The sequence below is a fragment of the Teredinibacter purpureus genome, from assembly GCF_014217335.1.
Classification (GTDB): Bacteria; Pseudomonadota; Gammaproteobacteria; order Pseudomonadales; family Cellvibrionaceae; genus Teredinibacter; species Teredinibacter purpureus.
Window position 1 is genome coordinate 2612153 of the sequence record NZ_CP060092.1, and the last position, 55851, is coordinate 2668003.

76 protein-coding genes (1 of these 76 running past the window's edge) are annotated in these 55851 nt (G+C 41.9%); 72 read left to right on the top strand and 4 right to left on the bottom strand.

Annotated elements, in window-relative coordinates; genetic code table 11:
• The 17 genes from H5647_RS11240 to H5647_RS11320 all read left to right on the top strand — a co-directional run.
• A protein-coding gene (locus H5647_RS11240; protein WP_045858629.1) for an AbiJ-NTD4 domain-containing protein crosses the window boundary here: on the top strand, positions 1–1022 show its 3' portion. The gene continues 43 nt to the left of window position 1, outside the view; only the last 1022 of its 1065 coding nucleotides appear in the window; its start codon lies off the left edge, out of view; it ends in the stop codon at positions 1020–1022.
• Between the two features lie 1178 nt (positions 1023–2200).
• Positions 2201–2668: a hypothetical protein gene (locus tag H5647_RS11245; RefSeq protein WP_052692032.1), complete on the top strand. Its 468-nt coding sequence runs from the start codon at positions 2201–2203 to the stop codon at positions 2666–2668.
• A 126-nt stretch (positions 2669–2794) separates the two neighbouring features.
• The gene (locus H5647_RS11250) at positions 2795–3145 is read left to right on the top strand and encodes a hypothetical protein (RefSeq protein WP_052692033.1); all 351 of its coding nucleotides are present in this window, start codon (positions 2795–2797) and stop codon (positions 3143–3145) included.
• A 469-nt stretch (positions 3146–3614) separates the two neighbouring features.
• Entirely contained in the window at positions 3615–4478 is an 864-nt protein-coding gene (locus tag H5647_RS11255; protein WP_045857986.1) for a TIR domain-containing protein, read from the top strand.
• Between the two features lie 88 nt (positions 4479–4566).
• On the top strand, positions 4567–4779 hold the full coding sequence (locus H5647_RS11260; protein ID WP_045858633.1) for a hypothetical protein: 213 nt from the start codon (positions 4567–4569) through the stop codon (positions 4777–4779).
• Positions 4780–4842: 63 nt separating this feature from the next.
• On the top strand, positions 4843–5862 hold the full coding sequence (gene istA / locus H5647_RS11265) for an IS21 family transposase (RefSeq protein WP_045856331.1): 1020 nt from the start codon (positions 4843–4845) through the stop codon (positions 5860–5862).
• Positions 5859–6638, top strand: coding sequence for an IS21-like element helper ATPase IstB (gene istB / locus H5647_RS11270; protein WP_045855575.1), 780 nt, complete (start codon positions 5859–5861; stop codon positions 6636–6638). Before istA ends, istB begins: the two co-directional genes overlap by 4 nt.
• A 90-nt stretch (positions 6639–6728) precedes the next feature.
• Entirely contained in the window at positions 6729–7019 is a 291-nt protein-coding gene (locus H5647_RS11275; protein WP_045858636.1) for a hypothetical protein, read from the top strand.
• 125 nt (positions 7020–7144) lie between these two features.
• Complete coding sequence (locus tag H5647_RS11280; protein ID WP_045858638.1) at positions 7145–7525, top strand: hypothetical protein; 381 nt, start codon at positions 7145–7147, stop codon at positions 7523–7525.
• Positions 7526–7652: 127 nt separating this feature from the next.
• A complete protein-coding gene (locus H5647_RS11285) occupies positions 7653–7946 on the top strand; it encodes an Imm32 family immunity protein (protein WP_045857969.1) in 294 nt (97 codons plus the stop codon).
• 138 nt (positions 7947–8084) lie between these two features.
• A complete protein-coding gene (locus H5647_RS11290; RefSeq protein ID WP_045858640.1) occupies positions 8085–8579 on the top strand; it encodes a hypothetical protein in 495 nt (164 codons plus the stop codon).
• A 143-nt stretch (positions 8580–8722) separates the two neighbouring features.
• On the top strand, positions 8723–9220 hold the full coding sequence (locus H5647_RS11295; RefSeq protein ID WP_045858642.1) for a hypothetical protein: 498 nt from the start codon (positions 8723–8725) through the stop codon (positions 9218–9220).
• 127 nt (positions 9221–9347) lie between these two features.
• The gene (locus tag H5647_RS11300) at positions 9348–9731 is read left to right on the top strand and encodes a hypothetical protein (protein WP_045858644.1); all 384 of its coding nucleotides are present in this window, start codon (positions 9348–9350) and stop codon (positions 9729–9731) included.
• 106 nt (positions 9732–9837) lie between these two features.
• Entirely contained in the window at positions 9838–10173 is a 336-nt protein-coding gene (locus H5647_RS11305; protein ID WP_045858646.1) for a hypothetical protein, read from the top strand.
• Positions 10174–10296: 123 nt separating this feature from the next.
• Positions 10297–10653 carry a hypothetical protein gene (locus H5647_RS11310; RefSeq protein WP_045858648.1) on the top strand — a complete coding sequence of 119 codons (357 nt, stop codon included), beginning with the start codon at positions 10297–10299 and terminating at the stop codon, positions 10651–10653.
• Between the two features lie 124 nt (positions 10654–10777).
• Positions 10778–11149, top strand: a complete 372-nt coding sequence (locus H5647_RS11315; protein ID WP_045858650.1) for a hypothetical protein — start codon at positions 10778–10780, stop codon at positions 11147–11149.
• 87 nt (positions 11150–11236) lie between these two features.
• Complete coding sequence (locus H5647_RS11320; protein WP_045859096.1) at positions 11237–11620, top strand: hypothetical protein; 384 nt, start codon at positions 11237–11239, stop codon at positions 11618–11620.
• A gap of 36 nt (positions 11621–11656) precedes the next feature.
• Here the strand turns inward: H5647_RS11320 and H5647_RS11325 are convergent, their stop codons facing one another.
• A complete protein-coding gene (locus H5647_RS11325; RefSeq protein ID WP_045856342.1) occupies positions 11657–12604 on the bottom strand; it encodes an IS30 family transposase in 948 nt (315 codons plus the stop codon).
• A gap of 195 nt (positions 12605–12799) precedes the next feature.
• On the opposite strand from H5647_RS11325, the gene H5647_RS11330 reads away from it, so the two are divergent.
• Complete coding sequence (locus tag H5647_RS11330) at positions 12800–13168, top strand: hypothetical protein (RefSeq protein WP_045858653.1); 369 nt, start codon at positions 12800–12802, stop codon at positions 13166–13168.
• Positions 13169–13653: 485 nt separating this feature from the next.
• Here the strand turns inward: H5647_RS11330 and H5647_RS11335 are convergent, their stop codons facing one another.
• Entirely contained in the window at positions 13654–14601 is a 948-nt protein-coding gene (locus H5647_RS11335; RefSeq protein ID WP_045856342.1) for an IS30 family transposase, read from the bottom strand.
• Between the two features lie 249 nt (positions 14602–14850).
• Here H5647_RS11335 and H5647_RS11340 point away from each other — a divergent pair, with 249 nt between their 5' ends.
• The 52 genes from H5647_RS11340 to H5647_RS11595 all read left to right on the top strand — a co-directional run bounded on the left by H5647_RS11340 (position 14851) and on the right by H5647_RS11595 (position 51663).
• On the top strand, positions 14851–15162 hold the full coding sequence (locus H5647_RS11340) for a CC0125/CC1285 family lipoprotein (protein WP_045856500.1): 312 nt from the start codon (positions 14851–14853) through the stop codon (positions 15160–15162).
• 757 nt (positions 15163–15919) lie between these two features.
• Complete coding sequence (locus H5647_RS11345; protein ID WP_162926369.1) at positions 15920–16333, top strand: hypothetical protein; 414 nt, start codon at positions 15920–15922, stop codon at positions 16331–16333.
• A gap of 12 nt (positions 16334–16345) precedes the next feature.
• Positions 16346–16918, top strand: coding sequence for a DUF6714 family protein (locus H5647_RS11350; RefSeq protein ID WP_162926370.1), 573 nt, complete (start codon positions 16346–16348; stop codon positions 16916–16918).
• A 594-nt stretch (positions 16919–17512) separates the two neighbouring features.
• Positions 17513–17956 (top strand): hypothetical protein, encoded by a 444-nt coding sequence (locus H5647_RS11355; RefSeq protein ID WP_045858663.1) that lies wholly within the window; start codon positions 17513–17515, stop codon positions 17954–17956.
• 100 nt (positions 17957–18056) lie between these two features.
• Positions 18057–18578: a YcxB family protein gene (locus H5647_RS11360; RefSeq protein WP_045858665.1), complete on the top strand. Its 522-nt coding sequence runs from the start codon at positions 18057–18059 to the stop codon at positions 18576–18578.
• Between the two features lie 133 nt (positions 18579–18711).
• The gene (locus tag H5647_RS11365; protein WP_052692034.1) at positions 18712–19572 is read left to right on the top strand and encodes an OST-HTH/LOTUS domain-containing protein; all 861 of its coding nucleotides are present in this window, start codon (positions 18712–18714) and stop codon (positions 19570–19572) included.
• Positions 19573–20642: 1070 nt separating this feature from the next.
• Complete coding sequence (locus H5647_RS11370; RefSeq protein WP_045856324.1) at positions 20643–21083, top strand: GNAT family N-acetyltransferase; 441 nt, start codon at positions 20643–20645, stop codon at positions 21081–21083.
• Between the two features lie 143 nt (positions 21084–21226).
• Positions 21227–21676, top strand: coding sequence for a DUF2214 family protein (locus H5647_RS11375; protein ID WP_045861329.1), 450 nt, complete (start codon positions 21227–21229; stop codon positions 21674–21676).
• 144 nt (positions 21677–21820) lie between these two features.
• Positions 21821–22195, top strand: a complete 375-nt coding sequence (locus tag H5647_RS11380) for a hypothetical protein (protein ID WP_162926371.1) — start codon at positions 21821–21823, stop codon at positions 22193–22195.
• A 157-nt stretch (positions 22196–22352) separates the two neighbouring features.
• Positions 22353–22949: a glutathione S-transferase family protein gene (locus H5647_RS11385; protein ID WP_045858670.1), complete on the top strand. Its 597-nt coding sequence runs from the start codon at positions 22353–22355 to the stop codon at positions 22947–22949.
• A gap of 114 nt (positions 22950–23063) precedes the next feature.
• Positions 23064–23534 (top strand): hypothetical protein, encoded by a 471-nt coding sequence (locus H5647_RS11390; RefSeq protein WP_045858672.1) that lies wholly within the window; start codon positions 23064–23066, stop codon positions 23532–23534.
• Between the two features lie 99 nt (positions 23535–23633).
• The gene (locus tag H5647_RS11395) at positions 23634–23984 is read left to right on the top strand and encodes a hypothetical protein (protein WP_045858673.1); all 351 of its coding nucleotides are present in this window, start codon (positions 23634–23636) and stop codon (positions 23982–23984) included.
• Positions 23985–24145: 161 nt separating this feature from the next.
• Complete coding sequence (locus H5647_RS11400; RefSeq protein WP_045858675.1) at positions 24146–26377, top strand: hypothetical protein; 2232 nt, start codon at positions 24146–24148, stop codon at positions 26375–26377.
• A gap of 493 nt (positions 26378–26870) precedes the next feature.
• Complete coding sequence (locus tag H5647_RS11405; protein ID WP_045856544.1) at positions 26871–27251, top strand: hypothetical protein; 381 nt, start codon at positions 26871–26873, stop codon at positions 27249–27251.
• 101 nt (positions 27252–27352) lie between these two features.
• Positions 27353–27775 carry a lipocalin family protein gene (locus H5647_RS11410; RefSeq protein ID WP_045857291.1) on the top strand — a complete coding sequence of 141 codons (423 nt, stop codon included), beginning with the start codon at positions 27353–27355 and terminating at the stop codon, positions 27773–27775.
• A gap of 116 nt (positions 27776–27891) precedes the next feature.
• A complete protein-coding gene (locus H5647_RS11415) occupies positions 27892–28257 on the top strand; it encodes a hypothetical protein (RefSeq protein ID WP_045856309.1) in 366 nt (121 codons plus the stop codon).
• Positions 28258–29338: 1081 nt separating this feature from the next.
• Positions 29339–29680, top strand: coding sequence for a hypothetical protein (locus H5647_RS11420; RefSeq protein WP_045858683.1), 342 nt, complete (start codon positions 29339–29341; stop codon positions 29678–29680).
• A 102-nt stretch (positions 29681–29782) separates the two neighbouring features.
• On the top strand, positions 29783–30007 hold the full coding sequence (locus H5647_RS11425; RefSeq protein ID WP_082087178.1) for a hypothetical protein: 225 nt from the start codon (positions 29783–29785) through the stop codon (positions 30005–30007).
• Between the two features lie 139 nt (positions 30008–30146).
• The gene (locus H5647_RS11430) at positions 30147–30479 is read left to right on the top strand and encodes a hypothetical protein (RefSeq protein WP_045858687.1); all 333 of its coding nucleotides are present in this window, start codon (positions 30147–30149) and stop codon (positions 30477–30479) included.
• Between the two features lie 159 nt (positions 30480–30638).
• Complete coding sequence (locus H5647_RS11435; RefSeq protein WP_045858689.1) at positions 30639–31004, top strand: HflX-like GTP-binding protein; 366 nt, start codon at positions 30639–30641, stop codon at positions 31002–31004.
• A 600-nt stretch (positions 31005–31604) separates the two neighbouring features.
• Entirely contained in the window at positions 31605–31979 is a 375-nt protein-coding gene (locus tag H5647_RS11440) for a hypothetical protein (RefSeq protein WP_045858692.1), read from the top strand.
• 91 nt (positions 31980–32070) lie between these two features.
• Positions 32071–32631, top strand: coding sequence for a hypothetical protein (locus H5647_RS11445; protein WP_045858619.1), 561 nt, complete (start codon positions 32071–32073; stop codon positions 32629–32631).
• 134 nt (positions 32632–32765) lie between these two features.
• Positions 32766–33209 carry a hypothetical protein gene (locus H5647_RS11450; protein ID WP_045858694.1) on the top strand — a complete coding sequence of 148 codons (444 nt, stop codon included), beginning with the start codon at positions 32766–32768 and terminating at the stop codon, positions 33207–33209.
• Positions 33210–33353: 144 nt separating this feature from the next.
• Positions 33354–33671, top strand: coding sequence for a transposase (locus tag H5647_RS11455; protein WP_045856786.1), 318 nt, complete (start codon positions 33354–33356; stop codon positions 33669–33671).
• Positions 33647–34537 carry an IS3 family transposase gene (locus tag H5647_RS11460; protein WP_236075034.1) on the top strand — a complete coding sequence of 297 codons (891 nt, stop codon included), beginning with the start codon at positions 33647–33649 and terminating at the stop codon, positions 34535–34537. The genes H5647_RS11455 and H5647_RS11460 overlap by 25 nt, the downstream gene beginning before the upstream one ends.
• 38 nt (positions 34538–34575) lie before the next feature.
• The gene (locus H5647_RS11465) at positions 34576–35034 is read left to right on the top strand and encodes a hypothetical protein (RefSeq protein WP_045856549.1); all 459 of its coding nucleotides are present in this window, start codon (positions 34576–34578) and stop codon (positions 35032–35034) included.
• A gap of 112 nt (positions 35035–35146) precedes the next feature.
• A complete protein-coding gene (locus tag H5647_RS11470; RefSeq protein WP_045858698.1) occupies positions 35147–35605 on the top strand; it encodes a DUF3592 domain-containing protein in 459 nt (152 codons plus the stop codon).
• A gap of 192 nt (positions 35606–35797) precedes the next feature.
• On the top strand, positions 35798–36094 hold the full coding sequence (locus H5647_RS11475) for a hypothetical protein (RefSeq protein WP_045858627.1): 297 nt from the start codon (positions 35798–35800) through the stop codon (positions 36092–36094).
• Positions 36095–36235: 141 nt separating this feature from the next.
• A complete protein-coding gene (locus H5647_RS11480) occupies positions 36236–36547 on the top strand; it encodes a CC0125/CC1285 family lipoprotein (RefSeq protein WP_045856500.1) in 312 nt (103 codons plus the stop codon).
• A 678-nt stretch (positions 36548–37225) separates the two neighbouring features.
• Positions 37226–37531 (top strand): hypothetical protein, encoded by a 306-nt coding sequence (locus tag H5647_RS11485; RefSeq protein WP_045861330.1) that lies wholly within the window; start codon positions 37226–37228, stop codon positions 37529–37531.
• Between the two features lie 130 nt (positions 37532–37661).
• Positions 37662–38174: a YcxB family protein gene (locus H5647_RS11490; RefSeq protein WP_162926304.1), complete on the top strand. Its 513-nt coding sequence runs from the start codon at positions 37662–37664 to the stop codon at positions 38172–38174.
• 57 nt (positions 38175–38231) lie between these two features.
• Positions 38232–38639 carry a hypothetical protein gene (locus H5647_RS11495; RefSeq protein ID WP_045858703.1) on the top strand — a complete coding sequence of 136 codons (408 nt, stop codon included), beginning with the start codon at positions 38232–38234 and terminating at the stop codon, positions 38637–38639.
• Between the two features lie 648 nt (positions 38640–39287).
• Entirely contained in the window at positions 39288–39563 is a 276-nt protein-coding gene (locus H5647_RS11500) for a hypothetical protein (RefSeq protein ID WP_045856557.1), read from the top strand.
• 113 nt (positions 39564–39676) lie between these two features.
• Positions 39677–39928 (top strand): hypothetical protein, encoded by a 252-nt coding sequence (locus H5647_RS11505; RefSeq protein ID WP_045858707.1) that lies wholly within the window; start codon positions 39677–39679, stop codon positions 39926–39928.
• 185 nt (positions 39929–40113) lie between these two features.
• Entirely contained in the window at positions 40114–40479 is a 366-nt protein-coding gene (locus H5647_RS11510; protein ID WP_045856534.1) for a hypothetical protein, read from the top strand.
• A gap of 98 nt (positions 40480–40577) precedes the next feature.
• On the top strand, positions 40578–40868 hold the full coding sequence (locus H5647_RS11515; protein WP_045858709.1) for a hypothetical protein: 291 nt from the start codon (positions 40578–40580) through the stop codon (positions 40866–40868).
• A 142-nt stretch (positions 40869–41010) separates the two neighbouring features.
• Positions 41011–41376: an HflX-like GTP-binding protein gene (locus H5647_RS11520; RefSeq protein WP_045858689.1), complete on the top strand. Its 366-nt coding sequence runs from the start codon at positions 41011–41013 to the stop codon at positions 41374–41376.
• Between the two features lie 139 nt (positions 41377–41515).
• Positions 41516–42067 carry a hypothetical protein gene (locus H5647_RS11525; RefSeq protein WP_045858710.1) on the top strand — a complete coding sequence of 184 codons (552 nt, stop codon included), beginning with the start codon at positions 41516–41518 and terminating at the stop codon, positions 42065–42067.
• Positions 42068–42210: 143 nt separating this feature from the next.
• The gene (locus tag H5647_RS11530) at positions 42211–42753 is read left to right on the top strand and encodes a tetratricopeptide repeat protein (protein ID WP_052692036.1); all 543 of its coding nucleotides are present in this window, start codon (positions 42211–42213) and stop codon (positions 42751–42753) included.
• Between the two features lie 105 nt (positions 42754–42858).
• Entirely contained in the window at positions 42859–43224 is a 366-nt protein-coding gene (locus H5647_RS11535; RefSeq protein WP_045856502.1) for a transposase, read from the top strand.
• On the top strand, positions 43221–44057 hold the full coding sequence (locus tag H5647_RS11540) for an IS3 family transposase (protein ID WP_236075025.1): 837 nt from the start codon (positions 43221–43223) through the stop codon (positions 44055–44057). Before H5647_RS11535 ends, H5647_RS11540 begins: the two co-directional genes overlap by 4 nt.
• An 88-nt stretch (positions 44058–44145) precedes the next feature.
• Positions 44146–44457 (top strand): CC0125/CC1285 family lipoprotein, encoded by a 312-nt coding sequence (locus tag H5647_RS11545; protein ID WP_045856500.1) that lies wholly within the window; start codon positions 44146–44148, stop codon positions 44455–44457.
• Between the two features lie 548 nt (positions 44458–45005).
• Positions 45006–45368: a hypothetical protein gene (locus tag H5647_RS11550; protein ID WP_045858712.1), complete on the top strand. Its 363-nt coding sequence runs from the start codon at positions 45006–45008 to the stop codon at positions 45366–45368.
• Between the two features lie 107 nt (positions 45369–45475).
• Positions 45476–45919, top strand: a complete 444-nt coding sequence (locus H5647_RS11555; protein ID WP_045858714.1) for an Ig-like domain-containing protein — start codon at positions 45476–45478, stop codon at positions 45917–45919.
• Positions 45920–46055: 136 nt separating this feature from the next.
• The gene (locus tag H5647_RS11560; protein ID WP_045858716.1) at positions 46056–46745 is read left to right on the top strand and encodes a hypothetical protein; all 690 of its coding nucleotides are present in this window, start codon (positions 46056–46058) and stop codon (positions 46743–46745) included.
• A gap of 164 nt (positions 46746–46909) precedes the next feature.
• Positions 46910–47227, top strand: coding sequence for a transposase (locus H5647_RS11565; protein ID WP_045856786.1), 318 nt, complete (start codon positions 46910–46912; stop codon positions 47225–47227).
• On the top strand, positions 47203–48093 hold the full coding sequence (locus tag H5647_RS11570) for an IS3 family transposase (RefSeq protein ID WP_236075057.1): 891 nt from the start codon (positions 47203–47205) through the stop codon (positions 48091–48093). The genes H5647_RS11565 and H5647_RS11570 overlap by 25 nt, the downstream gene beginning before the upstream one ends.
• 559 nt (positions 48094–48652) lie before the next feature.
• Positions 48653–49006, top strand: a complete 354-nt coding sequence (locus tag H5647_RS11575; RefSeq protein WP_052692037.1) for a DUF805 domain-containing protein — start codon at positions 48653–48655, stop codon at positions 49004–49006.
• Positions 49007–49123: 117 nt separating this feature from the next.
• Positions 49124–49510: a hypothetical protein gene (locus H5647_RS11580; protein WP_045856759.1), complete on the top strand. Its 387-nt coding sequence runs from the start codon at positions 49124–49126 to the stop codon at positions 49508–49510.
• Between the two features lie 169 nt (positions 49511–49679).
• Positions 49680–50021 (top strand): DUF2487 family protein, encoded by a 342-nt coding sequence (locus tag H5647_RS11585; protein ID WP_045858722.1) that lies wholly within the window; start codon positions 49680–49682, stop codon positions 50019–50021.
• Positions 50022–50171: 150 nt separating this feature from the next.
• A complete protein-coding gene (locus H5647_RS11590; RefSeq protein ID WP_045858725.1) occupies positions 50172–50765 on the top strand; it encodes a cytochrome c oxidase assembly factor Coa1 family protein in 594 nt (197 codons plus the stop codon).
• 433 nt (positions 50766–51198) lie between these two features.
• Positions 51199–51663 (top strand): hypothetical protein, encoded by a 465-nt coding sequence (locus H5647_RS11595; RefSeq protein WP_045858727.1) that lies wholly within the window; start codon positions 51199–51201, stop codon positions 51661–51663.
• A 153-nt stretch (positions 51664–51816) separates the two neighbouring features.
• Here H5647_RS11595 and H5647_RS11600 read toward each other — a convergent pair whose 3' ends face one another.
• Both H5647_RS11600 and H5647_RS11605 read right to left on the bottom strand, forming a co-directional pair.
• A complete protein-coding gene (locus H5647_RS11600) occupies positions 51817–52887 on the bottom strand; it encodes an IS91 family transposase (protein WP_052691964.1) in 1071 nt (356 codons plus the stop codon).
• Positions 52884–53786, bottom strand: coding sequence for a tyrosine-type recombinase/integrase (locus H5647_RS11605; protein ID WP_045858005.1), 903 nt, complete (start codon positions 53784–53786; stop codon positions 52884–52886). Before H5647_RS11605 ends, H5647_RS11600 begins: the two co-directional genes overlap by 4 nt.
• Before the next feature lie 747 nt (positions 53787–54533).
• Here H5647_RS11605 and H5647_RS11610 point away from each other — a divergent pair.
• On the top strand, positions 54534–54917 hold the full coding sequence (locus H5647_RS11610) for a hypothetical protein (RefSeq protein WP_082087037.1): 384 nt from the start codon (positions 54534–54536) through the stop codon (positions 54915–54917).
• A gap of 114 nt (positions 54918–55031) precedes the next feature.
• On the top strand, positions 55032–55409 hold the full coding sequence (locus H5647_RS11615; RefSeq protein WP_045856711.1) for a hypothetical protein: 378 nt from the start codon (positions 55032–55034) through the stop codon (positions 55407–55409).
• Positions 55410–55851: the final 442 nt, after the last annotated feature.

The window sequence follows — 55851 nt, forward strand, 5'->3', positions numbered from 1 at the left end:
TGTGGCAGGCCTTCAATGACGTAGAAGAGCGATTTCTTGTACAAGGCTTTCGCATAGTTATCGAGCAGCTTATTCCTTATTACAGAGATGGAAAGGAAGTAGCGTCAGCTAAAGCCACCTGGATTTCCTTGCACGATAAGCTGAGTATGGAGTTGGGGCTCGATGAACTAGCTCCTAAAGCATATCATTTCCAAACAACCTACAACGGAAATCCGGTAACTCATAGTGGTACTTGGACAATGGAGAAGGTCTGCAAAGACTTTGTTAACGCCAAGTATGACGGTATGGTTTCACCAGATAGATTTATCAAAGAGCGCCTTAGTTTCATTGAATTAGCTTTTCGCGAACGCGAAAACCAAATCAATGATATAAATGAAAAACTACCTCAACAGCTCATTGAAGCCAGAATCGAGAGCAAGCGTGTCCGGCCGGGCGGTAGAGGAATGCGATTGCCCGGAAACCGGGAGGATGGCTTGAAGGCATTTAACGAATCTATCAACCGCGCCTTTAGAGAGTCGGTAGAAGAATTAAACGAGCGAATGAGGCGTGCCAATTTCAATCTGCACTACCATAATGGCTTTATACAGATTTCTAATGATGAACTTATGAATGAGCAGGTTGAGGAGCCGTTCTGGGCTGTTATAAATTCTCCGCTTTGGGAGAATGTTGATATAGATATGAAAGAGGCTATCGACCTGCGAGACAGTAATGGTAGAGACCCAGCATTCTACGCGGCGCGAGCATTAGAAAGTACCATAAAGATAATATCCGATCAAAAGGGCTTCACGCACGGGGGCGAAAATGGAGCACACAATTACATCGAAAATCTCGGCAGCAAAAAGAATGGTGGTTACATTAATGAGTGGGAAAGGGAATCGCTAAAGTCATTCTTTACCGCCGTTAGAAATCCTTTTGGGCACGGCCCCGGCAGTGAAGACATGCCTAAGTTAACAGAGCAGCAAACAGATTGGGCAATAGAGTCTTGCATGTCTTGGATTAAGTCTTTAGTAAAGCGGATGTAACATATAACGTGCCAAGCAAACACTAACAAGGCTAGCAACCTGACACTGCATGCTACACTCCTTTTTGGTGTGGCTGCGCCACAATACACCAAAAATCCGCTACGCACGCAGTGCAGGTTCTAGCGGCGTTAAATAGCTCGGCAACATACTATTTATACGGCGTGAAGATTTCAGTTTTAAACTTACATTTTTAGCTGTGTAGTGGTTTTAAATATTATGCTAGTTTCATAACGAAACAGTTCGTTTAGCTCTACCAGCATTAAACCGTGCAAACCACTCTAAAAGTCTGTTTTAGTATTTTAAGTTTTACTGGTTGCAAGCATATTTTAGTAACTCGTAAAAAGTGTTATTTTCGAGCGGGTAGTTTTAATGAAGAAAAAAGCAGAGCGGGGTAGTGATGTAAAGTTTACCGGTCGTTCTTCTTAGAGTTTTCAGGTTTAGCGTTTACGGGTGTTCATGTAGCGTTGTTCGCCACTTTGGTAGCAAGGCTCCATTTGCGTTCCGCAACGCAGTGTTGGTGTTGTTTGGTGTATCGCCATTTAACAAGGCCATCATGCTGCGCCAGCAAGCTGGCTGGACAAATTTTCCGTTGTTTTTTTTGTGCTTTAACGCTACGCTAGCACAAAAAAAACAACTCCAAATTTGCCGCATATGGCGGCGTTACTTGTCTATTAAAAAAGTTTGGTGTGTAGTTAAGTTTCAGTAGGGTGTTCCTAAATTCGTTACCCTCCATCAAGTTTAGGTAAGCCACCTTTGGTCGCTTACAACGTGCTTCGAAAAAGGTAGATTTGGTAATCCGGTAAAGCTTCGTTGCAAAAAAGCGCATCCAAGCTTTACCTAGCAAAGGGAGTTTGCGGCTTATTCCTCCCGTTTGTTCCTTTCTGTTGGTTGCCATAATCACTTGTTGTTTTGGGTCAATTTTATGCCTTCTGTTTTGGCTATCCCACGGTTATAGTTGGGTCTAACCAAAGCTTCAGGCTTTTTAAAAAAATACAGCAATTGGCGTAGCAGCGTAGTTAAAAGTGAGTAGGTGTTTGGTACAAGTAACAAATCGCTGCACACGGACGCATATTGCTACGCTCGTTTTTATGTATGTCGCGGTGCTCCATTTTACATAAAAACGCTCTCCGCAATATGCGCCGGTGAGCTCGGCGTTATGCGAATATGAGGATTACATTTTGAATGCAAAGCTTAAAATAATTTCGTTACTTACGGCTTTGACGATCACGAACTTTGCTATGGCTTCAGAGTGCGATAAATCTTGTAAAAAGCATCTCGTAGAGAATTATTTTTCGCTTTTAGGCGAGGTTTACAAGAAAGAATCGAAATCTGAGGATATCGTAAAATTATTCGATCTATTTCATTCTGATGTACGGTATGAACATATTGAATATCAGGCAAATTTCAACAAATTGGAATGGCAACAGGCTTTTACCGAAAACCAAAACCGAGGAGCATATGGCGCGTCCAAAAATAGCGTGATCTCAGTTAAGAACTATATTTTTGGCAAAAACCATATTGCAATTGAATACAGCTACGGAGAGATCTCCGAAACAGGCGATTGGACTCCCAAAGGCGACCAGAATCTTTTGGCCCTTTTCGGGTTTAGTGGGCGAAAAATTAGTTTGGTTAGAGAGTACTGGTAGTTGCATAACAAATCGGTCAAATTGACCCCCATTACTTCGCTTCGTTTTGCGGTGGCTTCGCCACTCTACCGCAAAACTCCGTTACGCAACGGGGGCAATTTACCAAGGCGTTATGAATTCTAATCGATGAAAGAGATAATCCTAAAAACAGATATAGAAAATGCTAGCTTTTATATTTCGTCTCTAGCAATTGGAATACTAGAAGGAATGAAATCTGGTGGTGTTCCTCTTGAATGCGGTACTTGGAGTTTGGCTCGTCCAATCTTCTGGCAGGCACTCGAAGAATGTGTAGAAATAGATTGCCGTCTGGTTGATTGGGTTTCTTCATTGGATGAATTGGATGCACTACAAAATCTTGATGGTAGTGCTTATAAGGCTATTGATGAACTTATAGGCTTACTAAAAATCAGCCAAGAGAAATCACTCAAGGGTAATCCTTCACTTGCAATATCTTCGGTGGTGCAAACAAATTCATAACAAGGCCAGCCACAATCGCCAGCAAGCTGGCTGGACCTCCGCTGCGTTGCTTCATTTTTGCTTTAACGCTACGCTAGCACAAATAAATCAACCCAGCTCCGGCCTGTGCTGGCGGCGTTAAAGGCTGTTCGTGGTTTTAGGGTTTTCCACCAACGAGTTAGCAGTGATCGTCCGCCTCTTTCAGTCCGTGTGTTTAACCGGTAAAGTGTCTTGTAATAAAGACCGCGTCAACGTGGCACCAATGGAGGGTTTAGCGTGTTGTATCCATCTCAATCCATCCGTTCCCTGTGTTCCGTTTTGTCGTCAACTAATAATCAAGGGCAGTGCTTCGCATTTGTTTGTGCCGGGCTAAGTCCAGCACAATTAGCTAATACAGTGCTGCCCTTAACAAGTTTAGCCATGCGACGCCCAAAAGGCGGGCGCACATGCTAAAGGCGTTATACGCTTAAGATAGTGCAAAGGAATCAATATGAGTGACAAACCAACAGTATTTATTGCTTCTTCATCTGAAGCTATTTCAGTTGCGGAAGCTGTTCATATAAAGCTTGGGCAAGAAATGAGGGTAAAGCTGTGGGAAAATGCTTTTGATTTGTCGTCGATTACGATTACCACCCTTATAGGAAAGACAAAAGAAGCAGACTATGCTGTCTTTGTGTTCCATCCTGACGACAAAACTCTAATAAGAGAAAAAGAATATAGCTCGGTAAGAGACAATGTTGTTCTAGAGCTAGGAATGTTTATCGGTGCGCTGGGGCTTGAAAAATGCTTCATTTTGGTTCCAAAATCAGCAGAAACTACCTTTCGATTACCTACAGATCTTGCAGGCGTAACCGCTACTTTTTACGACGACCAAGAGCCTGACTTAACAGATGCAGTTACAGGAAGTTGCGCAAAGATAAAGCAGTCTGTTAAAAAACTTGAAGCTGCTAAAACCAAGACAGAGACTACCAGTGAGGCTGAAACTTTAAGGCAGCAGCTGCACAGCACGCAATCACAAATATGGAGTATGAATCACGACATCCAGCGAGCAAATGAGCAATCTCAATCTCTATTAGAATCAATCAAACTTCATTTCTTTTCAATTGCAAAACCAGCTACCCCGGCAGAAATAAAGGCTTGGGAAGATGGTGCAAAAGCCAGCTACCTTAAAGAAGTAAAAATCCGGGATCATGGTGTGTACTTTGTAGATAGAGAAGTGATTATCCCCCCACTTCATGGCGCTGGATCAATTTCAATTATCGTCAATTCGGGCGTAAAGGTTTATGGAATAGACAAATGGAGTCATAACAGCATCTACTATATGGATGGGTTCAGAACCGATGCGCGCGTATAACAAAGCTATCAAAAATCGTTCCGGCCAAAAAACGGCCTCCACTGGACGCGCTAACGCGCGCCTTTTATAGCGGCGTTATGTAAATAATATGAATAAATATTTGCAGGTGATTTTAGTTTCTATCATAACAGTGAAATCTTATGCGGTTTCACTCGATGGAACTTGGCTGGAAGATAAAGAGAAATCATTCGAATGGAATTCTCTTCATAGCAAAGCAGATACTGAAAGGCTGGAGAAGTTGAGAGCAATAATGGGGCATATGTATATAACTGTTAACGCCAATGTAAAAATGACCCACTAACGCCAAACGAAAATTGACCCACCTGAGGCACTATAGCCGCCGGATTAATAGCTAGGCGGTGACATGATTACTCAGGAGATATTAGTGGATATTCACGTATTACATAGGCAAGGGCTTGGCATTCGCGCGATTGCAAAAAAGCTCAACCTTTCCAGAAATACCGTGCGAAGCTACCTTCGTGCACCAGCTAAAACACCAACATATTCGGAGCGAGAGCAGCGCCCTTCGATCCTAGATCCTTACAAGCCGTATTTGCTCGAACGTATTGAGGCAGCTAAGCCGCACTGGATACCTGCGACTGTTTTGCATAGAGAGATTCGTGAACGAGGGTACACGGGTGGCGTATCAACGATTAAGGTGTTTGTTCATGCGTTCAAACCCTCGGTTAATGACCCTGTCGTGCGATTCGAAACCGAACCTGGCGAGCAAATGCAGGTCGACTTTACGATCATTCGCCGAGGCCGAAATGCGCTTAAAGCCTTTGTCGCTACAATGGGGTTTAGCCGAGGCACTTACGTAAAGTTCTCTAGTTCTGAAAACCAGCAAGATTGGCTTGAAGGCATCAAGGGTGCGCTAGAATACTTTGGTGGTGTACCAAAGGAGATACTCTTCGATAACGCCAAGTCCATCATGATTCAGCGCGATGCGTACGGCAACGGTAAGCACCAATGGAATGCTCAATTACTAGATCAGGCAAACACCTATGGTTACCGACCTCGGGCTTGCCGACCGTACAGAGCTAAAACCAAAGGTAAGGTTGAACGCTTCAACTCTTATCTTAAGCAGTGTTTTGTCACACCGTTGTCTGCCACATTAAAGCAAGCTGGCCTGACTCTGAATGTTGAGGCCGCAAATGCCCATATAGGCACTTGGCTAAATGACGTAGCTCATCAGCGGACGCACGGCACAACTAATGTTAAACCCCAAATACGTATGGATAAAGAGCTGCAATATCTACAGCCGCTGCCATCTGAATACAAGACAGTAGATTCACCGGTTATTACAACTATACGACCACTTCCGGTAGAAAGCTTCCAGCACCCGCTGGACGTCTACGATCAACTGCTTGAGGTGGCTCAATGAACATTCAACACGAACGCATACGCAGTGCTTGCACGCAGCTAAAGTTGGAATCAATGGCCAGAGAGTGGTCGGCGCTAGCCGATAAAGCCAGCTCAACTGAGCAAACCCTAGCAGACTTCTTTGAGCAATTACTGCGCACCGAGCTAGATGCAAAAGCTGAACGTACGCAAGCGACATTACTAAAGTTTGCTGGTTTGCCAGCCCAAAAGCGCATAGAAGATTACGACTTCAAGTTTGCCTCAGGAGCCCCCAAAAAACAGATTCAGGAACTTGCTGGATTAGGTTTTTTAGAGCGGACAGAGAATGTGGTGTTACTTGGTCCAAGTGGTGTAGGAAAGAGCCATCTTGCAATCGCTTTGGCCTATAAAGCCATTTTGACGGGTCACAAAACGCGCTTTATAACCGCTGCCGACTTAATGTTGCAGCTTTCCACAGCAAAAGCGCAAGGCCGACTTGATGGTTATCTTAAGCGAAATATTATTGGGCCGAAATTAATGATCATTGATGAGATTGGCTATCTACCCTTTGGGCGAGAGGAGGCGAATTTATTCTTCAATGTCATAGCAAAACGTTACGAAAAAGGCAGCATTATCGTCACCAGCAATCTGCCGTTCTCACAATGGTCAAATGCCTTTGCTGACGATACAACACTAACCGCAGCACTACTCGATCGGCTACTGCATCACGCACACATTGTACAAATATCGGGAGAAAGCTATCGGCTAAAAAACAAAAAGCATGCGGGCATCGCCCCGCCACAATCGATCAATAATTAAACGGGGTGGGTCAGTTTTACTTTGGCGATAATCGGTAAAAGTGGGTCAGTTTTAAGCTGGCGTTGACATATAACCTACAAGGATGGAGTGATGTGTCAGTTTTTCGAGCCCTATACTGTAAAGTACAATGGAAAGGTAACAGAGGTTGCTCGCTTATCAACAACGCTCGCTAACTATGAAGTATTAGAGAAAAATGAATTTGGGTTTGCATTGAAAGTGACGTATGAAAATAAAACGGACGCTATAGATATGCTAATTTACGAGAGTGAGAGAAGTCATTATGGGGTTCGCTTAACCACGGAAGACTTTGGAATGCCGGGAACTAGAGTATATTTTAAGAAGGTGGCGCCTGTAAAATGGGGCTTTGATTGCGGCGAGTAATTACATAACAAGGCCATCAAATTGACCGCCGAAGCTACGCACTTTTTTGTGTAAGCTTCGCTATTTCACACAAAAAACCGCTACGCTACGGCGTCAATTTATGGCGGCGTTAGGCATTAAGACATATGAAAAACATATTTATATTTATCGGGGTTTTTATTGCCGCATGTACAAGTGGTGTTATTACCAGTATTTTCGTCACGATGAATCAAAACGAAGCAATATTAGTGAGAGCGGCAAGTATTGGAGAGGTACTTTTTTCACCAGAATCCGAACAATCAGATTTTGAAATACAAGCCGGTTTAGCGAATAATATTGTGGAATACGTTAATAACGACGATTTTGAAGGTCTTTTGTCTTTAGCTTGTATTAACTTAATGTTTAGCGCAGAAGAACTTAATCCGGAAGTATGGAAAGGTGCAAATAAATACAAGTACGCGGTGGAAGTACGCGATAAATCAATGAATAACTTGATTGATCTTCGTAAAAGAGGTTACTGCGAATAATGCCTAACAATTTGCTTCATTTGACGCAGCGGTCTACGCGATTTTTGTGTATTCGCGTTGCTCATTATCACACAAAAACACTACAACCGCTGCGCAACTGAGCAAGGCGTTAAAACTCAGAGTCATTATGAGCAAGAATAAAGAATACTTACTTAGTGTTTCAACAGATAAAGATGGAAGCCAGGTTTTTATCCATGCTGACATAAATGGAATCTTGGCTTTAGAAAAAAGCATCGCATTTCTTAAGAGAAAGCTTGCTGAAAACGAGTGTGATCATGATCATTTTCATTCTGAGTCATGGGCTGGTGATGAGCTCTCCGAAACAATGTTGGAACAGGAGAAGGAGGCGGGCTGTAAACAAGTACATCACGTCAAAATATATGGATGGAATCAAGAGTGGAAAATAAATCACAATTTGTAGTACGTTTTAACAAGGTTAGCCAACCTCGCCCGCAAGCGGGCTGGACCTCCGTTCCGGTATTTGTTTGTGTTGGCCGCTTACGCTAACACAAACAAATACCTACACTACGGCCGTTGCTAACGGCGTTAGGCTAAAAACATGAGGGAGCGTTGGAGCTTTAAGTCAATAATTGCAATTTCTTTAATTGGTTTTTTATCTGTATTGCTCGCAATGTCATATAACTCCATTTTGTTGGGGTTTGTAGTATTTATATTTGGATTCTTTTTTTGGATATTGTTAGTTAATTATCTTTCTGTGGTTTTATGTGGGCGTGAGTTTAAGTGTTTCATATATCAAGTGGGCGAGGAAAGGGATGTTCCAAATATAGAGATTTACGCAAATGGTTGGTTTGTATATAAAGAGTACAAAGACCTTGCTACTGTTTTCGTAACAAATGAAGGATTACATATATATCGAATGGGCTTATGCTCTGTTCATCTGGGTTGGAATAGTTTCGAGCGCATTATTATTCATAACGAAAAATCCCCTCTTATGGCTACTGTGGAAATATTCAAAAATGGTCTACGGAATAGAGATTTATTAATACCTTGGGATGTTCAGTTAACAGAAATGCTCCCGTCAAGCAAGGTTTAAATGTTAAGTAAGGGCTATATCAATAGCCTAACAAATGTGTCAAGAAGGACAGTTTTTCCGTCGCTCGTTTTGTGCTTAAATAGCACAAAACAATCAACTCCAAAACTGCCTCTTACACAGGCGTTAAACACCAAGAGATAGTCATGAGAACATTTTCTGAAAAATATCTTGGCGGAAGTAAGGTTCACGAAGATAGATACAAAATAGATGTCATAGTACTAGAAAAATATATGGCGTTTTCTACTGAAATATTGAGATTGGCGTTATTGGGAATAGCTGTATATGGGTTTTTAGTATCTAACATCGTGCTGGAAATCGGGGAGAGCGGTCTGTTAGCTCTCAATGCCAATATGAGCTCGGTAGTTTTTCTTTTTTTGGGTCCAATTGCTTTTTTACTTTCTTCCTTGGCGGCTCTTGCGCACAGGTTTTACTCATCTGATTGCCTAGCGCACTATGTGCGGATACTACGCCTTAGTGAGGCTGAGGGTAATGAAAAATTGAAAACAGAGAAAGATAGCCTAGAAAAAGATGGGAAGCGTTGCAAGAACCTAATTATTGCTTTATGCATCTTTTTAGTTCTCGGTGCTTTCTTAGCTGTTTGTTCATTTGGTATTGTCCTAAACGGGGGAGTACATGTTTAACAAGGTTAGCCAACCTCGCCCGCAAGCGGGCTGGACCTCCGTTCCGGTATTTTTATGCGTTTATCGCTACGCTAACGCACAAAAACACCTACACTACGGCCGTTGCTAACGGCGTTAGCACTACATTATGGAAGAACATACACCATACGAAGAGAGAACAAAAAGGCAGCCAGATTTCATCGTTGAATATGAAATTAATTTAGCCGAAGAAATAAAAAGCGCTAAGCCTGGGCAAGGAATGAGAGTGGACTTTCTCTATGATGGAGACGACCCTCAGATTGAAGGCGTTCACATGATCTGGCCAGAAATTCTTGATGAGAATGGCAAGGTTATAACGGATACCACGCCGGGTAATATTCCCCAAAAAGGTTATGCGAATATGTGGGTGTTGAGTGATGAGCGTCGAGAGTACCATCATAAAAGGCTTAAAATTGGTACAAAAGGTACTTGGTGGCGTGGTGGTCGTGTTGCTTATGTTACGGTGGTTCAAGTCAATGCGCTCAAGTGCTAACAAAGCTGTCAAATTGACAGTTTTTCCGTCGCTCCTTTTTGTGCTTAATAGCACAAACGGGCTCCTACAAAACTGCAATTTACAGCGGCGTTATGTGTAAATTGAAATGAGCATTTTCATTTGGCTAGTATTAGGGTTTTTCTTAGCCGTAGGAATCTACCTGTTTAAAAAATGGAATCTTCGTCCAGTTAATTGGGAACCTGAAGAAGTTTCAAAGCTACTTCTCTCGTGGCTCGATGATAATATTGATGATCGAGCCTGGGATTATTTTGAGTCTTGTGAAATCGCCAACCCAAAACTAGAAGCAATTCGGCAGCGTGCTTTAGATGCCGTGTATTTTGAATCGCCCTTTATCGTGTCTACTAGGCAAAATGGCCTACGCCTAAATGAAAAAGGCAAAGAGTTATTCCAAGAGCTAAGAGAAAAATGCTTAGAGATTTAATGTCAATACCCACACATAACAATACGCACCACGTTCGCACAGCGGTAAAGCTGCTGTGCCGGACAAGCCTACGCGATGCTTCGGCTTGCCCGTGTGCTTTGCGTTAGGTGAGTCAGGGAGCACATGAAAAAGAAATTATTTTATATAGTAATACTGCTATCCTTGATCGGATGTAAAACCGAATACAAGGAATTTTCAGAAAAAATTAGCGCAGGCGTAACCGCTGAGGAAGTAGAGATATTCTTAAGTGAAAATACTATTTCTTATCAATATATAAGCTGTAACGAACTAGCCGAGCTTATTAGCTCCGTTAAAAAAGAGTGTATTGGTGATAACTCGCGTGGTGTGATCAAGGGTATAGTCAATGATGGCTCATATATGCTCGGTATGGGTTCCTCCGATGTATATTTTCAGCTTGAAATTGGTGCAGGAGGAAAGGTTGTAGATGTTTACACTGATACCATTTATACCTTTCTGTAAATCACCTAACAAGTTTGTCAACAGGACATTTTTTGCTGCGCTCCGTTTTGCGGTGGCTTCGCCACTTTACCGCAAAACTACGCTACACAAAAAATGCCTGTTACAAAGGCGTTATGAGTAAATTATGAAACAAGCCCTATTAGTAGCCGTCCTTTTTATAGCGGTAGGTATGAGTTATTTTCTAGGCTATAGGTCAGGAATAGAAAAAGTTGAAGAAATCACTCATAGGGTTTCAAGTATAGACGATGCATATCCAAAGATGATGGCTTGGTATCAAGAGGTATTTAGGACGCTGACATGGCTAGAGTCACTTGAAGCAACAAGTTCAATGAGCGAGCTTTCCGTTTTGATTGATGAGACTAAAGAAAGTGGTAGGGGTCATGTGGCTTTATTCTTTGAGTATTCCGATAGGGTAAAGGTAGCCTCAGGCAAGCGCCAGGAAATCGAAATTTTGGAAGATGGTGTTAGAAAAAATAGTGCTAAATTCGAACAATAAAACTCATAACAAACGCATCATGTACGCGCCTTCGGCGCAGGACTCGCAACAAGTTGCTCGCCTCATATGCGGGCGTTATGTGAAGCTATGAGTAAACTAATTACTACCGTTATTTGCATGTTTATTTCATCTTCTTGTTTTTCGCTTAGTGTTTCTTGCCCTGTAGATGAAGAGTTCAAAAAATATGTATCTGAAGCGAAACTCGAATATAAGTGGGATGTAGATACTTGGCTGGTAAAAATAAATGCACCGGACAAAATTGGAAAATATCGATTCGCGAAAATACAGATTAATAAAGAAGGTGAAGGAATGGCGATTCCGCTCCAAACTGAAAACGAAAAAGGCATAGTTTCAGCGCATTTTTACCTAAACGAGAATGCTATGAAGGGTATGAGTTTGTGGGTGGCTTACGGTAATCATTGCTTGCAAGGTTTTCATCTGGAGCTAAAGCCAAATGTTGAGGCGTTGTAATCACCCAGGTTATCAACTGAAGTGCAATGAAAGTGATTAACGAACATAGACTGCCTCCGGTGTTTCCATATTTAAACATTTTCTAGGTCGTCGGTTAAGTTTCATTGCAATTTTATCGCAATCCTTTTGAGTTATGCTCTTCATTGATTCTCCTTTAGGTAAATATTGTCGTATGAGACCGTTGGTATTTTCGTTTAACCCTCTTTCCCATGAGTGGTAGGGGTTGGCAAAGTAAAATGTTGAGTTAGTGACGTCTTCAATTTTTTTGTATTGATGAAACTCGGTACCGTTATCAGCGGTAATTGTTTTTACCTGATTAACCTGTTTTTTGATTAGCTGAATAACTTTTCGATTTAACTCGTCAGTCGTACGGTTCCTAATTTTGCCAATGATCGTGTATTTACTTTTTCGATCAACTAACGTGACAATTGAATGTTGATCGCGTGAACCATGAACGGTATCAATTTCGAAATGACCGATTCGGCTCTTATTTTCTGCCCCTAGAGGTCGCTCAGAGATATGGGCCTTATTGGCTAAAACGCCTCTAGAGTCAGGGCTTCTATATCTTTTTCGGCGTTTCTTGCTTGATTGACGTAAGTGCTTATAGAGATCCCCTGAATAAAACATGTTGTACCAAATATAGCGATAAATGGTCGAATGGCTGATCGATAATATATTGCACTTCTTAAGCCACAAGGAAACTTGTTCTGGGCTCCAATCGAGGCGTATTAAGGCGATGACCATCTGAAGCTCGGTATCATTGAATTGCCATTTACGACGAGACTCCCTCCGTATTCGAGAGGTACGTTTTACTGCTCGCGCTGCGCAGTATTTACCGTCTGGGCGACGATTTCGTTTTAACTCTCTGGAGATCGTGCAAGGATCGCGGCCTAAGGCCCGTGCAATATAGGCTTGAGATTTACGTTGCTTTAAATAGGCCGCTATAGTATATCTTTCATCAGTGGTGAGCTGGTGGTACATCATGAGGTCCCTCTTCTTGCCGGTCGAGAAAAACCATGAGTATCCCAGTTCACCCTATATAAAGGAAGATGCAGGCGCGTTGCACTTACTTTGCGAATTCGGCTCACATAACAAGCCAAGCCAGCAGGACTTATTTTGCTGTCGCTTCGCTCCAAAACGCAAAATAAGCCTCTGCTTGGGGCGTTATACAAGGCTTGCATGAAGAAATATATTTTTGTCATTGTTGTTTATTTTCTACATGCGTGCGCATCAGCGCCACACGAAATTTCTATTGATTCGCTTCATGAGGGTATAAAAAAACACTATTACTCTGAGGGCTCCACGATTGTGTTGGTGAATAACCTAGATGGAACATCTGAGGAAGTTTCTCTTCCTGGTTGCTCAAAACCTGAAATTTGCGGTGATATTGTGTTAGTTGCTTGTGGCGTCGATGGAGCAATCGACTATCTAAATAATACAACTGGAGAGGTTGTAGCGAATTGCGGAGGCCAATGTAACTTTGGCTTTTCTAAAGAGTATGATTCATGTTTAAAACGTTGCCCCCCAAAAGAGTGGGCGTGTAAATAATGTATAACAAAAGTAGCCAATTGACCTCCGTAAGCTGTCTTGGTTTTTGCAAAAAACGCAAAAACACAATCCAACTTACTCCGGCAATTGCTACTGGCGTTATGGCGGGTTTAAATAATTTGTAAATCGTTCCAGAATACTGTCCAATTTGAGAACTAGCAGTTTAGTAAGTGCAAACGTCGAGAAAGAGCAAATAGTTTCACTCGGCACAAGAATGTAGTGAAGTGGTTACAATAGAAAGCATTGGAATAAGGTGAGCGCAAACCTGTTCGTTCTTTGGTTTACCGTTTAAAAACCCACTGCGAAATGAAACAGGTAGTTCGCATCTTCAAGGCTCCATCAAGAAGGTGCGAATTGTTAGAATAGTGGATTAAACTGGTTGGGTTTTTAATAGGCTAAAGTTCCGCGTTCGCTCCACAAAGAGCGCTGTAGAAAGTAAGTGCCACCCAGCTCCCAGGTTATCAACTGAAGTGCAATGAAAGTGATTAACGAACATAGACTGCCTCCGGTGTTTCCATATTTAAACATTTTCTAGGTCGTCGGTTAAGTTTCATTGCAATTTTATCGCAATCCTTTTGAGTTATGCTCTTCATTGATTCTCCTTTAGGTAAATATTGTCGTATGAGACCGTTGGTATTTTCGTTTAACCCTCTTTCCCATGAGTGGTAGGGGTTGGCAAAGTAAAATGTTGAGTTAGTGACGTCTTCAATTTTTTTGTATTGATGAAACTCGGTACCGTTATCAGCGGTAATTGTTTTTACCTGATTAACCTGTTTTTTGATGAGCTGAATAACTTTTCGATTTAACTCGTCAGTCGTACGGTTCCTAATTTTGCCAATGATCGTGTATTTACTTTTTCGATCAACTAACGTGACAATTGAATGTTGATCGCGTGAACCATGAACGGTATCAATTTCGAAATGACCGATTCGGCTCTTATTTTCTGCCCCTAGAGGTCGCTCAGAGATATGGGCCTTATTGGCTAAAACGCCTCTAGAGTCAGGGCTTCTATATCTTTTTCGGCGTTTCTTGCTTGATTGACGTAAGTGCTTATAGAGATCCCCTGAATAAAACATGTTGTACCAAATATAGCGATAAATGGTCGAATGGCTGATTGATAATATATTGCACTTCTTAAGCCACAAGGAAACTTGTTCTGGACTCCAATCGAGGCGTATTAAGGCGATGACCATCTGAAGCTCGGTATCATTGAATTGCCATTTACGACGAGACTCCCTCCGTATTCGAGAGGTACGTTTTACTGCTCGCGCTGCGCAGTATTTACCGTCTGGGCGACGATTTCGTTTTAACTCTCTGGAGATCGTGCAAGGATCGCGGCCTAAGGCCCGTGCAATATAGGCTTGAGATTTACGTTGCTTTAAATAGGCCGCTATAGTATATCTTTCATCAGTGGTGAGCTGGTGGTACATCATGAGGTCCCTCTTCTTGCCGGTCGAGAAAAACCATGAGTATCCCAGTTCACCCTATATAAAGGAAGATGCAGGCGCGTTGCACTTACTTTGCGAATTCGGCGCTCATAACAAATCGCTGCACTCGGACGCATATTGCTACGCTCGTTTTTATGTATGTCGCGGTGCTCCATTTTACATAAAAACGCTCTCCGCAATATGCGCCGGTGAGCTCGGCGTTAGGATATTTCTATCAATCAATCTAGGGGATTTATGAAAAACTTATATTTCACAATTTTTGTTTTATGTTTGTCTGGATGCGCAACTGCATATGGTAAATATGGTTTCTCAGGTGGCTATAAAGATAAGCAGTTAGATGATGGGTCTATTGAAGTTTCGTATCAGGGAAACGGTACTACTTCTCCAGAAACAGTCGAGCTATATTGGGAAAAACGAGCCGCAGAATTATGCCCAAGTGGATATGATATCGTTTCAAAAGAAAATGGTGGTCACAGTAGTTATTACCCAGTGCAAGTATTTCACCCCTTAACTGAGGGTGTTATTAAGTGCCTTGGTGATGGTTAACAGTGCAATCCTAACAAGCCGCTGTAGAAGGACAGTTTTTCCGCCGCTTAAATTTATGGCGAAAAGACTGCCATAAATCAATCAGCTCCAAAACTGCCTCTAAGCGGGGCGTTAAATAGCTCGGCAACATACTATTTATACGGCGTGAAGATTTCAGTTTTAAACTTACATTTTTAGCTGTGTAGTGGTTTTAAATATTATGCTAGTTTCATAACGAAACAGTTCGTTTAGCTCTACCAGCATTAAATCGTGCAAACCACTCTAAAAGTCTGTTTTAGTATTTTAAGTTTTACTGGTTGCAAGCATATTTTAGTAACTCGTAAAAAGTGTTATTTTCGAGCGGGTAGTTTTAATGAAGAAAAAAGCAGAGCGGGGTAGTGATGTAAAGTTTACCGGTCGTTCTTCTTAGAGTTTTCAGGTTTAGCGTTTACGGGTGTTCATGTAGCGTTGTTCGCCACTTTGGTAGCAAGGCTCCATTTGCGTTCCGCAACGCAGTGTTGGTGTTGTTTGGTGTATCGCCATTTAACAAGGCCATCATGCTGCGCCAGCAAGCTGGCTGGACAAATTTTCCGTTGTTTGTTTTGTGCTTTAACGCTACGCTAGCACAAAAAAACAACTCCAAATTTTCCGCATATGGCGGCGTTAGGGTTCCTATGAGAAATCTCGTACTTTTTATTATTGTCCTAATTTCGGTTGCCGCCGAATGTGGCGCGGTGCATATGCATGGTGGTTGACGTATAAAGTAGAACCGAAGAGTATGAATTTCAAGAATATCGAGGCTACCGCTCTGAATTCTGACTTTAAGAAAATCTCAATCTTGAGCTGTAAACTGCCCGCTACGTTCTCGGCAGAAGAGTGCGCAGAAATTGATGGGAATAATCTAAGCTTGACTGTCGAAGGTGATTTTAACTCTGATGGCATTATTGAAATATGGCGTATTGGAGTGGCTAAATCAAAGCAAGGGCAATATTACAAAGTCCTTTTCGCAACTTCCAAAGATGGAAAGTTACTTCATTCCTTAAGTACGAAATACGACAGGCCGGGGTTTTCTGCTTTTCTGGTTAGAGGCGATGCCCTATCTTGGGTGATGTGTATGGAATGTGGGCACCTAGCTGACGTTGTTTGGTCGGGAGAAACGTTCATGCTAGATTGGGGCGAGGACTATGGGTAACCCTAACAATACGTGCCAGCTGACATTTTGGTCGGCGCTCCATTTTGTGTATGGCTTCGCCATGCTACACAAAACTCCACACCAACCAAAATGCAGCTGCACTCTGCGTTAAGTGCCGGTAGACCCATGGATATAACTAGTTTCGTCGAAAATAATTACAAGTTATTTGGTTCATTCGACAAGCCTGGTCTCGCAACTGATATTCACCACTGTGAAGAATGTAGAGATCACAATGACGAAGTGGATGGTGCTGATCGAAGAGAATTGTCATCGGAACAAATTGGTACGGTATGTTGGGGGATTTCCTCGTTTCTTACTCCTCAAGCGATGGGGTATTATATTCCTCGCTTTATCGAGTTGGCTGTTACAGGGAAGAACGATAAGGATGGTACTCCATATATGTGCCTATACATCAACCAGATTGGTCTACATTCTGAGTCCGAGCAGTTTTCATTATTTAGCAATGAGCAGCGTTTGGCTGTGTGTAGTAGTCTAATTTTACTTAAGAGTCAGCATATCCAAACATTAGCTGAGCACTGCTGGGAAGATGACATAGACGCTGCCATCAATCAGTGGAGAACTTAACAAGCAAATCAATTCGACCTCCGCAAGCTGTCTTCTTTTTTGCGGAGCAAAAAAATAGCCATCTCGCTCCGGCGAATTATTTGGGCGTTACTTGTCTATTAAAAAAAGTTTGGTGTGTAGTTAAGTTTCAGTAGGGTGTTCCTAAATTCGTTACCCTCCATCAAGTTTAGGTAAGCCACCTTTGGTCGCTTACAACGTGCTTCGTAAAAGGTAGATTTGGTAATCCGGTAAAGCTTCGTTGCAAAAAAGCGCAACCAAGCTTTACCTAGCAAAGGGAGTTTTCGGCTTATTCCTCCCGTTTGTTCCTTTCTGTTGGTTGCCATAATCACTTGTTGTTTTGGGTCAATTTTATGCCTTCTGTTTTGGCTATCCCACGGTTATAGTTGGGTCTAACCAAAGCTTCAGGCTTTTTAAACAAATACAGCAATTGGCGTAGCAGCGTAGTTAAAAGTGAGTAGGTGTTTGGTACAAGTAACAAATCGCTGCACACGGACGCATATTGCTACGCTCGTTTTTATGTATGTCGCGGTGCTCCATTTTACATAAAAACGCTCTCCGCAATATGCGCCGGTGAGCTCGGCGTTACAAGGCAAAATGAATCGAGCATCGTTGTATCCAATCAGTGGGTTTTTAATAGCCCCGCCTATAGGTGCACTAATATGGGTTGTGCTATATGGCGGTATTGGTGAAATTTTTGGTGGGATATCTGCTTGGGCAGTTATTGTAAGTTGGGTTATTTCCGCAATTGTTGGTATACCTATATATTTACTTCTTAAAGCTAAAGGTTGTATTAACTTTCGTTCTTTAACTTTAGGCGGTGCATTAATTTCAGCCGCTCCTTGGCTACTATTTAGTTTTCCGGGCGGCACGACTCGTAGTGTTGTGGGGCAAACAATAATCATTGAAAATGGCAGCTACACTACAGCAGGCCTTTTGTACCAATTAAAGTTTCTGCTGGGTTTTGGCTTTTGTGGTGCAGTTTCAGGCTTAGTCTTTTGGCTTATAGTACGGCAGCTTGTAACAAGGCCATCAAATTGACGGCTTTTCCGTCGCTTTTTTTGTGGCTTAACGCTACGCTGCCACAAAACAATCAACTACAAAGCCGCAATTTATGGCGGCGTTACATTTAAGAGGAAGTATGGAGCAAATTTTTAAATATCAGAAAGAAGATTGGCAAATCTTTCAGTCGTATCTGGAAAAAGATCTCTGCAAGTCCACTAAGATGTGGTATGAGAGTTCTTGGTTCAATATGGTTTTGTGGTTTATTATCGCCTTGGTCTTCTTTACGTTTTTTCAGGTAACAAGTGAATTTAGCTGGCCTACAGCGGGTATCGTTTCCTTTTTCTTTGTATTTATATTTGGTCAATTAGTTCTTAATGGGCTCAAGTTTAAGAAATTATGTTCTCCTTCAAAGGAGGGAACTTTTATTGGGGAGCACCGGTTCAAATTTGATGAAGAAGGCATCCATAGCGAAGGAGACGGTTACCGCGCTATCCACAACTGGAGCGTTGTTAAGCGTGTCGTAAAAACGGACAAGGCAATGTATTTGTTTCTTGACAGTGCGCTTGCATATATTTTCCCCTTGTCACAATTAGAAGATCCTGAGAAGTTCTATGAATACATTGGATTAAAAGCAAATGTAACAAGTTTGTCCAGTTGACGTCCAAACCTACGCGGCTTTTGTGCGTTACGCTCCGCTCCACTTTAGCGCAAAAGCCGCTCCAGTTTGGCCGCAACTGACAAAAGCGTTAGGCACAAGCAAGCTTCAAGTATTCACCTAAAAGGAAATATATATGTCTTTTAAAGCTACTGTTTATCGTGTATTGATTGCATCACCTGGTGATGTTGGCGATGAGCGGAATTTAATTCCTGAGGTGATAAATGAATGGAATACAGTTTCAGCGGCCTCAACAAATATTATTTTAATGCCTGTAAAGTGGGAGACAAGTACAACACCTCTTTTAGGTAGTCGTCCTCAAGCAGTAATAAATGATCAAATTGTAGATAACGCTGATTTATTAGTCGGGGTATTTTGGACTAGGCTAGGAACCAATACTGGACATGCTGTAAGTGGTACAGCAGAGGAAATTGAGCAGTTCGTCAAAGCTGAAAAACCAGTGATGCTATATTTTTCACAGTCACCAGTTGAACCAGATAAGCTCGACATAGAGCAGTTTACCTCTCTAAAAGAGTTTAAGGACAACATGCGCCTTCAGGGGTTAACTGAAACTTATAATGGTCTAACTGATTTTAGGCAAAAATTCACTCGTCAATTGGCCCTTAATCTAAATAATCTAATCGACTCACTGCTAGAAAAAGAGAAAGCAGAAGGAAGAGAACCGTCGAAAAAGGTTAAGACCATTAAAAAGGCTGCAGTGGAAAATTTAACCCAACTATCGGCTGAGGGTGCAGAGCAGTATTTGAAAAAAGCAATCTCTGAAACTTCCCGAGATGATGGGTGGGCAAAATTACCGGCTATGGCCTCCTACCTTATACGATATACCCCTGTAGATTATCGAGAGATGGGGTTTGCTAAATTAAAGCCTTACCTTGAGTCAACAGGTTTATTTGAGTTTAATGAATTATCAAAAACTGATATTGAAATCTGCCTAAAAAGCAAAAATAATCGGACACCCATGTTAACGCCGAGTTAAAACTAAGACGCCTAATAAAAGAACATAACGGGCAATGGGATCGCAGTCAAAAAGCGTGGTATTTACCACATAAAGAGGTGCGTACACTTGGTTTAGAGCACAAAGTGGTATTAGGCTTAAACGCGCCCTCAATTCACGAACTTTAACGTCGTACTGACATATATCCACGCTGTATAAATACTATTGCTATATGCCTAGATTTAGGTATATAAGTATAAGTGTTGTGGAAATGCGTCTTAACGACGTTGAATAAACTGTTATGGCGGGTTTAAATAATTTGTAAATCGTTCCAGAATACTGTCCAATTTGAGAACTAGCAGTTTAGTAAGTGCAAACGTCGAGAAAGAGCAAATAGTTTCACTCGGCACAAGAATGTAGTGAAGTGGTTACAATAGAAAGCATTGGAATAAGGTGAGCGCAAACCTGTTCGTTCTTTGGTTTACCGTTTAAAAACCCACTGCGAAATGAAACAGGTAGTTCGCATCTTCAAGGCTCCATCAAGAAGGTGCGAATTGTTAGAATAGTGGATTAAACTGGTTGGGTTTTTAATAGGCTAAAGTTCCGCGTTCGCTCCACAAAGAGCGCTGTAGAAAGTAAGTGCCACCCAGCTCATAACAAATCGCTGCACTCGGACGCATATTGCTACGCTCGTTTTTATGTATGTCGCGGTGCTCCATTTTACATAAAAACGCTCTCCGCAATATGCGCCGGTGAGCTCGGCGTTAAAGGCTGTTCGTGGTTTTAGGGTTTTCCACCAACGAGTTAGCAGTGATCGTCCGCCTCTTTCAGTCCGTGTGTTTAACCGGTAAAGTGGCTTGTAATAAAGACCGCGTCAACGTGGCACCAATGGAGGGTTTAGCTGTTGTATCCATCTCAATCCATCCGTTCCCTGTGTTCCGTTTTGTCGTCAACTAATAATCAAGGGCAGTGCTTCGCATTTGTTTGTGCCGGGCTAAGTCCAGCACAATTAGCTAATACAGTGCTGCCCTTAACAAGTTTAGCCATGCGACGCCGCAAAAGGCGGGCGCACATGCTAAAGGCGTTAAGTGTCACAAGGATTCAAAGCTCATATGATTGAAACTGTATCAAAAAACAACTTGGCCGAAGTGCTCCCTCTAATCCGAGCGTACCAAGAGTTTTATAAAGTTTCAGAAATATCCGATGATCGAAATTCGGAATTTTTTGCACAGTTCGGTGAATCTAGTCCTTCTGGTTGTCAGTTCATTTATAGAGAGGCAGGAAATGTTGTTGGGTTCGCTACAGTTTATTTTTCATTTGCATCAACTATTACAGAAAAGGTTGCGGTCCTGAATGACCTATATACTTTGCCAAATAGTCGCGGTAAGGGGATAGGCCGCCAGCTCATAGAACATTGCCGAGCCTATGCAGCTAATAATGGGGCTGCTCGCCTACAGTGGGTTACGGCTCCAGAAAACGAACAGGCTCAAAAGCTCTATGATTCAATGAATACGGGTAAAAGTAAGTGGCATTTTTATACATACAACACTTAACAAACATGTCAACCGGACAATTTTTTGCTACGCTCTTTTGTGAATTTCGCTGCGCTACATTTTTTCACAAAAGCTCTCCACAAAAAATCGCGCGGTTACATGGGCGTTATGTATCAGACCGCAACATAAAAGGAGAATTTACTATGATAAATGCATTAGTGGCGTATGTTCATTTTTTGGCCGCCTTCGCCTTGGTCTTTTCGATTATTTTTGAATGGTTCACATATAGTAGAAGCGTCACTTTAATAGAAGCCAAAAGATTACAAACTATAGATATAGTTTATGGAGTATCCGCCGCTGTCGTTTTGTTGTTTGGTTTTCTTCGTATACTTTTTTTTGAAAAAGGCGGTGAATTCTATTTTCATAGTCCATTTTACAAAGTTAAATTGTATACTTTTCTGGTGGTCGGCATTTTATCAATTTACCCAACTGTTAAATTTTTTAAGTGGAGGCGGGTAACTAAATTAGGAGTGGCACCAACATTCAAAGAAAAGGAGTTTAAAACAATAAAATGGATCTTAAGAGCGGAAGTTGTAGGGTTGCTAATTATAATTTTATCTGCATCGTTCATGACTAAAGGCATCGGCTTTTGAAGTTACATAACAAAGCGTTGCACCTGACGAATTGTAAGTAGCGCTTATGCAATATCGCTGCGCTAAGTTTATCGCAACGCGCTACTTACAATCCGCAGGTGAACGCAACGTTATGTGCTGACTCTTCCGAAAAAACTAGAGTAGATGATGAGAAATATTTATTTAGCCATAGGGTTTTCTGTTTCAATCGTACTTAGTCTTTTTATAGGTTATAGACAAGGCGTAAACGTTGGTTTTGAATATACCGAAAAAATCAATGATGCCGATCACGCAACTGGTTTGTTACGTACCAATTATGAAAGCGCTTTTAGTAGTTATATTTGTTATAGTAAATTGAAGAAGGCCGAAGGTTCGGGGAATATTGAAGGTGTAAAGGAAGAGGAAAAAGAATTTTCTCTTTACAGTATTGAGGGGTTTAGGCAGCAGGCAAAACGTATTAGAACTGCAAACCAAATCTATTCATTACTAGAAATATATGAACCTCACATAGACGAAATGGAAGCCGAGCTTTTAAAGTAAAGAGGTGCAGTATACTGCGCACATAACAAGCGCTTCCAGACCGACAGCTGGTGCTACGCAATTTTTGTGTTACTCGCTGTCGCTCAAACATTAACACAAAAATAGCTCCACACCAGCTGCGGCTGAAGCGGGCGTTACATGGCTAAAGGAGAATTCAGTGAGAATCTATGGTGATACCCAGTCTGGAAACTGCTACAAAATCAAATTACTCGCTTCTTTACTTGGTATCGAACATGAATGGATTCATATAGATATTCTCAATGGTGAAACTCACACGGCAGAATTTCTTGAGAAAAATCCGAACGCTAAAATCCCTGTTTTAGAGTTAGAGGATGGTCGCTATCTATCTGAGTCAAATGCAATCTTGAATTATTTAGCAACGGGTACTGAACTCCTATCAAGCGACCCCTATGAATACGGTAAAATTCAGCAGTGGCAGTTTTTTGAGCAGTACAGCCATGAACCATACATTGCAGTAGCAAGATTTATCGCAAAGTATCTGGGGTTGCCCGACGACCGAAGAGCAGACTATGAATCCAAACAGCAAGGTGGTCATAAAGCTCTTCAAGTTATGGAGCAGCAGCTGCAACAAACACCTTATCTCACAGGTTATAAGATGAGTACGGCAGATATATCATTGTACGGATATACTCACATTGCAGACGAAGGTGGTTTTGATTTAGGCAAGTATCCAGCCATCATACAATGGATAGATCGAATTCAATCGCAACCCCAATACGTAGGCATGGCATAATCGCCGTGTAACAAGGCAATGGTGCGGGACTGCCTACACGCCGCTTCGCTTTGTTGCGGCAGCCCCACATTGCGGCGTTATATTTCGCCGGAGTCTCTACCAGAGAAATAGAGTATGGAAGCAATTTTTGGGTATTTGATTAATATAATTACATTCGGATGGAAAAAGCGGAGAGAGGCTGATATTGAGCTATTTCGAAAACTTTATTCTGAGCTAGAATTTAATAGTGATTCTGCAACTTTACTAAGAGAGCATGATTTTTCTAATGGATTTCAATTTAAATATTTACAACAGCTTAATTACATTGCTGAATATTGGCTCTATGAAAACATAAAGTTTCACTCATGGTTAGTTGAGCGCCGTAAAAACAAGTTCATTGAAAACCTTAATAAATTTATCAATGAATTAAGCCTACACACAGGAATGGATCACGGAGGGTTGATTTCTATCGGCCTGCATGAAGCCAGCAAGAAAGAAAAAGGACGTAAGAAAAAAGCGGCTAAAACAATCAACAAGCTCAGCATTAAAGCCTACAAATCTTACGAAAGGTTTGTAAAATCGTATAAGAAGCAATTAAATGCATAAAAATATAACAAATCAATTAATGTCGCCCCTTCGGGGCTGGACCTCCAAAAGCCTGCGGCTTTTTCCGGCCCATTATTGAGGCGTTATAGGTCAAATCAAATGAAGAACGTTTTTCTAATATTTAGTTTATTTTTAGCTGGGTTGGCAAACGCAGAAGATGGCTGTGCTATCCCTCAAGGAACAGAGACCGGAAATCCACTTGTTAAGGTTTCCCCTAAAGTAAGTGGTAGCATTCCCAGTGGTTCATGCGCACTTGTTTCCTTTATGCTCAAGGAAAAGCCAGGAACTGAGGGTAAAGCTTTGGTGCCTACTTCCATAGAAGTGGAGAAAAGCACCAATAAAAAGCTAGCTAAGGCAGTAAAAACGGCCGTATCAAAATGGCTTTATTTAAGTAAGTCGCACAACGCAACTACTAAATACTATTACTCGTATGCATTTATATCCGAGTAAACCTATAACAAACATGTCAACCGGACAATTTTTTGCTACGCGCTTTTGTGAATTTCGCTACGCTACATTTTTTCACAAAAGCGCTCCACAAAAAATCGCGCGGTTACATGGGCGTTAAGCGCCAAAATTGTACGACCTCCTACTTTGAAGGATATTTATAGATGGCATTAGAAGAAATCAACACTAAATTGGCAAAAGTGGCTTTAGGTAATTGCGAGGGCTTTCCTTTTGAAGAATTTGCAAATGATTTTATTGCTGCTATTGAAGGAGCCGATTTTATTCCCGTTGGTGGTACTTCTGATGGTGGGGCTGACGGCGTTCATGAACAAGGTCTTTATAGTATTGACAAAAAAGATGTATTTTATCAAATATCTATTGAGCAGAACCACCGATCTAAAGTGAAGAAAACTATAGACAGGTTGATTGAGTTTGGCAGAACTCCCAAAAGACTTATATATGTTACATCTCAAACCATAGGAACATATGACAGGGAAGAAGAGCACTTAACAGATAAGCATGATGTGTTTGTGAGAATCAGGGATGGAAAATGGATTCTTGCCAATCTAAATCATAGCGAAGCAACTAAAAAGGCATATTACACTCACCTAGAGAGGTATACCGATTTCCTAAAAGATTTAGAAAAAGGCAATAAAATAAGAACGAGTGCGAATGTTTCACATCCTTCTGTTTATGTTTTTTTGCAGCAGCAGGTAGAAAATAGGGAAAAGGATAAGCACCTTACAAAAACTGTCGCTGATAGCTTAATACTCTGGGCGTTAAATGACACAGACCCTGATCAAGACCGCTTTATGACTCAAACAGAAATTTTAGAGTCGATAAAAAGCAATATCCCTTGGGCGAAAAATATAGTAGGGGGGATACTTACCAGTAGACTTAAAGAACTCGTGAGCAAAGGTGGCGTAGGTGGAAAAAAAGTCAATTACCACAAGAAGGGAGGCAGATATTGCCTGCCTTTTGAAACCAGAGTGATAATAGCCGATGAAAAAAGCAACGACGAAAGTGTTCAAATAGACGTCGTAAATGAAATATGTACTTTTGACATACTCAATGAAATAGAGCCAGATGAAAAAATATTAATTGCCAACATTTCAATTAGAACAGCACAGCTATTCTTTGAAAAAGAGGGTTTGAATTGTTCCTATTTCTTAAATGGGGGCAATTCTGATAAAGGTGGACTAATTGAAAATACGGTTTACGATCGTGTTAGTGAAGCGCTGGATGAATTGGTTGATCTGGCAAATAAAAAAGAAAAATTCAATTCGCTAATTTGTGAGATTGTCAGAAACATGTTTTATCAAAGCAGTGAGTCACAAAGAATCCTGCTGACGAAGTTTTCAAGAACGTATATCTTGCTATTCACTCTTCAGGCTGAGCCTAGAGTTGTTGAATACTTTCAAAAAGCTACGGCTAATTTTAGGTTGCTGGTTGGGTCGGATTTGATTATTAGGGCGATGTCTGAACGATTCCTCTCCGAAGAAAATCAAATGACAAGAAATCTGTTTAAAATAGCAAATTCTGCTGGAATAAGTCTCTATTTAACCGAACCTGCATTAGATGGAGTTTTAAAACACATTATCGTTACAGATAACGAATATAAAAATCATATTCAACCACGAGAGGCATATCTGACAGTTGACTTGATTCGAGAATCATCGCAAATACTTATCCGTACTTATTATCATGCAAAGTTAGAAGGCTATGCAAAATCATGGTCTAGTTTTATTAGTGAGTTCATAACTTACAATCAGCTCCACAATGCACCAGGAAGAGAAGAATTTAAAACATACATAACCCAGCAGTTTGGAATGGAATATATTTCATCAGAAGAACTATGTTCTCAAACTTCTGCTAATGACGTGTCAACATTATCAAACGATATTCTTGAGCTTAAACAAGGGAACCAGTCATTAGCTGATGCTGTATCTCTCACTATTAACGCAGTATATGGCCAGCGTCGAGCCAACAAGGAATTTTCGACTTTTCCTGAATATGGTTATCAAACATGGTGGCTTACTCAAGAATCTAGAGTTCAAAAGCACACTGTTGATATCGTGAAAAAGAACGGTGCAAAATTTATAATGAGGCCAGAGTTTTTACTCAATTTTTTCTCATTGTCACCGAGCGTCAGAGATATACGAGAATCTTACAAGACAATCTTTCCAACCGTCATGGGAATTCAGATGGGCAATCGGCTTCCCGATAAACTATTTCATAAAGTGCTGGAGCAGGTTGACGTATGGAACGGGCTGGAAGATGGTAGGGTCGCAGCGAAAACTAGGATGTTATGTGATCGACTGAAAGCTGAGCATTATGATGAAAGTGCTAATAGTAATGCTATAGATCAAGTACTTCAGGAGATAGAGAGCGCTTAACAAGTTGCTGCACGCGGAAAAGTTACTCGCTGCGCTCCTAACTTTCCGGTGAGCAAGGCGTTAGGTGAACGAATGTATCGTCAACGTAAATGGATTATTGGTTCTATCTTGTTTTGGTTTACAGCAATAGCTTTGATTCCTTATTACGATAGAATTGGATTGCATACAAATTCAATTGATGTGTTTCCCTATTATGATTGGCGGGTTTGCTTTATTGCTCTATATCCACTGGCTCTAGGTTTTTGGTTTTCAAAATTAAAGTGTAGGTCGTGTGGGGCGCCACAGGTATTACGTGGTCATCACGTTACGAAAATGAGATTGCCTGGTAAGGTGTGTTGGGTATGTGGTTGCACTCTATAGAAGAGAGAGCAGCACCTAACAAGTTTGTCCATTTGACGTTTTGGTCTACGCTCCGTTTTGGGGTGGCTACGCCACTTTACCCCCAAACTCCACTACAACCAAAACGCAAATGACAAAGGCGTTATGAGTAGTCATGGATAGAAAGTACCATCTTGAATTCGCGGGAGAAATAAGATTTGGCCCGCAATACTACGATTTAGAAATTTTGGGAAAGAAAGTCCCAAAGTACAATTATGGCTTTAACAGGGCCGAACTTGAAAATGGGCGGTACCTCGCGATTGAGGAATGGCTTACTACTGATTATCAAAAGGGGCCAATAACCAGAGTAGCGATTTTTGATTTAGAGAAAGGTCTAGTAAGTAGGCTAAAGATCGTAGATAAAGGGTTCGTAAGCAATTTTAAATTAATTAATGGCGTCTTTTCTTACCGCAAAGAGTTTCTTGCTAAGGGGAAGGTAGTTGAATCAGAGCTTGATTGGTCTTCTATTTGTAAGTGGGAGCCAGCAAACTCATAACAAGTCAAAGCACTCGGACTTGGTAAAGCTGTCATCTTTTTTGTTCCAAAAAAGCCGCCAACTTCACCAAGCCGGTGTTTGAGGCGTTAGGCGTAAATTTTATGAAATTATTATCCGTTATATTTTTGGCAATCTTTGTTAGTACACACGCTTCGGCAGAAGAAAAGTTGGATTGTGAAAACTTAGTCGGCACTTGGGTTGGTAGTAGTTTTGAGTACAACATAGAATCCCAGAAAACGTTTCAATCCACTTTTAATAAAGATGGAACATTTGAAATGGTATTTAACTTTGCCAATGGAGTTTCAGATGAATCACAGAAGGAGTCTGGGTTGTGGGAATGTGATGGGAGATATGTTGTAGTGCATACACTGATCGTTTCTGAAAGTGAAGTTGAATATGTAGATTTGTATGAATATTTAGAGTTAACATCGTCTTATCGTAAATACAGAGCTGTTCTGGCTAATTGTGACGATGTTGTTGGGGATTGTAATGGGAAACTGTATGAGTCAGTGAAAATTCATTAGCCTAACAAGGCTATCAAATTGACGGCTTTTCCGTCGCTTGTTTTGTGGCGGCCGCTACGCTACCACAAAACAATCAACTCCAAAGCCGCAATTTATAGCGGCGTTAGAAATAGGCCATGAAATTACTTACTAGCGTACTTTTTCTACTTGTTTTATCTGCGTGCGGTCCTATGTGGGAAGACGGTGAGTATGAAGTCTACTATATCGACGGTAATATTAATCTCGGGATAAAAATAGATGATTCTGGATCGTATCACGGTAGAGTAGATCACAAAGTTGTAGCCGTAGGTGCCGACGAAAAATATGTGGTCGCAAAGCAACTGGAGCCAGGAGTAACAGTGCCTTCGTATTTTTATATTGTAAGAGAAAAGGATAATATGTACCTCAACTCAGATGAAATTACGCAAGGGCCATTTTCCGAAGTTCGGTTTAACGAACTAAGCCAGAAGCTTGGGCTACCCAGCTTTAGCAAGGAGTTCTAGAAATTTCTAACAAGTGTGTCATAAGGACATTTTTTACTTCGCTTCGTTTTGGGGTGGCTACGCCACTTTACCCCAAAACTACACTACATAAAAAATGCCTCATACACAGGCGTTATGAGCTGTCAGAGCTGGAATTCAATCGTGAATGAAAAAATCTTGAAGATGTTGGTATATTCATGGCTTTTAATACTTTGTGGATGCGCATCAAAGTCGGTAGATATAATTGACACTGGTTTAACTGGCGAGGAGTTTCGAGCCGCTTTCTTAAGAGACTGCGAAATAATCACCGGTATTGAAGAATTTCATACGTCAACTTGGTATACGGTGAATGGAACTAATGACGGACAACACACAAAAGATTCGTTTTCGCTTGAGGAAATGTCGTCATGGCTAAGGGCGTGCGGAAGAGATCCTGATAAAGTCACTAAGATTTTGGAGTGAAATATCTCATAACAAGTTTGTCCAGCCGACGTTTTGGTCTTCGCTCCTTTTTGTGCATGGCCTTCGGCCATCGTCGCACAAAAATCCACTACAACCAAAACGCGGCTGACAAAGGCGTTACTTGTTTATTAAAAAAAGTTTGGTGTGTAGTTAAGTTTCAGTAGGGTGTTCCTAAATTCGTTACCCTCCATCAAGTTTAGGTAAGCCACCTTTGGTCGCTTACAACGTGCTTCGAAAAAGGTAGATTTGGTAATCCGGTAAATCTTCGTTGCAAAAAAGCGCAACCAAACTTTACCTAGCAAAGGGAGTTTGCGGCTTATTCCTCCCGTTTGTTCCTTTCTGTTGGTTGCCATAATCACTTGTTGTTTTGGGTCAATTTTATGCCTTCTGTTTTGGCTATCCCACGGTTATAGTTGGGTCTAACCAAAGCTTCAGGCTTTTTAAACAAATACAGCAATTGGCGTGGCAGCGTAGTTAAAAGTGAGTAGGTGTTTGGTACAAGTAACAAATCGCTGCACACGGACGCATATTGCTACGCTCGTTTTTATGTATGTCGCGGTGCTCCATTTTACATAAAAACGCTCTCCGCAATATGCGCCGGTGAGCTCGGCGTTATAACCACTCAACATCAGAGTAATCTATGTCAACCGCCGAGGAAATATTTGTAGGATATGTTGCAATTTATTCATCACAACAGATGTACTGCGAACATGGAGCCTGCATAGTGGCTGGAACACAATCCTTTATGAATAAATATTTAAAGGCATCGTCCAGCGAATCAAAAGAGTATCAAAAACGTAAGACATTGTTCCATCAAATAGTTGACGGTATGGAAATGGGTGGAGCATATGCATTTGATCTAGAGTCATATAAAATATTTAACTCATTGGCCAAGAAAGTTGGCTTAAATTTAATTCAAGAAGATAAGCCTCCTGCTATTTCAGGCCAGAGCTTTATCTTTAATAGTTTGGAAAAGTTATAACAAAAACATCTTGCCGATATTTTGGCCAACGCTTGAAAAGCAGCGTTAACCAAAATACGGCAAATGTTGGCGTTAAATGGCCTTTTGGCCGAGGAGAACGAAATGAAAAGCTTACTTAAAACCACAATAGGAATTTTGGCAATTACAGTTAGTTCGTCACTGTTCGCGGGGCAAGCTGAATTCTGTGCTGGCTTTGAAGAAGGCTATAAAAGCATAAAAGGTGATATGGTAATTGTTCCTATTTGTCCAATTGCTCCAATAACTCCTATTGGTTCTACAGATTTCCGCGAAGGCATAAAAGCGGGCATACGTGCTGCTAGTAGATAAGGCATTTAACAAGGCCCATCAGGCTCGCCCGCAAGCGGGCTGGACCTCCGTTCCGGTGCTTGTTTTGCGGTTGTCGCTTACGCTACCGCAAAACATTCACCTCCACTGCGGCCCCTGTGGGCGGCGTTAGAAATACTGCATGAATAGAATATTGCTACTTTTCACAATGAGTTCGATTCTTTTTCTCTCATCGTGCACAAGCATTCAAAGTGGCTTTTGTTCTGCTAGAGGCGGCCAGCCGTACATTAATTTGGGCGGCTACCAATATTGTGGAGACAAGTACCCCGACGGCGGTAAGCTTTGCCATAGCAGTGAAGAATGTGAGGGCGAGTGCGTTCTACCTGTCACGTGGAATCCAGAAGATGGTAATGAAGTATTGGGTAGGTGTCGTAGCGATAACACTTGGGAAGTTGGCTATGGCTGTTTAGCAATAGAAAACTATGAGCAGCGAAGCGAATGTATCGAAGAGTAAATTTCTAACAAGGCAATGTACCCTCGCCAGCAAGCTGGCTGGACCTCCACTGCGTTGTTTGTTTTGTGCTTTTCAGCTACGCTGGCACAAAACAAACAACTACGTTACGGCCGGTAATTGCGGCGTTAGCACCCAAAACACAATGAGCAGCTATTGTTTATGCATGCAGAAACCATCAATGGAAAGCAGTGTATTATTGTCGGGCTGTTTTCAGCGAAAAGAAAGGATATAGATAGCGAAATATCCTCGATGAAGAGCACCCTTATCAAACATGGTGCGATTGTTGTTGGAGTTTTAATTCAGCGAAGAGGTGTGTCTAGGTCAAGTAAAAAGGGTGGAGTTAGGCAAATGGACTCACCGCTAAACTCGGCAACAGTTATAGGTCCCGGAAAAGTTGAAGAGTTATCCCGGCTGGTAACAGAGCTGCAGGCAAATACAGTTGTTTTTTACAACGATCTACACAGTACCCAGAAAACTCGGTTGCAGGAAATAGTTGGTTGTAATGTATTCTGCATCAACGAATAACCATCAGTGCTAACAAGGCATTCCACTCGATGCCAAAAGCTACGCGATTTTTGCGCAACTCGCTCCGCTCGATTATAGCGCAAAAACCGCTCCGCTTTTGTCACGAGTGAATGCGGCGTTATGCGTCTTAACGGCTGGTAGAGTAGGGCTTGGAATTCATTGGTGTTGTTTACTGTAAAAGTATCAGCTGATCTCGAAGAGCTTGCGTGCATCCTCCGTTTGCTTTAGCAATCAGCACAACAGCGTCAAAACGCTACCAGTATTCTAGTGTTCACGTTTATAGCTTTTGGTTTTTCTTGTATTCGTGGTTGTAACTCTATTTTTTACGGGTACTTGGCTCAGGTGTAAAGCTAGGTTAATCTCAATGGTTGTTGGTAATAGCTTTAGGTTTTAAGTCTAAATCTAAGCTATTTTTATTAAATTTATGGCTATGTTGTGTGTGGTGAACGGGTTGTTTTGTATGTATAGAAAGTCGCATAACAAAGCTATCGTAGGGACATTTATTGCTACGCTCCGTTTTGGGGTGGCTTCGCCACTTTACCCCAAAACTCCACTCCACAATAAATGCCCCACATAGCGGCGTTCTGTGTCAGGGGAATCATGGCATCTCATAAGCGATTAAAAAGTGTTGTACAGAGCATTGCTCACCATGCGGTGGGTGCGCTTTCTTTTGTGCATCCGCATCTTGGGCAGGCTTGTGAGGCAGAAGGCATCGATTCCATAGGGGTTTGTGTATCCGATATGGAGCCATGCCCAAAAGTGTTCCTGCATATAGAACCGTTACGTGCCGCACTTAACTCGCTTAAAGAAACATTTTATCGCTTAGTAATTACCGAGGGATTCGAGCCAAAAGATATTTTGTCAGCAAGGCTTATCTTTGAGTTCAACCATGGTCAGCTCGACCACAGTGCATCAAAAATTTATAAAAGTAAGGTAAATTACCTTGGAAACACAGAACAAGGCCAGTCAATCTGACCTCCGTAAACTGTCTTCTTTTTTGCAAAAAACCGCAAAAAAGCAGCCAATTCACTCCGGCAGTTGCTGGCGGCGTTAAGCTCTAAATCGCATGAAGATTAGTACCAGTTACAATCAAGGGGATCGCGTAACCGTTTTAGTGGTAACTTTATTCGCCCTAATATTCTTTTTTAGGTTGCATATATTTATCACCATAATTCCTTTCGAGTGTTGGGATCTTCATGAGATCTGGGAGCATGAGCCATATTATTTTAGCCCGTTTTCTCTTTATGTAACGTGCTTATGCCTATTTCTTGTTTGGTCGCTAGTTGAGCTATGGATTGGTGTTTGCCTTAAGACGGGAGTGTATGTAAAAGTTGTCTCAGCACTATCTGCAGGTACAGTTTTATTTCTCATGTTTGGCTTTTTTCATTTTTGGCAATTTCTTCAGATCGAAAAAGGCGCTCTGCCAAAAGAAGCATACTTTTGGCAGATTTCCAAAAACATGACAACCCCTAAGCCTGTCCAGCGATACTCGGATTTTCCTACCTGGCACGAGTATGTTGTTGAGCAGCGTTGTGACCGAGGGCTGGCAATATCCAACATGTCTGACGAAGAGAAAAAAGCGTTGCGAGATAATTATTGGGGGTTACGGCAAAGTGTTGAGGAGTAAGCTTAACAAAGTTAGCCAACTTCGCCCGCAAGCGGTCTGGACCTCCGTTCCGGTGTTTTAGTTGTGTTTAACGCTACGCTAACACAACTAAAACACCTCCACTACGGCCGTTGCTAACGGCGTTACAAGGCAAAATGAATCGAGCATCGTTGTATCCAATCAGTGGGTTTTTAATAGCCCCGCCTATAGGTGCACTAATATGGGTTGTGCTATATGGCGGTATTGGTGAAATTTTTGGTGGGATATCTGCTTGGGCAGTTATTGTAAGTTGGGTTATTTCCGCAATTGTTGGTATACCTATATATTTACTTCTTAAAGCTAAAGGTTGTATTAACTTTCGTTCTTTAACTTTAGGCGGTGCATTAATTTCAGCCGCTCCTTGGCTACTATTTAGTTTTCCGGGCGGCACGACTCGTAGTGTTGTGGGGCAAACAATATTCATTGAAAATGGCAGCTACACTACAGCAGGCCTTTTGTACCAATTAAAGTTTCTGCTGGGTTTTGGCTTTTGTGGTGCAGTTTCAGGCTTAGTCTTTTGGCTCATAGTACGGCAGCTTGTAACAAGGCCATCAAATTGACGGCTTTTCCGTCGCTTTTTTTGTGTCTTAACGCTACGCTGCCACAAAACAATCAACTACAAAGCCGCAATTTATGGCGGCGTTAGCGGTTAGAGCTACCCACGAAAAGTAGACACCTCATTCCCACCTAATGAGGTATTAATTATGACTAAAAAAACTAAGAACAAATACAACCATTACACCGAAGATTTTCGTAGGGAGGCCGTTCGACGCTCAGAAGGGCCTGACACCTCAGCTGCTGAAGTGGCGAGAGAGTTGGGTATTCACCCCGGTCAAATCTATAATTGGCGACGTCAATATAAGCGACTATCCGAAAAACAATTTAATGGTGTGAATGGTGTGGATTACTCAAAGCCTGAAAGCGAGACTGTACGCGAGCTGCAGCGGACAATAAGCGACCTGAAAGAAGAGAACGAATTCCTAAAAAAAGCGACGGCATACTTCAGCAAGCCAAGCTGGTGAGGTATGCCTACATGGAGTCGCTTCGTGGTCAATTCCCAATAATCAAGATGGCGGGGTGGTTAGCTGTCAGCAGATCAGGTTATTACAAATGGCGCGAACGAGAGCCTAGTTTCGAGTATGAGTATCGAGAAATGCTGCGCAAGGCTATCAGTGAGACTTTTGAGGAGTTTAAGGCACGATACGGTGCGCCTAGATTAATCTATGAGCTGCATGAAAAAGGCTTCGCTTGCTCAGTTAATCATGTTGCTAAAATTATGCAGGAAGAGGGTCTAAAGGCCCGTAACGGCAAACGCTTCAAGTATGGTCATCAAGGTTCAGGGGATAATAACTTCGCTGAAAACGTATTGGATCGCGACTTTGAGGCCACTAAGCCAAATGAAAAGTGGGTGTCGGACATTACCTATATACCGGTTAAGAACGGTCACGTTTACTTGGCGGTGATCATGGACTTGTTCTCCCGCAAGATCATTGGCTGGTCATTGGATAAAACAATGACCACGGATTTGATTTTAGATGCACTTAACATGGCCACCTCAAGTCGGGGATGCGAGCAAGGGTTGTTGCTTCACTCAGATCAGGGAGTGCAGTATCGATCCGGAGAATATGTCCTAGCGATGCACGATGCTGATATAACTCCCAGCATGAGCCGAAAGGGTAACTGTTGGGATAATGCGGCAATGGAATCCTTCTTCTCACGTCTGAAAGTAGAGGAAGTGTTTGGTCAATCGTACATAGGCTTAAATGACGCGTATTCAAGTGTGTTCGAATATATTGAATTGTTTTACAATCGCGTACGACGCCACTCTGCGAATGACTATATAAGCCCTGCAGAGTTTGAAGAAATTTATTACCAAGAGTGCGCCTAATATGGTGTCTACTTTTTGTGGGTAAGACCACGGTACATATGAAATACCAGTTATCCGAAGAATACATAAAGAAGAGAAAGAGAGGGATGCTTGTAGCTGCATTTATGTTTGGAGCTGTAGCTGTGTTTCTTTCAATTCTTGGTGTTGCCACTAAAAACTACGGAATGTTCGTGGGTCTAATTTTCCTAGTTATGGCTTGGCAATATTACAGAGGCATGAAAACTTGGGTAGCAAACGCAGAGAAGCTGCGATTTGGCTTCGATCGTCAAAGCTTGTTGTTTTCTGGTTCGGAATTCGAAAGCAAAATGGCGCTTAGTTCTGTAAAGAAGGTAGTGGTACAAACTAGAAAAAATCACCCTATATCGGTATTACTTTTCCCCGCATCTGGCTCGCTGGAAAAGTTTGAAGGCATCGATGATATGCCGTCTTTCGTGGGCAGTATTAAAGGTATCGTTGGTGATTCTAAGGTTAAATATGCGCGTTTCTTCCACCGCTAACAAGGCTATCAAATTGACAGATTTTCCATCGATTGTTTTGTGGTTTTACGCTACGCTACCACAAAACAATCAACTCCAAAACTGCAATTTATAGCGGCGTTATACGTAAACCATGAATCGAAATATTAAAAGGTATCAAGGTATTATCTACGTGGTCGTGATTTCTGCTATCGTGGTTGCTTTAAGATTCCACGATGTACGTGGTTCATACTTTCCGGAGTCATTTAACTTCGAACAAGCTAATGGTGTCATTCTTGAGTCTGAAATAAAGAAAGGTTTCAAGCCTGCGTATAGGTTTCATATTGTTTATGAATACGAGATAGCAGGAGAAAAATATAAGTCTTCGAGGGTTGGCTTTGGCTTTAAGGGTAGTCGCTATAAGGATTCAGTTGAAGAAATACTTAGTAAGTATCCTGTAGGTAGTCAGACAAGTGTCTATTATAGCCGTTCAAATTATAGATTTTCAGTTCTTAATCCAGAAATGAACGATCGTAAAGGCTTTAACCTACTGATCTTGGTCTTTTTAGTGTGTTTTTCTGGAGCAGTTTACCTTGCAAAGAAAAACGTATAACAATCAGTTCAACCCGACCTCCACTGCGTTGCTCGTTTTGTGCTTTTTCGCTACGCTCGCACAAAACAATCAACTCCGTTTCGGCGGGTTAACTGGGCGTTACATTTACCCATGAAAAAACATATTTCACTGTTAATACTGCTCTTTTCAAATTGCTCATTGTCATGTGATGATTTGGAGATCCCACAACGAATGGAGTGGTCTTCAAATAATGAAAAGATCGAATTGTTTATATCGGTTCCTGAGTATTACAAAGAGCATAAATATGTAAGTGGCACACTTACAAGTGGTAAAATACAAGTTGCCTTGAGCTTCACCAGAATAGATTATATTGGTTGGGTATCGACAACAGTTATTGGAAGCAAAGAATTCTTTAATGCAGCTAATTTGTCGGTAAATTACAAGAAACTTGGTAGCTACAATAAGGAAAGTAATAGTTTCTCGTTTGTTGGCTGCTATGCGGAGTACAATATCGAGCTAAAAATGTAACAAATCGCTGCACTCGGACGCATATTGCTACGCTCGTTTTTATGTATGTCGCGGTGCTCCATTTTACATAAAAACGCTCTCCGCAATATGCGCCGGTGAGCTCGGCGTTAGGATATTTCTATCAATCAATCTAGGGGATTTATGAAAAACTTATATTTCACAATTTTTGTTTTATGTTTGTCTGGATGCGCAACTGCATATGGTAAATATGGTTTCTCAGGTGGCTATAAAGATAAGCAGTTAGATGATGGGTCTATTGAAGTTTCGTATCAGGGAAACGGTACTACTTCTCCAGAAACAGTCGAGCTATATTGGGAAAAACGAGCCGCAGAATTATGCCCAAGTGGATATGATATCGTTTCAAAAGAAAATGGTGGTCACAGTAGTTATTACCCAGTGCAAGTATTTCACCCCTTAACTGAGGGTGTTATTAAGTGCCTTGGTGATGGTTAACAGTGCAATCCTAACAAGCCGCTGTAGAAGGACAGTTTTTCCGCCGCTTAAATTTATGGCGAAAAGACTGCCATAAATCAATCAGCTCCAAAACTGCCTCTAAGCGGGGCGTTATGTGTGATCATGAGAGAACCCGATAGTTTAGAGAAAAGAGTTAGATTCGTCTTCGGTCTAATAGTAATGTTTGCTGTGAGCTCGGTTATTACATTTTTTGTATTTTTAGAGTATGGGCTTGTACATTTTTCTATTTGTTTAGTCGTCAGTGTCCTGTTCGCTTTCTTTGCGGCTTGTAAAGGTGATGAGGCCTACGATAGATTACGGTATTGGTTAGGTTGGTGGTAGCTAATGTTAACTTGGATAATTTTGCTTGTTTTTGCTGTCCCGTTATACATATTCATCAGGCAAATGATGAGGTCAAATAAAACCCATAGTAATCGGTTGGCGGAAATCCAAAGAACTCTTCGTGAAAAAAGAGAAAGGGAAGTGCAAGAGAAGTGGGATCGTGTTAAAAACAAACATAAGTGATATTGGTTTTTGTATCAAAGTCGTACAAACACATAACAAGTGTAGCCACCTGACAAAAATTGCTACGCGCCTTTTTGTGTTTTCGCTACGCTCAATTTTACACAAAAAGGCACTCCGCAATTTATGCAGGTGCTACAGGCGTTATGTGAAATTATGAACCCAGAAGTAGGAAGCTACCTCAAAGATATGCGAGTGAAATACCAAGTAAAAAGCTACGATGAAATCACTTCTTTAGGTTGGATTGAAGAAGCACCAATAAAAATATCTAGAAAGAAATATTATCCTGCAATTTGGGGGCAGGAGTTCCAAGGGCAAGCATTATTGGTAGTGCAGCTTACACGCTGGCATATTTTTAAATGGTTAGGTAGTACAGATTGCATTGGTTTTACTGTAAATAAAGACGGTGGCAGAGAGGATGTTGATGCTTATTGGTTAATGCACGAGGTAGGTCATCCATGAAATCACATAACAATACGTGCCAGCTGACATTTTGGTCGGCGCTCCGTTTTGTGCATGGCTTCGCCATTTTACACAAAACTTCACACCAACCAAAATGCAGCTGCACTCTGCGTTACATTTCGGAATGCGCATGGAACTAGAGATTGAATATGAGCTGTCTGACTGGAAGGATTTTCAATCCTTTTTGGAAACAGCGATTTGTAAAGAGTCTAAACAGTGGTGGGAAAGCATGTGGATCAACCTAATCATCTGGTTTGTGGTTGCCTTTGTGTTCTTCGCCTTTTTTCAAAGTAATGTAGATTTTAGCTGGCCTACTGCCGGAATTGTATCTTTTGGATTGTTACTCTGTTTTGCATTAATGCTATTAAGTGGAGTAAAGGCTAAGCGCGCTTGTCAGCCTAGTGAGGGTGGTGCGTTCTTGAGTAAGCACAAATTTGTAATTAGTGATGATGGGATCATAACTATTGGATCTGCTTATGAAGCGAATCATAAATGGAGTATGGTCAGGCGCGTTGAAAATACGGAAAAGGCAATTTACCTCTTCATAGATAGTATAAATGCTCTAGTTTTTCCCTTGTCAAAAATCTCTAATCCAGAGGGCTTAATGGCATTAATAAATAAAAATGTAACAAAGCAATCTTAGGGACAACCTACGCGTTGCTTCGGTTGCCCCAAATTGCGGCGTTATGTGCTTTCAGCTATGAAAAAAATAATATTCATTTTGTCTGTTTTTTTTGTTTCGAGTCGAGCGTTTTCGCTAGACTTAATCGTCCCTGAAAAGGTCGTAGAGTCATGGGGGTTCAAGACGATTGAGCTAGCTGAGAGCAGACAAATGATCCGCTCCAACACAAGCTTTAAGGTTGGCGGGCAAACCTATTACCCTAGGTATAGCTTAAGAAAAGCGTGCTATGAAAGCACAAGTGTTGCTAAAGAAGAATATACTTATCGCGCTAATACGGTGTCTAATGGTAAAGACGAGTTTCGTGGTAATTTCTTTCTTGGTGGGAGTTGTGTCTTTCAAATAGATCCGAACGCAGATATTTTTAAATACCATGACAAATCAGGGGTGGTAGAGCTATTTGGGCAGTATGTGGGGGCGGGCACATAACCAAACGCTGCACGCGGACCCATTTTGCTACGCTCATTTGTGTAGTCGCTGCGCTCCATTATACACAAATGCTCTCCACAAAATGGGCCGGTGAGCTTGGCGTTAAATAGCTCGGCAACATACTATTTATACGGCGTGAAGATTTCAGTTTTAAACTTACATTTTTAGCTGTGTAGTGGTTTTAAATATTATGCTAGTTTCATAACGAAACAGTTCGTTTAGCTCTACCAGCATTAAACCGTGCAAACCACTCTAAAAGTCTGTTTTAGTATTTTAAGTTTTACTGGTTGCAAGCATATTTTAGTAACTCGTAAAAAGTGTTATTTTCGAGCGGGTAGTTTTAATGAAGAAAAAAGCAGAGCGGGGTAGTGATGTAAAGTTTACCGGTCGTTCTTCTTAGGGCTTTCAGGTTTAGCGTTTACGGGTGTTCATGTAGCGTTGTTCGCCACTTTGGTAGCAAGGCTCCATTTGCGTTCCGCAACGCAGTGTTGGTGTTGTTTGGTGTATCGCCATTTAACAAGGCCATCATGCTGCGCCAGCAAGCTGGCTGGACAAATTTTCCGTTGTTTGTTTTGTGCTTTAACGCTACGCTAGCACAAAAAAACAACTCCAAATTTGCCGCATATGGCGGCGTTATGTGGCCAAGGTATGAGATATATATTTTTAGCATCAATTTTATTTTCTCAATCGGCGATAGCTTGCCTATGCAATAATGAAGTGGTTTTTTATACGGGTGCTAAGGCTATTGAAGCCAAGTATCCAGAGTATAAAATTACTCGAGAAGAGTATGAGGCCGTTGAATTAGACAAGAAGTGGATGGTTCTTAGGAAAGAGCATGTATATAAAGAAAACCCAAGAGAATATCCAAGGGCATTCATATCAAAAGAGGGCTGCAAACTTGATAAAGTATTTTGGTCTAAGTAAGCACATAACAAGTTTAGCCAGCATCGCCCCTTCGGGGCTGGACCTCCGTTTCGGCGCTTCGCGCCTACACTGCGGCCGCTGCTAAAGGCGTTAGATTTTAAGAGGAGCAATGGATGATCTCTTGGATAGTTATTGTTGGTGGGCTGTGGGCGTCTTGGAGTTTTTCCGATTTCGAGTCACAGTCTCCTCTATATAATATGGTATGCCCGCTATTGGTATTTGTTTTTCTGGTTTCACTACTAATTAAATTGGTTGTATTGATTGGCCCAGAAAGTGGTCGAGGTGGTCATGGCGATGGAGGTGGAGGTTTTTTTGGCGGTTCTGGAGGTGATGGCGGATGCGGTGGAGACGGAGGTTCATGTTAAAACTATTTTCTAAAAGAGTGGGTTATACATCACCTATATTTATATTGAGTGAGTCGAATAAAAAATCTAACAAGTTGCTCCATTTGACGCAGCGATCTTCGCTCCTTTTTGTGCATTCGCTACGCTCATTGTTGCACAAAAACTCACTACAACCGCTGCGCAAATGAGCAAGGCGTTAAGTGAATATGCAGAAACTGATAGCACTATTTCTATTTTTCTCTATGCAGGCTCATTCGCTCGAGGCCTTCGTCTCATATTGCCAGTACAAAGATTCTATTTTAGGACTTATGTATCCACAAAAATCAAACTCGAGTACATACTACCTTTTTGAGTTAAAAGAGGGTCGGTATATTGATCTAGGTAGTGGTGATTCAGGTGGTGATTATTTTCAAAGCGGGATCGCGGCTAACCGAGAGGAAGGGGAGACGCTCATGGTTAGGTCAGAACAACTGAAGTCCTATTTCAAAGGTACAGGTTTCAAGCTTATCTCTATACCCGAAAATCATACTGAAATTAAACTGGTTGCAAAAAATGTTTGTAATCTACAATAGAAATCACTTAACAAGTCAAGGCAGCAACGCCACTTTGTGGCTGGACGCGCTAACGCGCGCCGCTGCTTGAGGCGTTAAATACGCGGACGGAATTCGCCATGAGTATCGAAGAGCCTATATGGGTTGATGAAGTAAAAACGTCAAATTACGATTTAGCTGATTTACCCGAATCTATCGAGAGGGAAATACGCGATTACCTAAATATTGAATTTGCTCCGGATGACATAAATAATCAAGTTGAATATATTGGGCAATTCGAGTTGTGGGGTAAACCTATAAAGTGTTGGGATTTTGGGTGTGAGAACGTTTTTGCAACAGTGCAGCCATACGGCGACGGTTACTACATTGCAGTTACTGACAAAGTAATCCAAAATGAGAAAAATATTTAACAAGGCTATGCACCGGAACAGCTAGGCTACGTTTTGCAATTTATGCACTACGCTGGCGCTTCGTTAACATAAATTACAACTCCGCCCAGCTGTCCGGTGATAGCGGCGTTAGCACCCAAAACACAATGAGCAGCTATTGTTTATGCATGCAGAAACCATCAATGGAAAGCAGTGTATTATTGTCGGGCTGTTTTCAGCGAAAAGAAAGGATATAGATAGCGAAATATCCTCGATGAAGAGCACCCTTATCAAACATGGTGCGATTGTTGTTGGAGTTTTAATTCAGCGAAGAGGTGTGTCTAGGTCAAGTAAAAAGGGTGGAGTTAGGCAAATGGACTCACCGCTAAACTCGGCAACAGTTATAGGTCCCGGAAAAGTTGAAGAGTTATCCAGGCTGGTAACAGAGCTGCAGGCAAATACAGTTGTTTTTTACAACGATCTACACAGTACCCAGAAAACTCGGTTGCAGGAAATAGTTGGTTGTAATGTATTCTGCATCAACGAATAACCATCAGTGCTAACAAGGCATTCCACTCGATGCCAAAAGCTACGCGATTTTTGCGCAACTCGCTCCGCTCGATTATAGCGCAAAAACCGCTCCGCTTTTGTCACGAGTGAATGCGGCGTTATACACAAAAAGAGTAATCATGGAAGTCAGAGTTAATACTAAAAAACAGATCCTAAAATCATTTGCCGGCTGGTTGCCTCTAGCACTAGTAGCAATAGTATTTTACGGCATGATTTTCACAGGTCTAATCATGTGGTTGCTCACAAAATTTGCAGGGATAGAGCAAGAGCTTGCAAGACAAATTGGCCTACCCGTGGGCGGGGTTTTGCTTGTCGCCTCTTTATTCCTCTACTTTAACTGGCTTACTAAATCACTTTCCTCATTTCATCTGGCAATTGAAGGTGACAACTTGCTAGTAAAAGGTATAGCTGGCTGGAGCACCCTTGATAAAGAAGTCCCAATTAACACCATTAAAAAAATATACATTGGTGCAAACGCCAACTCTTTGGAAAAGTTATCCTCAGGGCATGGTGCGATTAATGACCAAGTGGCATCAAGGCTTACATTTTTCCCTTATACAGGAAAAACGTTTAAATTGGATTTCGCGGCTAAAGCATTTAATAACGAATCTTTGTATAAGTTTCTAGTCGCAATTAAAGGTAAGGGTGTCGAGACCAATGTCAGCGTATAACAAAGCAAACCAGCCTCAGTCGCTGCGCTCCTTGGACAGCCTTGCCGTCGCTTGTTTTGTGCATGGCTTCGCCATTTTAGCACAAAAAAATCAACAACAAGTCTGCCGCTGTTTGCGGCGTTAGGGCTCAAGGAATCTGAACCATGAAAGTTGTATCAATTATATTTTTTCTCTTATTCTCGGCGGGCACCATCGCGGGAATGAGTGAACTTGAGGAACAGGCTAAATCTGGTGATGCCAATGCCCAATACCTTATGGGTTACAGTTTCGAGATGGGGCAGAACAATCCCGTAAACCTCAGCAAAGCTATCAAGTGGTACAAAGAAGCATCTGCCAATAACAACCCAAGAGCTATGCATCGCCTAGGGCTCATGTACGCAACAGGAAGTGGTGTACCAAGTGATTTCGCTAAAACAGCAGAACTATTTGAGGCTGCAGCAAAGCAGAAAGATCCTGCAGCTCAAATGGATTACACAATGTTGCTATTTGGAATGGCTCCACCAGAGTATAAAAACTCTGTCGAGGCATATGCATGGTTTGCTGTTATAGAGGCAAACGACCCAACAGCATATGCAAGCATTAAAGACCTTAAGCCAAAGCTTGAGGCTGAGCTTTCAAAAAAACAATTGCAGCACGCTATTGATCTAGGAGCTGAGTATATTGCCAAGTACAGCCCTAACAAGTAAAGCCAGCATCGCCCCTGCGGGGCTGGACCTCCGTTTCGGCGCTTCGCGCTAGACCTGCACCACTTTGGCGGACAGTTATTTACTGTTTAGTTAAAGGGGTAAAAAATGGGTTTAACAAAGAAGAAACATTACGAAAGCTACACGTTGGCTTTTAAAGTCAAGGCGGTGAGAGAGAGTAAGAAGCGTGGCGTTAGGGCGGTCGATGTTGCTAAGGCGCTTGGGATTCATCCCGTCATGCTTTACCGTTGGCGCCAAGAATATAAAGAAGGCCGTCTATCCGAGAATAAACACATGCAAATTAAAGCCCCTCCACCCAAAAAGTCTAGAGAAGACAGTGACGCACTTAAGCGCGCAGAAACGCGAATAAAGGAATTGGAAAAACGACTAGCCTCCAAAGAGGAAGAGGTCGTTATTCTAAAAAAGGCAAAACGGTTCTTCTCGGATCAGCGCAGGAAAGATACGCGTTCATAGAGGAGAACCGGGGGGCTCATAAGGTCGTTAGGATGTGTGAATATCTGGATGTCTCAACAACTGGCTATTACGATTGGCGCGAGCGTGGGGAAAGCAGTCGAGCGCAGTACGATAGTATTCTCGTTGATGAGATAACAAAGATGCATGTAGGTCATGAAAGAAATTATGGCGCTATACGAGTTCACCCATACCTAAAAAACCTAGGGTTTCCCTGTAGTCGCAGGCGGATCAACAGATTAATGAAAGCGTATTCAATAACCTCTATATACCACGCATATCGGCATAATCGCGCTTCAGGCAGTAATTCATTAAAGGTGGATAATGTATTAGCTGAGTCGCCACCAGCAGCATCGGTAGGTCGACATTGGGCTGGGGATATGACATACATTAAGACTCGAGAGGGGTCTGTATATATGGCGGCTGTACTAGACCTATTTACTCGTAAGGTTGTTGGTTGGGGTTTTTCCAGAAACCATGATGCCGATTTGGTATGCGGCGCGCTGAAGATGTCGTTGGAATATGAAGAGGCAAAACCTGGGTGTTTGTTTCATAGTGATCAGGGCTCGGAGTACTGCTCGGACATTTATCAGGAGGCCGTAGCGAACGCAGGCATGGTTAGTAGTATGAGCCGAGCTGGTACGCCAACAGATAATGCTTTTGTAGAATCATTTTTTAAGACATTAAAGAATGAATTGGTGCATCATTGGAAGTTTAATAATATGGTCGAATGTGTCGCTAGGATTGTTGACTACGTTGAGTTTTATAATGAGGATAGATTACACTCTAGCCTCAATTATGTATCACCAAATACATATCAAAATATAAATGTTTAGTGTCCGTCAAAGTGGTGCAAGTCTACGCCTACACTGCGGCCGCTGCTTTAGGCGTTAGGATATTTCTATCAATCAATCTAGGGGATTTATGAAAAACTTATATTTCACAATTTTTGTTTTATGTTTGTCTGGATGCGCAACTGCATATGGTAAATATGGTTTCTCAGGTGGCTATAAAGATAAGCAGTTAGATGATGGGTCTATTGAAGTTTCGTATCAGGGAAACGGTACTACTTCTCCAGAAACAGTCGAGCTATATTGGGAAAAACGAGCCGCAGAATTATGCCCAAGTGGATATGATATCGTTTCAAAAGAAAATGGTGGTCACAGTAGTTATTACCCAGTGCAAGTATTTCACCCCTTAACTGAGGGTGTTATTAAGTGCCTTGGTGATGGTTAACAGTGCAATCCTAACAAGCCGCTGTAGAAGGACAGTTTTTCCGCCGCTTAAATTTATGGCGAAAAGACTGCCATAAATCAATCAGCTCCAAAACTGCCTCTAAGCGGGGCGTTAGGGTGCTATAGCAATATGTATAAATGCCCAAGTTGTAATGAAAACTGTATAAGTAGTTGGCAAAAATATTGGGCAACTAGGTTCAGCCCTGCTAAGTGCCCAAGTTGTGGTAGTAAATGTTATATTCCAATTAAATATGGAATGATGGTTTATCTCTACTTACTTGTTCCGTCTGCCATAATATGGGGTAGCGTTATAGGGTTTAAATCAGGTATTCCGTTGCTATTATTTATACCTTTAATTTGCTGGGTGCATTATTTTTATATTACTAGGTCAAAACTACTGTGCAAGTAAATCAAAACCCTAACAAGTTTGTCCAGTTGACGTTTTGGTCTTCGCTTCTTTTTGTGCATGGCCTTCGGCCATTTTTGCACAAAAATACACTACAACCAAAACGCAACTGACAAAGGCGTTAGAGTACCAAAGGTTCAGATATGGATGTAAAACCCGATCAATATGAAATCGAACATAGTAAGGAACAGCTGTCGTTTTTTCGTCATCTCACAACGCTGTCTACGGGCTCGATTGTATTGATCGCTACCTTTCTAGAAAAAGTATTTTCCAATCCATGCTCTACTTGGCTTGTTGTACTCGCAATCGGTATGTTTTTGGTAGCAATTGTATTTGCTTCAGGCTGTCAAATGCTCACTTTAGCTATGATGCGCTACACATCCACATCAAAAAATAAACTAAAGTATCGTAAGGTAAGCCATATATTTTTATATTTGGTGATTGGTAGCTTTTTGTTAGCAATAATTTCTATGGGGGTATTTACGGTTGCGAATTTATTGGGGTAATTACTCTAACAAGGCCAGCCAGCATCGCTCCCTTTGGTCGCTGGACCTCCGTTTCGGCGCTTCGCGCCTACACTACGGCCGCTGCTGGCGGCGTTAGTAGCTTATTTATGAAATACACATTCGTTTTACTAGTCGCTATGTTACTTTCCGGGTGCGTTATTTACCCAGAGAGAGAAGTTATTACACCTTTAATTCAAGGGGTCGTAACTGACACTTTGGGGAACCCAGTTAGTGGGGCAACAGTTAACAGGGTTCAAAGTCGTCGAGTTTACGAAACCAAATACAAATACACATCAGAAAAATATATAGCAGATACCGGAGTTACGGACTCAAATGGTATGTTTATACTCCTGCCAGCTACAGAGATAGATTGGTGGCACCAGATTATGGATTTACCATTTGTGTGGTGCTATGGAGACTTTGAGGTTACTCATCCCGACTTCCAAACTCACAAAACGGAATTTGGTGATTTCAGCTTCTTCAATGAAGATTCCGTCGGCTGTAAGGGAGTTAAGTTTGAGCCTAAAATATCCTTACAGCCACGCTACTAACAAAGCAATCCACAGGAGCAGCAAAGCTACGTTTTGCAATTTATGCACTACGCTGCCGCTTCGTTAACATAAATTACAACTTCGCTTCACTGCCCTGTGATTGCGGCGTTATACGCTTTTATATTTTGGAGTATGCATGGAACACTCATCAACGGAATTCGATGAAAAACTTGATAAAATTGATCATTATGTGAAATATCCAGAAATGCGCCCTTGGGTTGGTACTGATTACAATAATCAAAAAGTTAAAGTACTAACTATTGGTGAAAGTCATTATTTAGCTAAGGGGAGTACGTACCATATAAATGCCGATGATTGGTATGACGGAATTTCGATGTCTGATAAACCTGATAAAGCAGGAATCCATACAAGAAATGTTATATTTAATGGTATTAAAACAAATTGGAAAAAGAAATCGAAAGTTATTTTTAAAAACACAGAAGACGCTTTGTTTTTATCAAACCTTTTCCCCGTCAAACCTGAGTCGGCATATTACAATATTGCTTTCATGAATTTCTTCCAAAGACCAGCTGAAAAAACAGGGAAATCGATAAAAGTTAAAAGTGTAGATTTAGCCATAAGCAAACAAGTTTTCTCTGAGGTTGTTAATATAATCAACCCTACTACTGTATTGTTTACAAGTGTCTTAGCATATAAAAATGCAAAGAAAAACTGTGTTTTAAGATATTTGACATCTAATAATATTCCATTCGTTAAATGTCCTCACCCTGCTACATCATGGTGGAATAGGGAATCAAAGGCATATGGTAATAAAACAGGGAAAAACCATTTTATATCATTCATTAATGAGCAGGTCAGCGTATAACAAAGTTATCAAATTGACCCGCATTGCTTCACTCCATTTTGGGGTGGCTACGCCACTTTACCCCAAAACTCCGCTGTACAACGCGGGCAATTTATAACGGCGTTAGAAGGTAGAGCTACCCACGAAAAGTAGACACCTCATTCCCACCTAATGAGGTATTAATTATGACTAAAAAAACTAAGAACAAATACAACCATTACACCGAAGATTTTCGTAGGGAGGCCGTTCGACGCTCAGAAGGGCCTGACACCTCAGCTGCTGAAGTGGCGAGAGAGTTGGGTATTCACCCCGGTCAAATCTATAATTGGCGACGTCAATATAAGCGACTATCCGAAAAACAATTTAATGGTGTGAATGGTGTGGATTACTCAAAGCCTGAAAGCGAGACTGTACGCGAGCTGCAGCGGACAATAAGCGACCTGAAAGAAGAGAACGAATTCCTAAAAAAAGCGACGGCATACTTCAGCAAGCCAAGCTGGTGAGGTATGCCTACATGGAGTCGCTTCGTGGTCAATTCCCAATAATCAAGATGGCGGGGTGGTTAGCTGTCAGCAGATCAGGTTATTACAAATGGCGCGAACGAGAGCCTAGTTTCGAGTATGAGTATCGAGAAATGCTGCGCAAGGCTATCAGTGAGACTTTTGAGGAGTTTAAGGCACGATACGGTGCGCCTAGATTAATCTATGAGCTGCATGAAAAAGGCTTCGCTTGCTCAGTTAATCATGTTGCTAAAATTATGCAGGAAGAGGGTCTAAAGGCCCGTAACGGCAAACGCTTCAAGTATGGTCATCAAGGTTCAGGGGATAATAACTTCGCTGAAAACGTATTGGATCGCGACTTTGAGGCCACTAAGCCAAATGAAAAGTGGGTGTCGGACATTACCTATATACCGGTTAAGAACGGTCACGTTTACTTGGCGGTGATCATGGACTTGTTCTCCCGCAAGATCATTGGCTGGTCATTGGATAAAACAATGACCACGGATTTGATTTTAGATGCACTTAACATGGCCACCTCAAGTCGGGGATGCGAGCAAGGGTTGTTGCTTCACTCAGATCAGGGAGTGCAGTATCGATCCGGAGAATATGTCCTAGCGATGCACGATGCTGATATAACTCCCAGCATGAGCCGAAAGGGTAACTGTTGGGATAATGCGGCAATGGAATCCTTCTTCTCACGTCTGAAAGTAGAGGAAGTGTTTGGTCAATCGTACATAGGCTTAAATGACGCGTATTCAAGTGTGTTCGAATATATTGAATTGTTTTACAATCGCGTACGACGCCACTCTGCGAATGACAATATAAGCCCTGCAGAGTTTGAAGAAATTTATTACCAAGAGTGCGCCTAATATGGTGTCTACTTTTTGTGGGTAAGACCAAAGGTCGTCAGAGAAAAAACCAAAAGTAGCTTTAAGTCGTCTTATTGCTCTGTGCTCTTTCAGAGTAATTACCGAGCGTATTATTAGTTTGGTTTTAGTAATTTCAAAACCATCCACTATTGTTGGGCTAATCCGGAAAGCGCCCGAGTGCTTGTTTAGAGCTTGCTACTATAAAAGCTTAGAAATTGGATTTGGCACCAAACCACAGTTAAATAATGTAAAGGTCAGTGCTAAACTGCTCGAAAAGTGCGTGGCCTTACGGCCGCATAAAAATGTAAAGAGTAGGGCATTACGGTGCCATGCTGGTAAAGCTAAAGGGGCCGTGAGCGGCCTGCAAAAATACAGTAAGGGTGGTTTGGGCTGGTAGGGTTTGCTTTGTAGCATAAGCTGGCGTTCTAACAATGTTATTAAAAGGACAGTGTTTGCTACGCTCCGTTTTGGGGTGGCTTCGCCACTTTACCCCAAAACTCCACTCCACAAACACTGCCTTTTATAACGGCGTTAGCACTATCATCATGGAGATATAAATGTGGAATTAGCACCAGAAGAAAAAAGAGGTCAACGGTGGGGTAGGCTAAAATACGCTTTGTTTTGCTTACTAATGTTCTTTATTTTTATAGTTGCGGCTAGGTTTATGGTGCCTGGCATGTACAAACTTGAGCCTGATCCAGTAGGCTATTTCACTCTATCCTTTATACGGGATCTAGCTATTGCACTGGCAGCGATTAAGCGATTTCATGATTTTGGAAAAAGTGGGTGGTTTTGTTTGTTGGTGTTTATACCCGGTATAGGCGCTCTGACTTCTCTGGTTTTATTTTTTATTCCCGGATCAAGGAAAACAAACCAATATGGGCCTAAACCAGCGATGCTCATTGACACTTAAATTGCTAACAAGGCCAGTCAATCTGACCTCCGTAAACTGTCTTCTTTTTTGCAAGATACGGCAAAAAACCAGCCAGTTCACTCCGGCAGTTGCTGGCGGCGTTAGGTGCTCCATTAAATGAAGTTTTTCGCGGCTTTTATATTTGGTGTTTTAATCATTGGCTGTAGCAATAATTCAGTTGTTACGCTTGGGGGTAATGGTCATCGGATAAAAATATTGGATGATCTATCGAAATCTGAGGGAGAAATGGTAGCTTCCTTCGTTACCTCTAAGATGGAGGTTTTACGTTCTGAATATATATCGGTCGATGCAAAGGTTACTGACTTATATAGCATATCCAAATGGCACACTCCAGGCATGCAATCAGATGAAGAGAAGAAGTGCAAATACTCAGCAAACTTTTATTATGGTGGGTTTGGTAATGCTGTGTGTATCGGTGTGCATGAAGTCAATGATCAGGAAATAAAATTAAAGGTGCTTTGGAGTACTAGTTGGATATCATAAAATCACCTAACAATACGTGCCAGTCGGACAGTTTGTTCCGTGGCTTTTTTTTGCGCTGGCCGCTACGCTAGCACAAAAATACACTACACAAACTGCCGCTGCACTCTGCGTTAGAGCTTCAAGTAGCTACTAATGTGCTGTGGTAACGCTTGGGGAATAGGTTCAGAGAATGGTTTCTGTAAAAAGAATTGAGGCGGGTAATTATTCTGTATCAGATGGTCGGTCCATTCTTAAAGATGGCTCTGGCTGGTATGTTCTAGCCGAAGATGGTGGACATGATTTTGGGCCAGTTACTACGCTAACGGCAGCAAAGGAATATGTAGAAACAGGAATTGTGCCCTTAAGTCAGCATAATTTTGGTTCGGCTTATGGTCGTCGGCAAAGTAAGAAAGAATTTAATGCTTATTTGGCCTCCGAAGCAGAACAAGGTAATTACGGTCCCGCAATACTATATACTTTGGCTGTCGTCGTGGTGGTCATCTTGTTTGCTTTTATAAAGAATAATCAATAGTACGTGCAACACAGCTCTAACAAAGCTATTAAATTGACAGCTATTCCGTTGCTTGGTTTTTCGCTAAAAAAGCCTAGCAAAAAATCCAACCAACTACACAGCTGCAATTTATAGCGGCGTTAGCTGTTTTCGTGAAACTAGAGATTTTCTATGGATAAAGAGATACCTGAACACTTAAAAAAATGGAATTGGGGTGCGTTCTTTTTAAACTGGATTTGGGGTGTAGGAAATAACACCTATTCTGCGTTTAAAATATTTATTCCGGTATATGGGTTCTACTATATTTTCAAGCTTGGTGCTCACGGTAGCGAATATGCATGGAAAAACGGGACATGGAGAGATGAAGATCATTTTGTAAAAGTACAACGAAACTGGTCGCGAGCGTCATTTGCGTATATAGGGTTCTGCTTTCTTCTCGCACTACCATTATTTTTCATGGTTGGTCATTTGTTCAGGAATTCTGAACCTTACATTATGTCAATGGCGCTGCTCGAAGGCTCGCCAAAATTTAAAGAAGAGATCGGAATTCCTTATGACGCAGGTTTTATAACCGGAAACCTGTCTACTTCTGGGCATCAAGGAAGCGCAAATATGTCATTTGGAGTTGATGGGGCTAGAGGCGAAGCAAAAATTTATATTAAAGCTGAAAAAGACATGGATATCTGGAAATTACTTTGTGTCAAAACAGAATACATAAACAGTAGCACAGTCGAACTTCTCGGTGAGTGCGCAAATGGCAGCTAACAAGGCGCTCAATAGGACATTTTTTACTCCGCTTTTTTTGCGGTGGCTACGCCACTTTACCGCAAAAACGCTACGTAAAAAATGCCTATTAGCTTGGCGTTAAAGGCTGTTCGTGGTTTTAGGGTTTTCCACCAACGAGTTAGCAGTGATCGTCCGCCTTTTTCAGTCCGTGTGTTTAACCGGTAAAGTGGCTTGTAATAAAGACCGCGTCAACGTGGCACCAATGGAGGGTTTAGCGTGTTGTATCCATCTCAATCCATCCGTTCCCTGTGTTCCGTTTTGTCGTCAACTAATAATCAAGGGCAGTGCTTCGCATTTGTTTGTGCCGGGCTAAGTCCAGCACAATTAGCTAATACAGTGCTGCCCTTAACAAGTTTAGCCATGCGACGCCCAAAAGGCGGGCGCACATGCTAAAGGCGTTATGAGTAATTCCATGAAGTGGACATTTTTAGTTATCGTCACATTTCTTATCTCGAGTTGTGCGTATGGCCCGACGACTAGAGATCTTGCGGAAAGAGAAGTCAAAATTGAACTTCAGTTCATCGTTTCAAAAACAAGGTCGCCTTGTGTAGGCTGCGATGTAGAGATTAATAGGTTTTTCAATGGTCCTACAATATTTAGTTGGGGAAACTATGGGCTTATCAATAAAATGAAAACGGATGAAATGGGATATATCCATTTCAATACCAAACTAAATGGTAACTACCAGATATTTCTAGTAACTGAGGTTGATGGGGAGAGGCTTGCAGGGATCTACGGATTTGATGTGCCTAGTAACAACGTAGTGGATGTTGTTACAGTTGAGCCTCCACTCATAACAAATAAGGATATGTCGCGCTTGCCGCGACATATCTCATTGTTGAACAAGCCCGTGGTCGAGCTCTTTATTAGTAAATAAGTCGATAGGAGGTGTTTGTAATAGTGCCGGTTTTTGTCGGCACTATTTTTGTTGGGCGAACAGAGTCCTCACCCAGTAGGTGATTAAAAATCACTGCGTCATCGTGTTGTGGTTCTCCTATTTAAATGGCTTTTTTGTTACTTTATTCGTGCGCTAGCTTGGGGATGGTTTAAGCCAGTGCCTACCTATTACATTCATTATTGAATGACACTTGGGGCACATCATTCGCTTTTTCATTTGAGGCTCTTTCTGTGTGGTGTTCTCAATATCCACTTTTAGTATCCACTGAACAATGCGCAATATACGCTTGGCGTTTCCATGTAAGAAACCGTAGTCGCGCGCTCGCCTAAACCCTTTGGGTAATACGTGTTGAAGCAAAAGATACAAAAAATCTTCGCCCAGTAGCGTGCGGGTTTTTCTTATCTTTGTTTTGCTATCGATGTATTGAAACGTAATGTGGGTGCCGTCGTCGGCAACGATATTGGTGTTGGCGATTACTCCGCGGTATAAGTACCGCGATAAGTATTGCAGCGCCTCTTTACCTCGTCCGACCTTAGTGCACTGAACAATCCATTTCTTAGGTGATTTATGAGGTGGTAGCCCCGCATCATTGAGTGCCTTTAAAAAGACTCCTCGGAATACCTTGGCGAGGGCTCGGCCGTTAAATAGGTATTTGCCTTTTAGCTTGCGCCATTCCTTTCGGCGGCGGTGCAGGCCACCACCAGGAATGACAATATGAACGTGAGGGTGGTAGTCGAGGCGTCGTGAGTGAGTATGCAATACTGCGCACATGCCCAGTTCTGCCTCAAAGCCTCGCTTATTTAGCCCGAATGTCTTTAGAGTCTTCGTCGCCGATTCGAGTAAAAGCCTGTATACCGTTTTACGATGGGCTTTTGATAGGGCTCTTAACTCGCTTGGCAACGTAAAGGTCGCCATGTAGTAATCTACGGGCAGCTGTTTTTGTAATTGCCGTTCAAGCCAGTCTTGAGTGCTGCCATATTGGCATTGATTACAGGCCCTATGCCCGCATGATTGCGGAATGTTTTGGCTGTAGGGGCAAGAAGAACAGGTTGTGCCTAGTTCGCCATACTGCCCTTTACGACAACCGGTTATGGCGTTCAAGGCCGACCATTGATCTTTGTTAATCTTGGATCTATAGCGAGACTCAAAACGGGTTCGATACTTTTCAGTGATAGCTTGTAGGGTGTGCGCTGGCGTACTCATGCTTGGCCCCACAAAATACGCAGCTTGTTCATGAGTGCGTTGATGCGTTTGCCCGCATTAACGTCTGTGTGATTGGATAGCTGTGTATACAAGGCTGTAGTCTTTGGGCATTCGTGCCCCATTTCATGCTGAATAGAGCGTAGGCCTACACCGGCTTCTGTCAATAGCGTACCGTAGCAGTGCCGCAAGCTATGAATGGTGATCGCTTTACTAATACCTACGTCTTTTACAATGGCCTTAAAAGACTTCTGAAGACCGCCTCGGTCCATGGCGGCTGTTGCTGTATGCCGCTCCTGAGCGTCGCGTCCACGCGGAAATAGGAACCTAGGGTGGCGGTGTGTTGCCCAGTAAGCGCGTAAGGTCTGTAGTGTTGACTGCGGCAAGGTGACGTAGCGATCTTTCTTACCTTTAGCGCATCGAACGTGAATCTTCATACGCTCACTATCAATATCGCCAACCTGAAGGTTCAGGGCTTCAGCAAGACGAAGCCCCATACTAAACGAAGTAAAGATAAAGGCCTGAAAGCGTAACTCCCGGGTACCATTCAGTAGGCGTTCGAGTTCTTTTAGCGTTAACACATCGGGAAGGGTTTTGACTTTAGGTGGCCGAACAATCTCGACCCAGTTCCACTCTTTTTTGAGTACGTACTTATAGAAGAATTGGAGGCCATTGCGATCGACTTTGACGGTAGACCATGAGTGGGTGCGAACAAGGGATTCGAAATAGGCTTCGAAGTGTTCTTGGGTAAGGGTATCAGGCGGGCAGTCGAAAAACGCTGTAATACGCCTAAGGGCGCGAGAATAAACATCGATAGTTGTATCGGCTTTGCCTTGCCGTTTCAATGCGCTAACATGCTTGCGGTACAGTGAATCGAATCGTTTTTGCTGTGTTTTGTTCATTAGATATTCCTCTCGTTAACGAGCGGGCTTGCTCGGAGAGGAATTATCTAATACATAAGGATTTTAACTTTGCCGCGTAGCGGCTTCGTTCAACAAGGCAGTCAAATTGACAGCTATTCCGTCGTTTGTTTTTTATGGCGGTCGCTACGCTGCCACTAAAAACAAGCAACTACATAGCTGCAATTTACTGCGGCGTTAGTTTTTAGCGAGTAAATAGAATATATGGAATTTAAATCGAAAACCTTTCTAATATTCCTGTGGATTCTATTGTTGGTTTTTATAGGTTTGGATGTCCTGGTATATAGTGTTGTGATTATTCCCAAGCAAATAGATTTCGGAGTATTAGAGAATATAATCTATTTCATCTGGTTCGCTGGAAAATTGGGAGTAGTTGCAATGTTAATTACTAAGCGCGGTCGTACTGATCTCGGTATATACATTACGCTATCACCTATTTTTTTGGGTGGATTGTATTGCGCAACTTTTTATCCATTTACTTCTGGTGTTGGTTTTACATCCGACTCTTTTTACAATGTTGTAATTTGTGTTGTAATAGGTATATTCGGGTTTGTAACTCACCGGTGTGTTAAGCCGGTAAGTGAAAACTAACAATACGCTCAAACACCGCTCCGGCCTTCGGCCTCCACTGGACGCCCAATGCTACGCTCGTTTGTGCATTTGCTTCGCAAATTATTGCACAAACCAACTACACATTGTGCGCCGTTTAGCTCAGCGTTATGTGAAGCTATGAGTAAACTAATTACTACCGTTATTTGCATGTTTATTTCATCTTCTTGTTTTTCGCTTAGTGTTTCTTGCCCTGTAGATGAAGAGTTCAAAAAATATGTATCTGAAGCGAAACTCGAATATAAGTGGGATGTAGATACTTGGCGGGTAAAAGTAAATGCACCGGACAAAATTGGAAAATATCGATTCGCGAAAATACAGATTAATAAAGAAGGTGAAGGAATGGCGATTCCGCTCCAAACTGAAAACGAAAAAGGCATAGTTTCAGCGAATTTTTACCTAAACGAGAATGCTATGAAGGGTATGAGTTTGTGGGTGGCTTACGGTAATCATTGCTTGCAAGGTTTTCATCTGGAGCTAAAGCCAAATGTTGAGGCGTTGTAATCACATAACAAGCCAAGCCAGCAGGACTTATTTTGCTGTCGCTTCGCTCCAAAACGCAAAATAAGCCTCTGCTTGGGGCGTTACATTCACAAACTGGGTTGTAGAAAATTTTAAATGAAAATAGCGCTTTCACTAATTCTGATTGTGGTCAGTATTTCAGCTAGAGCTAATACGCTGGAAGACTTCTATTATCAGCTCCCCATTTTTATTTGCTATGACGATGTGTATCTTGGGTGCAGAAACGGAGAAACCATTGAGGCGTGTACAAAAGGTTTGGTGCAACACCGAGAGCCTTGCGTAAAAAACAGGAACATTGATTCGATGGAGGTTTTAACCGAGGCTATGGGTTGTATGGTGTTAAAGCACTCAGACGTCGAAACTATAGAAGAATTCGAAGCTAAGTGTAATGGAGGTATGAATATCAATATTACCAAAGCGAAGGAAAAAGTCGAAAAAGCTGATCATGACTGGGTGCTCGAATTATTAAAATGAATGTAACAAAACAATCAACCGGACTTCGCTAAGCGTGGTTCGCTTTGCTCACAATACCACGCTTAGCTTCGCTCGGTTATTGTGGCGTTATAAAGCGTAATTACCGGAGAAGCGTATTAGAACTCTAATAGGAAAAGTTAATGCGATAATCGTTTATTTTGGGTGGTTATGTATAGCTGCTCTGATAGCCGGAAGCTTACTCTCATTATTCGATACGGAATATAGTGGAGAGTTAGTTGGTTTCGGTCTAATAGCCCTAATTTTATTTGCTGTTCTCCATTTGGTTCTAGCATTCTTCGTTCGTTGCCCAGAGTGCAACAAGTGTCTTACGATTCAAGGAGTCTCGAAGTCAAATAATAAGTGGTCCTGGCTATTAAGTGATTGGGGGTACGCGGTTGCTAAATGGTTCACTGGCAAAGTGAAATGTATGCACTGCGGGGCG

Coding starts and splice junctions, on each gene's coding strand:
- H5647_RS11250 (WP_052692033.1), top strand. CDS start 2,795: ATGAAAGAGATAATCCTAAAAACAGATATAGAAAATGCTAGCTTTTAT.
- H5647_RS11255 (WP_045857986.1), top strand. CDS start 3,615: ATGAGTGACAAACCAACAGTATTTATTGCTTCTTCATCTGAAGCTATT.
- H5647_RS11260 (WP_045858633.1), top strand. CDS start 4,567: ATGAATAAATATTTGCAGGTGATTTTAGTTTCTATCATAACAGTGAAA.
- istA (WP_045856331.1), top strand. CDS start 4,843: ATGATTACTCAGGAGATATTAGTGGATATTCACGTATTACATAGGCAA.
- istB (WP_045855575.1), top strand. CDS start 5,859: ATGAACATTCAACACGAACGCATACGCAGTGCTTGCACGCAGCTAAAG.
- H5647_RS11275 (WP_045858636.1), top strand. CDS start 6,729: ATGTGTCAGTTTTTCGAGCCCTATACTGTAAAGTACAATGGAAAGGTA.
- H5647_RS11280 (WP_045858638.1), top strand. CDS start 7,145: ATGAAAAACATATTTATATTTATCGGGGTTTTTATTGCCGCATGTACA.
- H5647_RS11285 (WP_045857969.1), top strand. CDS start 7,653: ATGAGCAAGAATAAAGAATACTTACTTAGTGTTTCAACAGATAAAGAT.
- H5647_RS11290 (WP_045858640.1), top strand. CDS start 8,085: ATGAGGGAGCGTTGGAGCTTTAAGTCAATAATTGCAATTTCTTTAATT.
- H5647_RS11295 (WP_045858642.1), top strand. CDS start 8,723: ATGAGAACATTTTCTGAAAAATATCTTGGCGGAAGTAAGGTTCACGAA.
- H5647_RS11300 (WP_045858644.1), top strand. CDS start 9,348: ATGGAAGAACATACACCATACGAAGAGAGAACAAAAAGGCAGCCAGAT.
- H5647_RS11305 (WP_045858646.1), top strand. CDS start 9,838: ATGAGCATTTTCATTTGGCTAGTATTAGGGTTTTTCTTAGCCGTAGGA.
- H5647_RS11310 (WP_045858648.1), top strand. CDS start 10,297: ATGAAAAAGAAATTATTTTATATAGTAATACTGCTATCCTTGATCGGA.
- H5647_RS11315 (WP_045858650.1), top strand. CDS start 10,778: ATGAAACAAGCCCTATTAGTAGCCGTCCTTTTTATAGCGGTAGGTATG.
- H5647_RS11320 (WP_045859096.1), top strand. CDS start 11,237: ATGAGTAAACTAATTACTACCGTTATTTGCATGTTTATTTCATCTTCT.
- H5647_RS11325 (WP_045856342.1), bottom strand. CDS start 12,604: ATGATGTACCACCAGCTCACCACTGATGAAAGATATACTATAGCGGCC.
- H5647_RS11330 (WP_045858653.1), top strand. CDS start 12,800: ATGAAGAAATATATTTTTGTCATTGTTGTTTATTTTCTACATGCGTGC.
- H5647_RS11335 (WP_045856342.1), bottom strand. CDS start 14,601: ATGATGTACCACCAGCTCACCACTGATGAAAGATATACTATAGCGGCC.
- H5647_RS11340 (WP_045856500.1), top strand. CDS start 14,851: ATGAAAAACTTATATTTCACAATTTTTGTTTTATGTTTGTCTGGATGC.
- H5647_RS11345 (WP_162926369.1), top strand. CDS start 15,920: ATGAATTTCAAGAATATCGAGGCTACCGCTCTGAATTCTGACTTTAAG.
- H5647_RS11355 (WP_045858663.1), top strand. CDS start 17,513: ATGAATCGAGCATCGTTGTATCCAATCAGTGGGTTTTTAATAGCCCCG.
- H5647_RS11360 (WP_045858665.1), top strand. CDS start 18,057: ATGGAGCAAATTTTTAAATATCAGAAAGAAGATTGGCAAATCTTTCAG.
- H5647_RS11365 (WP_052692034.1), top strand. CDS start 18,712: ATGTCTTTTAAAGCTACTGTTTATCGTGTATTGATTGCATCACCTGGT.
- H5647_RS11370 (WP_045856324.1), top strand. CDS start 20,643: ATGATTGAAACTGTATCAAAAAACAACTTGGCCGAAGTGCTCCCTCTA.
- H5647_RS11375 (WP_045861329.1), top strand. CDS start 21,227: ATGATAAATGCATTAGTGGCGTATGTTCATTTTTTGGCCGCCTTCGCC.
- H5647_RS11380 (WP_162926371.1), top strand. CDS start 21,821: ATGATGAGAAATATTTATTTAGCCATAGGGTTTTCTGTTTCAATCGTA.
- H5647_RS11390 (WP_045858672.1), top strand. CDS start 23,064: ATGGAAGCAATTTTTGGGTATTTGATTAATATAATTACATTCGGATGG.
- H5647_RS11395 (WP_045858673.1), top strand. CDS start 23,634: ATGAAGAACGTTTTTCTAATATTTAGTTTATTTTTAGCTGGGTTGGCA.
- H5647_RS11400 (WP_045858675.1), top strand. CDS start 24,146: ATGGCATTAGAAGAAATCAACACTAAATTGGCAAAAGTGGCTTTAGGT.
- H5647_RS11405 (WP_045856544.1), top strand. CDS start 26,871: ATGGATAGAAAGTACCATCTTGAATTCGCGGGAGAAATAAGATTTGGC.
- H5647_RS11410 (WP_045857291.1), top strand. CDS start 27,353: ATGAAATTATTATCCGTTATATTTTTGGCAATCTTTGTTAGTACACAC.
- H5647_RS11415 (WP_045856309.1), top strand. CDS start 27,892: ATGAAATTACTTACTAGCGTACTTTTTCTACTTGTTTTATCTGCGTGC.
- H5647_RS11420 (WP_045858683.1), top strand. CDS start 29,339: ATGTCAACCGCCGAGGAAATATTTGTAGGATATGTTGCAATTTATTCA.
- H5647_RS11425 (WP_082087178.1), top strand. CDS start 29,783: ATGAAAAGCTTACTTAAAACCACAATAGGAATTTTGGCAATTACAGTT.
- H5647_RS11430 (WP_045858687.1), top strand. CDS start 30,147: ATGAATAGAATATTGCTACTTTTCACAATGAGTTCGATTCTTTTTCTC.
- H5647_RS11435 (WP_045858689.1), top strand. CDS start 30,639: ATGCATGCAGAAACCATCAATGGAAAGCAGTGTATTATTGTCGGGCTG.
- H5647_RS11440 (WP_045858692.1), top strand. CDS start 31,605: ATGGCATCTCATAAGCGATTAAAAAGTGTTGTACAGAGCATTGCTCAC.
- H5647_RS11445 (WP_045858619.1), top strand. CDS start 32,071: ATGAAGATTAGTACCAGTTACAATCAAGGGGATCGCGTAACCGTTTTA.
- H5647_RS11450 (WP_045858694.1), top strand. CDS start 32,766: ATGAATCGAGCATCGTTGTATCCAATCAGTGGGTTTTTAATAGCCCCG.
- H5647_RS11455 (WP_045856786.1), top strand. CDS start 33,354: ATGACTAAAAAAACTAAGAACAAATACAACCATTACACCGAAGATTTT.
- H5647_RS11465 (WP_045856549.1), top strand. CDS start 34,576: ATGAAATACCAGTTATCCGAAGAATACATAAAGAAGAGAAAGAGAGGG.
- H5647_RS11470 (WP_045858698.1), top strand. CDS start 35,147: ATGAATCGAAATATTAAAAGGTATCAAGGTATTATCTACGTGGTCGTG.
- H5647_RS11475 (WP_045858627.1), top strand. CDS start 35,798: ATGGAGTGGTCTTCAAATAATGAAAAGATCGAATTGTTTATATCGGTT.
- H5647_RS11480 (WP_045856500.1), top strand. CDS start 36,236: ATGAAAAACTTATATTTCACAATTTTTGTTTTATGTTTGTCTGGATGC.
- H5647_RS11485 (WP_045861330.1), top strand. CDS start 37,226: ATGAACCCAGAAGTAGGAAGCTACCTCAAAGATATGCGAGTGAAATAC.
- H5647_RS11490 (WP_162926304.1), top strand. CDS start 37,662: ATGGAACTAGAGATTGAATATGAGCTGTCTGACTGGAAGGATTTTCAA.
- H5647_RS11495 (WP_045858703.1), top strand. CDS start 38,232: ATGAAAAAAATAATATTCATTTTGTCTGTTTTTTTTGTTTCGAGTCGA.
- H5647_RS11500 (WP_045856557.1), top strand. CDS start 39,288: ATGAGATATATATTTTTAGCATCAATTTTATTTTCTCAATCGGCGATA.
- H5647_RS11505 (WP_045858707.1), top strand. CDS start 39,677: ATGATCTCTTGGATAGTTATTGTTGGTGGGCTGTGGGCGTCTTGGAGT.
- H5647_RS11510 (WP_045856534.1), top strand. CDS start 40,114: ATGCAGAAACTGATAGCACTATTTCTATTTTTCTCTATGCAGGCTCAT.
- H5647_RS11515 (WP_045858709.1), top strand. CDS start 40,578: ATGAGTATCGAAGAGCCTATATGGGTTGATGAAGTAAAAACGTCAAAT.
- H5647_RS11520 (WP_045858689.1), top strand. CDS start 41,011: ATGCATGCAGAAACCATCAATGGAAAGCAGTGTATTATTGTCGGGCTG.
- H5647_RS11525 (WP_045858710.1), top strand. CDS start 41,516: ATGGAAGTCAGAGTTAATACTAAAAAACAGATCCTAAAATCATTTGCC.
- H5647_RS11530 (WP_052692036.1), top strand. CDS start 42,211: ATGAAAGTTGTATCAATTATATTTTTTCTCTTATTCTCGGCGGGCACC.
- H5647_RS11535 (WP_045856502.1), top strand. CDS start 42,859: ATGGGTTTAACAAAGAAGAAACATTACGAAAGCTACACGTTGGCTTTT.
- H5647_RS11545 (WP_045856500.1), top strand. CDS start 44,146: ATGAAAAACTTATATTTCACAATTTTTGTTTTATGTTTGTCTGGATGC.
- H5647_RS11550 (WP_045858712.1), top strand. CDS start 45,006: ATGGATGTAAAACCCGATCAATATGAAATCGAACATAGTAAGGAACAG.
- H5647_RS11555 (WP_045858714.1), top strand. CDS start 45,476: ATGAAATACACATTCGTTTTACTAGTCGCTATGTTACTTTCCGGGTGC.
- H5647_RS11560 (WP_045858716.1), top strand. CDS start 46,056: ATGGAACACTCATCAACGGAATTCGATGAAAAACTTGATAAAATTGAT.
- H5647_RS11565 (WP_045856786.1), top strand. CDS start 46,910: ATGACTAAAAAAACTAAGAACAAATACAACCATTACACCGAAGATTTT.
- H5647_RS11580 (WP_045856759.1), top strand. CDS start 49,124: ATGAAGTTTTTCGCGGCTTTTATATTTGGTGTTTTAATCATTGGCTGT.
- H5647_RS11585 (WP_045858722.1), top strand. CDS start 49,680: ATGGTTTCTGTAAAAAGAATTGAGGCGGGTAATTATTCTGTATCAGAT.
- H5647_RS11590 (WP_045858725.1), top strand. CDS start 50,172: ATGGATAAAGAGATACCTGAACACTTAAAAAAATGGAATTGGGGTGCG.
- H5647_RS11595 (WP_045858727.1), top strand. CDS start 51,199: ATGAAGTGGACATTTTTAGTTATCGTCACATTTCTTATCTCGAGTTGT.
- H5647_RS11600 (WP_052691964.1), bottom strand. CDS start 52,887: ATGAGTACGCCAGCGCACACCCTACAAGCTATCACTGAAAAGTATCGA.
- H5647_RS11605 (WP_045858005.1), bottom strand. CDS start 53,786: ATGAACAAAACACAGCAAAAACGATTCGATTCACTGTACCGCAAGCAT.
- H5647_RS11610 (WP_082087037.1), top strand. CDS start 54,534: ATGAGTAAACTAATTACTACCGTTATTTGCATGTTTATTTCATCTTCT.
- H5647_RS11615 (WP_045856711.1), top strand. CDS start 55,032: ATGAAAATAGCGCTTTCACTAATTCTGATTGTGGTCAGTATTTCAGCT.